This window comes from Bradyrhizobium sp. CCBAU 53421 (assembly GCF_015291625.1).
GTDB lineage: Bacteria > Pseudomonadota > Alphaproteobacteria > Rhizobiales > Xanthobacteraceae > Bradyrhizobium.
Genome location: NZ_CP030047.1, coordinates 6,460,199 through 6,517,869 on the forward strand (window position 1 = coordinate 6,460,199; position 57,671 = coordinate 6,517,869).

Here is a 57,671-nt window from a genome sequence, read left to right on the forward strand (position 1 = left end):
CGACGACAAGATCGGCTGCATCCTGATCACCGGCAGCGAGAAGGCCTTCGCGGCCGGCGCCGACATCAAGGAGATGCAGCCGAAGGGCTTCATCGACATGTTCAACAGCGACTTCACCACGATCGGCGGCGACCGCGTCGCCAATTGCCGCAAGCCGACCATTGCGGCGGTCGCAGGCTATGCGCTCGGCGGCGGCTGCGAGCTTGCGATGATGTGCGACATCATCATCGCCGCCGACACCGCCAAGTTCGGTCAGCCGGAAATCACCCTCGGCACCATCCCGGGCATCGGCGGCACGCAGCGCCTGACCCGCGCGATCGGCAAGTCGAAGGCGATGGATCTCTGCCTCACCGGGCGGATGATGGATGCGGCGGAAGCCGAACGCTCGGGCCTCGTGTCGCGGATCGTTCCGGCCGACAAGCTGCTGGAAGAAGCGCTCGCCGCGGCCGAGAAGATCGCCTCGATGTCGCGTCCGGCCGCCGCGATGGCCAAGGAAGCCATCAACCGCGCGTTCGAGACGCCGCTCTCTGAAGGCATGAATGTCGAGCGCAACCTGTTCCACTCGACCTTCGCGCTCGAGGATCGCTCGGAGGGCATGGCGGCCTTCATCGAGAAGCGCAAGCCGGTCAACAAGAACCGTTAATCCACGCGGCTTCGTTGCAATGCCGCGGTGACGAGCGCGCGATAGGCGCGCTCGGCGACATGCGCCGGCTTGTCGAGCCCGAGCCGCGCCAGGCATTCACGATCGGCGGCGCCGGGCGGATGCCGCATCCCCTGCCAAATCAGGCCGGCGAGTTGCAGCGGCGTGCGCTGTGCCTGCTGCAGGATCTGCAGCGCCGGGATCAGCCGTTGCTCGACGTCGGTGAAGTCGCTGCCGAACGGGAATGACGGCAACAGGCCCGTCTCGCGCGCGGGCTTCAGCGCAGTGCTGATGCGCTCGGGAAAATTTTCGCGGTGAGCGGCGGGGATTTCATGGCTGCGCGGCAGCTTGCCGGCATCCTTGGCCTGCCGCATCAACTCGCCCTGGAAACCGGAATCCGACACCTGCAACATCGCGGCGATCACGTCGGCATCGGATTTCCCCCTGACGTCGGCGACGCCATATTCGGTGACGAAGATATCGCGCAGATGGCGTGGAATGGTCTCGTGGCCATACGACCAGCGGATGTTGGATTCCGTCTGCTTGCCGGATTGATGGGTGGCTTCCAGCGCCAGCACCGAGCGCGCGCCCTCGAGTGCGAACGCCTGCGCCACGAAATTGTACTGCCCGCCGACGCCGCTCACGACCTGGCCATTTTCCAGCCCATCCGAGATCGCAGCGCCGAGCAGCGTCGCCATCATCGCGTTGTTGACGAAGCGCGCATCGACGCGGGCGCGGCGCTTGCCGTGCTCATCGCCGAAGATCTCGTTGGTGAAGGACACCGGCATCATCTGGATGCGCGCCAGCTGCTCGGGCGCCATCTCGCGCAGCGCCCGGTAGAAGGATTGCGGCCCGAGGAAGAATGCGCCGTGCAGCATCACGCCATCAACGTCGCGCTTGAGGATGCCGGCATCGATCAGCCCGAGGAACGCCTCGAACAGCATCTCGCTGACACCATAGAGGCCCGTCTCGAACGGCCCGGTCTCGGCCGCCGCGAGCTGTGCGGTACCGGGCGCGAGGCGCTGCATGATGCCGTGGAATTGGGCGTTGTCGCGGTGACGCACCACGAGTCCCTGCGCCAGCGCATCGCCGACCTGCCCGATCCCGATCTGCAGCGTGCCGCCGTCGCGGACCAGACCCGCGGCGTGCAATCCGATCGCATATTTGGTGTCGCTGATCGGCTCCGACGGTGGCGCGAACAGCGGGAAATCGGTGTCGGGACTGTCGAGCACCGCGGCGAATTCGTCCGCCGGCAAATCGCCGGGCCCAGGCATGAACGGCAGCTCGGAATTGACCTGGCCGATCAGCTTGAAAGACGCCCGCCCCTGCGCGCGGGCGCGCAGCACGTCGAGCGTCGTGTCGGTGTTGCAACTCAGGCTGTAGCGCGGCACGCCGTCGACGACGCGCTTGGCGACGAGCTGGGGAACGACATTCAGTCCGCGCGACAGCAGATACGACGCCGCGTGGGTGTAATTTGCGGAGATGTAGTGCTGCTGGGCGAACGGTTGATGCAGCCATTGCCCTGCGAGGAAGAAGAACTCGATCACCTTGATGTTCGGCGGAAGCGCGCCGCGATGCAGCGCATCGGCATAGGCGAGATCCGGATAGCCACCGAACAGGCGATCGATCACTGGACCGATGAAGCGCTGTTCGAGCAGGCTCTTCGGTTTCGGCTTTTCCAGCGTCAGCGCCGAGAACAGCGTCAGACTGATGGAGCGGTCGGCGATCGCCCGCGCGTACAGCGCGTTGACGATGTGGTTGGCCTTGCCGAGGCCGAGCGGCAGCCCGACCACCAGCTCGGTTCCGACCTCGCGAATGACGTGCTCCGCGATCGCCTCGGGGTCAGAGAAGAATATAGGCATCTGCGATGAACCCGGGCAGGCAGTGGATAACCGGCATCGCTGAATCGCGGGCCGGCGGCTCGAACTTATACTTCATATGACAGTTGCGTTCGCCTGTGACGAACCGGCAACAGACAACAACCGAAATGATGTGCAGATGTCGCGTGGCGGTTTGCCTGTGGCGGCGGCGCCCCGTAAACAGGTAGATGTGTCGGCGGCATCCGGGGGAGCGGACTGCCGGGGTTTTGGTTTGCGGGATCACATGGTTGAGCGTGCCGCTGATATTGGCGACGTGGCGAGGCGCGTGCTTTTGTCGGGCATCGGCCTTGGCGCGCTGGCATGCGCGCTGCTGACTGATACCGCGGCCCGCGCCGAGAGCCTCCCCGAAGCCCTGGTCAAGGCGTATCAGACCAATCCGCAGCTCAATGCCGAACGGGCGCGCCAGCGCGCCACCGACGAGAACGTGCCGCAGGCGCTGGCCGGTTACCGCCCCCAGGTCAGCGCCGGCCTCTCGGTCGGCCTCCAGGCGGTGCGCGACCAGCTGCCCGGCAATGTCATCCAGACCGCGACGCTCAAGCCATGGCAGATCGGGGTCACGGTGACCCAGACCCTGTTCAACGGCTTCAAGACCGCCAACAGCGTCCGCGTCGCCGAATTGCAGGTACAGTCCGGCCGCGAAGCCCTGCGCAATGTCGGCCAGGGCGTGCTGCTGGACGCCGTCACCGCTTACACCAACGTGCTGGCCAACCAGACGCTGGTCGAGGCGCAGCGCTCCAACGTCGCCTTTCTGAAGGAGACCCAGGCGATCACCCAGCGCCGCCTCAATGCCGGCGACGTCACGCCGACCGACACGGCCCAGGCCGAGGCGCGTCTCAACCGCGGCCTCGCCGATCTCAACGCCGCCGAGGTCAACCTCGCGATCAGCCAGGCCACCTATGCGCAGGTGGTCGGCAACCCGCCATCGCAATTGCGGCCGGCCGAGACCACTGACCGGCTGCTGCCCCGCAGCCGTGAGGATTCGATCGCGCTGGCGCTGCGCGAGCATCCCGCCGTGACCGCGGCCGGCTTCGACGTCGACGTCGCCTCGACCTCGATCCGCGTCGCCGAGAGCAGCCTGATGCCGAACGTCAGCGTGCAGGGCAGCGTCAGCCGCAGCCGCGACAGCGACCAGACCCTTGGCACCTTCGGGACCGACCAGGCCTCGGTGATCGGCCAGGTCACGCAGCCGATCTATGACGGCGGCACCGCGGCCTCGCAGACCCGGCAGGCCAAGGAAGTGGCGGCGCAGAGCCGCCTTGTGCTCGACCAGGTCCGCAACCAGGCCAAGACCGCCGTGGTCAGCGCCTGGGTCGCCAATGAGGGCGCCAAGATCGCGGTGTCGGCCTCCGAGTCCGAGGTGAAGGCGGCCGAGGTCGCGCTCGCCGGCGTGCAGAAGGAAGCCGCCGGCGGCCAGCGCACCACGGTCGACGTGCTGAACGCCCAGCAGGATCTGATCACGGCGCGGGCCCGTCTGATCGGCGCGCAGCGCGACCGCGTGATCGCCTCCTACACGCTGCTCAGCGCGATCGGACGCCTCGACGTCAAGACGCTCAATCTCAAGACGCCCGACTATCTGCCCGAGGTGCACTACCATCAGGTGCGCGACGCCTGGCACGGCCTGCGCACGCCGTCGGGACAATAGGCCTTGGGGAACCGTTCGCATCGCGAACCGGCCCTTTCCGCCCGCCCTCTCCGCCGATAACCTCCCGCCCCGCCGGCCATCAACGATGCCGGTGCGCGGAGTGCGCGCATAACAGCCGAGCACGCAGGGAGACGTCCAATGCTGACGCGACGCAGTATGATGCTGGCTTCCATCGCAGCGGGAGTGACCATGACCAGCAGCAACGGATTTTCCAAGGCAGCGCAACCATCGACCGCGGTGAACTTCGACGTGCCTGCCGGTGCCTGCGACTGCCATACCCACATCCATGGCGATCCCGCGAAATTCCCGTTCTTCGCCGGCCGCGTCTACACGCCGGAGCCGGCCTCTCCGGAGGAGATGAGCGCGCTGCACAAGGCGTTGCATGTCGAGCGCGTGGTGATCGTGACGCCGAGCGTCTACGGCCCCGACAATTCGTCGACCTTGTTCGGCATGACGGCGCGCGGCCCCACGGCGCGCGGCGTCGCGGTGATCGACGACAAGACCAGCGAGAGCGATCTCGACGCGATGCAGAAGGCCGGCTTCCGCGGCATCCGCCTTAACCTCGCGACCGGCGGCGTCAACGATCCCAATGTCGGCCGGCAGCGCTTCTCGGCGGCGATCGAGCGGATGAAGGCGCGCGGCTGGCATGTGCAGCTGTTCACCAGCCTCGCCATGATCTCCGCGATCAAGGACCTGGTCGCGACGGCGCCGGTGCCCGTGGTGTTCGACCATTTCGGCGGCGCCGAGGCCGCGCTCGGCACCGGCCAGCCGGGATTTTCTGACCTGCTCGCGCTGGTCAAGTCCGGCAAGGCCTACGTCAAGATTTCCGGCGCCTATCGCGCCTCGAAGCTGGCGCCCGACTATGCCGACGCCGCGCCGCTGGCCCAGGCGCTGATCGCGGCCAATGCCGAGCGCATCGTCTGGGGCACCGACTGGCCGCACCCGGATTCGGTGACGCCGGCGGGCAAGCAAGTCACCGACGTCACGCCGCTGTACCAGATCGACGACGGGCGCCTGCTCAACCAGCTTCCAGTCTGGGCGCCGGACGCCGCGGTGCGCAAGACCATCCTGGTCGACAATCCGGCACGGCTCTACGGCTTCACCTGACGTCGTCCTTCGGCCGGCGCGAGAAGTAGGAGATCAGGACCGGCAGCGTGATCAGGATCACCAGCGGCGCCACCATCATGCCGGTGACGACGACGATGGCGAGCGGCTTCTGCACCTGCGAGCCGATGCCCTCCGATATCGCCGCCGGGAGCAGGCCGACGCCCGCCACGACGCAGGTCATCAACACCGGACGGAGCTGCAATTCGCCCGTGCGGATCACCGCGCGCATCCGGTCATAGCCTTCGTCGATCAGCTGGTTGAACTGCGACAGGATGATGATGCCGTCCATCACGGCGATGCCGAACAGCGCGATGAAGCCGATCGCCGCCGACACACTGAACGGAATGCCGGAGATCAGGAGCCCGAGCACGCCGCCGAAGATCGCCATCGGGATCACGCTCATCGCGAGCATGGTGTCGACCATCGAGCCGAAATTGAGGAACAGCAGCACCGCGATCAGCACGAGGCTGATCGGCACCACGATCGACAGCCGCTTGATCGCGTCCTGCAGATTGCCGAACTCGCCCACCCATTCGATACGCGAGCCGGGCGGCAACTGGACCTGCTCGTTGACCTTCTGCTGCGCTTCCAGGATCGCACTGCCGAGGTCGCGGTCACGCACCGAGAACTTGATCGGCAGATAGCGCTCCTGCTGCTCGCGATAGATGTAGGCCGCGCCGGAGATCAGCTTGATCGAGGCAACCTCGCTCAGCGGAATCTGCGTGACCCCGCCATTCGGATTCGTTGCCCCGATCCGCAGGTTCTGGATCGCCTCCGCGCTCTTGCGATATTCCGGCGCAAGACGGACGATGATCGGGAAGTGCCGGTCGCTGCCGGGTTCATAGAGATCGCCCGCGGTGTCGCCGCCGACCGCGACCTTGATGGTGGCGTTGATGTCGCCAGGCGACAGACCGTAGCGCGCCGCCCGCGCCCGGTCGACGTCGATCTGGACGGTCGGCTGGCCGAGCGAGGTGAACACCGCGAGGTCGGTGACACCCTGCACCGTCGACAACACGGATTTGATCTTGTTGGCGGTATCGGTCAGCGCCTGCAAATCGTTGCCATAGAGCTTGATCGAGTTCTCGCCCTTCACGCCGGACACTGCTTCCGAGACGTTGTCCTGCAGGTATTGCGAGAAGTTGAATTCGACGCCGGGGAACTTGTCCTGCAACTGCGCCAGCAATTGCGCGGTGAGCACGTCCTTGTCATGCGTGCCCGGCCATTCGCCGGCCGGCTTCAGCGGCGCGAAGAATTCAGCATTGAAGAATCCGGCGGCGTCGGTGCCGTCGTCGGGACGGCCGTGCTGCGACACCACCGACACCACTTCGGGACGGCTGCTGATCAGCTTCCGCATCTCGTTGACATAGGCGTTGCCTTCCTGCAGCGAGATCGTCGGCGGCAGCGTGGCGCGGATCCACAGATTGCCCTCTTCGAGCTTGGGCAGGAATTCGAGGCCGAGGAACCGCACGAAGATGATCGTCATGACCACGAGGCCGGCCGCACCGGCCATCACGATCTTGCGGTTGCCGATCGCCCAGTTCAGCGCCGGCAGGTAGATCGCATCGAGCTTCTTGACGATCCAGGTCTCGGTCTCGTGGATATGCGCCGGCAGGATGATCGCGCTCAGCGCCGGCGTGATCGTGAACGTCGCCAGCAATCCGCCCGCCAGCGCATAGGCATAGGTTCGCGCCATCGGCCCGAAGATGTTGCCCTCGACTCCGCCGAGCGTGAACAGCGGCAGGAACGCGGCGACGATGATGGTCGCGGCGAAGAAGATCGAGCGCGACACGTCGGCCGCCGCCGACAGGATCGCATGACTCTTCATCCCCATCACCGTATCCTCGGAGATGTGCGCGCGTTCGGCTTCCGACAGTGCCGTGGTCTGCGACAGCCGGCGGAAGATCGCCTCCACCATGATCACGGTAGCATCGACGATCAGGCCGAAATCGATCGCGCCGACCGACAGCAAATTGGCCGACTCGCCGCGCAGCACCAGGATGATCACGGCGAAGAACAGCGCGAACGGGATCGTCGCGCCGACGATCAGCGCGCTGCGCAGATCACCGAGGAAGATCCACTGCAACAGCACGATCAGGAGGATGCCGACCACCATGTTGTGCAGCACGGTGTGGGTGGTGAGCTCGATCAGATCCTTGCGGTCGTAGATGCGCTCGATCTTGACGCCTGGCGGCAGGATCGAGGAATTGTTGATCTGGTTGACCAGCTGCTCGACGCGGGCAATGGTCGGCGAGCTCTGCTCGCCGCGGCGCATCAGCACGATGCCCTGCACGATGTCGTCGTCGCTGTCGATGCCGGCGATGCCGAGCCGCGGCTTCTCGCCGATCGTGACGGCGCCGACGTCCCTGACCAGCACCGGATTGCCGCCAGTCTGCGAGATCATGGTGTTGGCGAGATCGTCGATCGAGCGGATCAGACCGACGCCGCGCACCACGGCCGATTGCGAGCCGATGTTCACGGTGTTGCCACCGACATTGATGTTGGCGTTGGAGACCGCTTGCAGCACCTGCGGCAGGGTCAGGCCGTTGGCGACCAGCTTGTTGAAGTCGACCTGAATCTCGTAGGTCTTGGTCTTGCCGCCCCAGCCGGTGACGTCGATCACGCCGGGCACCGCGCGGAAGCGTCGTTGCAGCACCCAGTCCTGCAACGTCTTGAGGTCGAGCACGCTGTAGTTCGGCGGTCCCTTCAGCCGGTAGCGGAAAATCTCGCCGATCGGGCTGGTCGGGGAGATGCCGGGCTGCACGTTGCCGGGCAACGGCGCGAGCTGCGACAGGCGGTTGAGCACCTGCTGCAGCGCCTCGTCATAGGTGTAGTCGAAGGAGAACTGCAGTTTGACGTCGGAAAGGCCGTACAGCGAGATGGTACGGATGGTCTTGAGGTTCTTGATGCCGGCGACCTGGGTCTCGATCGGGATCGTGATGTAGCGCTCGATCTCCTCGGCCGAGAGGCCCGGGCTCTGCGTCACGATGTCGACCATCGGCGGGGTCGGATCGGGATAGGCCTCGATGTTGAGCTGCTTGAACGCAAGCAGGCCGCCGATGAAGACGACGACGAACATGGCCACCATCAAGTAGCGGCGATTGACGGCAAGGGCGACGAGGCGATCCATTCAGATCGGCACTTTCAACGGTGAGGATTTTTCTTGAGCATGGTCGCCGCGCAAACGCGCTCGGCGTTTGTCGCGAGGGAAAGCCGATTCCCACTTTTCCGGATCATGCTGCTAGGTACCTGACGCGGCGCGGTCGATGAAGAGGCTTCCCTTCGTCACGATCTGCTCGCCCGGCTTGAGATTGCCGGCAACCTCGACGAGGTCGCCATTGATGAGGCCGGGCTTGATCTGGCGCAGCTCGATGGTCTTGTCGTCGGCCCGCGCGACCCAGACGCGAACCTGATCGCCCTCGTAGATCAGCGCCTGCTTCGGCACGCCGACCGCGGGGTGGTCGCCCTTCGAATACAGCGTCACATTGGCGAACATCTCGGGCTTCAGCCGATTGTCGGCATTGTCGATGGTGGCGCGGACCAGCAGCCGGCGCGAGGTCGCGTCGATCGCGGCGGCGACATAGTTTACCCGGGCATTCAGCACCTTGCCCGGCAGCGCCATCACGCTGAAGCTGAGGTCCTGCCCGACCGCGACATTGTCGGCGTCGGACTCGCGGACAAAGGCGATCAGCCAGACCGTCGAGAGATCGCCGATCACATAGACCGGGTCGCTGGCGCCGGTCGAGACATACTGGCCGGGACCGGCCTTGCGCTGGACCACGGTGCCGCCGATCGGCGCATACACCGTCGTCTCCGGATTGAGGCGGCCCTTCTGCTGCAGCGTCGTGATGGCGTCGTCGCCGAAGCCGAGGATGTGCAGCTTGTTCTGCGCGGCTTCCAGCAGCGTCTGCGCCGAGCGCGCATCGTTCTGCGCCTGCACCAGCGCGGCCTGCGCAGTCTGATAATCCTTCAGCGGAATCGCCTTGCCCTCGGACAGGTCCTTGGCGCGCTTTTCCTGGATCTGGGCGAGGTCGAGCGCCGACTGGGCCTTGTTGAGGCCTGTCATCGCGGCGACATAATCGTTCTGCGCCTGCACGGTGTCGGCCGCCTCGATCACGAACAGCGGCTGCCCCTTCACCACGGCATCGCCCGGCCGCACCAAGAGGCGGGTGACCCGCCCAGTATACGGCGAATAGACCGGGGTCGAGCGGTCCTCATCGATCCCGATCTTACCCTCGGTCACCAGTTCGGAGCGGAAGGTGTGCTCGGTCACGTTCTGGAAGGTCAGGCTGGCCCACTCGGCCGGCGACGGCGCGTAGCGCGTGCCCCCCTTGCGGGACTGGCTGGAGACTTCCGACGATGCCTGCTTGTCCGGGCCGAAACGCGTGTAGCCATAGGCGCCCGCGCAGGCGACCACCAGCGCCGCCGCGGCCACGAGCAGGCGCGGGCGGCTAAAGCTCTGCATTCTCTTGGTAAACTCTTTCAGCATGCGGTCCGCTGGGTCGATCGTTGCAGCTTCCGGCGGGACAGCCCCAGCGGTGCGCTAATAGTGCCGAATTGGTGTTGCAAACAACCTAAAAATCGCACTTCGGCGGTGTGCGTCGTTAAAGTTCGGATAGCCTGAATGGTGGCTGAATGTCTCATCCGGGAAACTCCGGGGGATTGCTGCCGAGCGGCATCGCCGGGCGGGACCAATGGGCCGGGGTACGCGACAGGACGGCGGCGTGCCGGACCGAACTGAGCGTACCAAAACCGGACGAAAGCCGCTCGATGAAGGGCAGCACCGCGTCCGCTTTCAGGTCCTCGGTGGCAAGTCCCCCTTCGAGGCGGCCGAGATTCCACAGCCAGCGCCCGGTTTGCGCCAGCGACACCCGGACATGCCAGCTGCCGCCCTCGCGCGCTTGGCGGGCCTTGGCCATCATGGCGCCGAACGCCATGAAGTACCCGGTGGCGTGGTCGAGCATCTGCGCCGGCAATTCCTTCGGTCCATCGGCGCCGGCCGCCTGCCCCTCCGCATGATTGAAGCCGGTCGTGGTCTGCACCAGCGAGTCGAAGCCGCGGCGCTCCGCCCACGGTCCGACATGGCCATAGGCCGAGAGTGTCACATAGACGATCCCGGGATTGATCCGGGCCACCTCCTCCGGCGAGAAACCGAGCCGCGCGATCGCCTGCGGACGATAGCCCTGCGAAAGAATATCGGCCTGCGCCACCAGATCGCGCATCACGGCCCGCCCCTGCTCGCTGCGCAGCTCGAGAAAGCTCGTCAGCTTGCCGCGGCCAGTGTCGATGGTGAGCCAGGGAATCGCCGGCAGATCGGGACCGGAGATCAGGAGCACGTCGGCGCCATGCGCGGCGAGCGTGCGGCCGGCGACGGGACCGGCGATCACGCGCGACAGATCGAGCACGCGGACGCCGGCCAGCGGCCGCTTCCCTGCAGGCCACGGCTTCGGCGCGGCCTCGCCGATCCTCTCGATCGAGATCAGCGGCAGTTTTGCCAGTTCTTTGGCATGCGGCGTCGCCGACCACTCGTCATATGAGCGCATCAGGGCGACGACGCCACCAGCCGCATAGGCCGCGGTCTCGAATGTCTCGCCGTCCCATTGCAGCAGTGCTGACTGCACCTCGTCACGCTCGGCGTTGCAGCCCAGCACCTTGCAGACGGCGTCGCGGTGATGCGGGAAATTGGTGTGGAGGCGGACGAAGCGGTTGTCGCGGACACGGTAGACACCGGCGATCTTGTCCCAGGCCGGCGGCGGCGGCTTGTCGTCGACCCGCAGATAACGCTCGCTGCGGCATTCGACGACGGCATGGCGCATGTCGACCGCGACGCCCTGCTGCTCGCCGCTGCGGGCTCGCCAGATCTCGGCCGCCGCAAGGCCTGTCGCCGCGATCGGTGCCTGCGCTGCGGCTGCGACACGAAACGACGACGGCAATTGCGGCTCGCTGCCGGTCAGTGTGACCGCATCGAGCGCGGACGGCGCGCCGCCGGCGCCGGTCCAGACATCGGCCAGGATTTCACGGATGCCCTGCATACGCATTCCCGTTTGCGATTATTTTATGCCTGAGCATGATGACAAAAAGGCGGATGCCAGATCTCGACCGTCATACCTAGCCTGGGCATGATCCACACGGAAAAATCGCTTCACATGTTTCCGGCTCATGCCTTCTGCCCGACCCGAACAGGAGTTGCAATGGCTGCCATCGATCCCCTCACCGCCGGCGGCGTTTTTCTCGCGACCGCCGCGACCGACGCGGTCTATGTCATGTTCACCTCGGCGGTCGTCGCGCGCAAACGCGTGCCGGCGGCGACCTGGAGCAGCGTCTGGTACGTGCTCTCGTCCTATGCGGTGATCAGCTACACCGAGAACTGGCTCTATGTCGCGTTCGCAGCGGCCGGCTCCTGGGTCGGCGCCTATGCGTCGATCACCTTCCTGCACCGCCCGCCGGGCGGGCCGCCGGTGGGGGCCGCGGTGGAATAGTATGCAGCTGCGGAGAGTTCATCCGCTTGCGAATGCAGGACCGAGCTGACGGCGGCGAGTTGTAAGCTTGGTGTAAGCATTCGCCCGTAAGTCGCGGTTCAGCACTCTCGCGGCGTGATCCGCCCGAGGTTTGCTTCATTTGCCGCCCTCGCTGGAACGCTGGAACAGAGGGCGCAGGGAAAGCCGGGTGCCGATCGCACCCATGGGCCCCGAGCAATGGGTAGAAAGCTCGGGGGTTAGGACCACAGGTGTAACCGGAAACAACCCGGCTTTCCCTGCGCGATGGGTTACGGCTTACTTCGTGCTCTCCCCGGCGAGACTGGGCTTGCTTGTCACCGTCTTCACAACGCGCATCGCGCAATTGGAAAAGACACCTGCCGCTAGGGCGTCAGGACCACACGACTTCACCGTCCGCTTCATGCGCACTCGTCGATTGTGCACTCGGCGTCCACCGCATCTCGACCCACGTTCGTGACGACCGCGAAGCGTCCCTCGATCGGCTGAGACGGGCGTATTGAACATCTGAGTTGGGTGCGGCGTCAAGTCAAATTCTGAAAAGCCGAACAAAATTTCGCGAAGACTTCCGCCGGACCGAAGCCCGGCAGAAGCGTCACGTCATGCGCCCCTACTTCAGCGCGGCCTGGCCGGCGAGCGAGATCACATTGTCCTGCGAGCCCGAACCGCCGCTGACGCCGATGGCGCCGATGATCTTGCCGTCGACGATCAGGAGGTTGCCGCCGCGCGAGGCGATCACGTCGTCGAGCGTCGTGAGATAGGCGAAATAGGCTCCCTTGCCGATCAGGTTTTCGAACGTCAGCGTGGGCCGGCGATAGCGCGTCGTGGTGCGCGCCTTGTGCTGGGAAACGCCGATCGAGGCATATTGGCAGTTGTCCTGCTTCTCGAAATAGACGAGCTCGCCGGCGGGATTGACGATCGCGATGCAGAACGCATTCCAGTTTCGCTTCTGGGTCTCGGCGACCGCGGCAGCCGCAACCTTCTTGGCGGTTTCGAGGTTGATCGGCTCGCCATAGGGCGGCGGCGCGAGGGCATCGGGGACGACGTCGTTGGGATTGTCGGGATTGGAGGGCACCTGGGCAAACGCGCCGGTGGCCGTGACGAACGCGACGCAGGCCGCGCCGATGAGCGCAATGAGATAACGCATGGAGTGCTCCCGAATGGTTGTCGTTGCAGGCCCCGGATCGATCGCCCGGGCGGCGGGACGATAGCAATCGATCGATGGCGCGCAAGGCTGTAGCGACCGGTGTGCGGCGCGGTATGCGCTCGGCTGCGATGAAAATCGCGTGAGGACGGCTGGGGTTCGAGGTCGCGCAATGCCGCGATGGACGCTACAGTCCGCGCGCATCAGAAAGGACATCCGAATGGATCTGGGTTTGAAGGGACGAAACGCCATCGTGCTCGGCGGCACGCGCGGCATCGGGCGGGCCATTGCGGCGACGCTGGCGGGTGAAGGCGTCGGCGTCGCGGTCTGTGCGCGCAATGCCGAGCAGGTTGCTTCCACCGTTGCCGAGCTGAAGGCTGCCGGCGTGCGCGTCACCGGCGCGGCCGTCGACATCACCGACGCGGCGGCACTGAAATCGTGGATTGCCGGTGTCGCAACCGAACTGCGCAGCATCGACATGATGTTCTCCAATGCAGGCGCGATGGCGCAAGGCGGCGATCCGGCGTCGTGGGAGCAGAATTTCCGGCTCGACGTGCTCGGCGCGGTGAACGCGTTCGAGGCGGCGCTCCCGTTCCTCGAAGCGAGCGGCGAGACAACCGGCGACGCGGCCTTCATCATCATCTCGTCGATCTCGGCGGCGCAGGCGGATCGCGCCGGCTCCTACGGCCCGATCAAGGCGGCGCTGGTGCACATGGCGAAGGGACTGGCGCGGCAATACGCGGCGAAGAAAATCCGCGTCAACGTGGTGTCGCCGGGCACGGTGTATTTCAAGGGCGGGGTCTGGAACATGGTCGAGCAGAACACGCCGAAGATCTATCAGGACGCGCTGGCCCGCAACCCGACCGGCCGCATGGCAACGCCGCAGGAGATCGCCAATGCCGCGGTGTTTCTGGCGAGCCCAGCCTCCTCGTTCACGACAGGCTCGAACCTCGTCGTCGACGGCGCGATCTCGAACCGGGTGAATTTCTAGCGGAGTGGTAGTCGTAGGGCGGATTAGCCGAAGGCGTAATCCGCCATTCCCTCGGGGATCATTGCCGTTCGCCAAAATCTCCGCTCATCGCGATGTCCTCGCCCCAATCTTCCGGAAACAATCCAGCTCGGACGTCGCGATGAAACGAAGAGTGGCGCCAATCGCATACCCGCGCGACATGGCGGTGCTTTAACGGATTAATGTAGCAATACTCGATATGGCGCGCGTAATCAGTCTCATCGCGGATCAGATGCTCCCAGAACCGACGTTGCCAGATTCCACGTTCGTTGCGAGCGATACGAACGTCGCTGCGCTTCTCATGCCTTGGAAGTGCTTTTGCGAAGCGGCTCTTGATCAGTCGCCAACGAGTGGAGAAATCGGAATCGCCAGGCGGCAGACTCCAGATTGCATGCATGTGGTCCGGCAGAACAACGAATGCGTCGATCGCAAACGAATAGTCCCGACGTGTCACCGCAATCGCTTCGCGCAATGCTGCGATGTGATCGATGAGCAGGGTTTGCCGTCGGTCTAACAGGTTGACGGTGAAGAACCAGCAGCCACCAGGAACGAGTGCACGACGATAGCTGGGCATGAGAGTTCACTTTGCGTTGGTTGGGTTGGCGGATTACGCCTTCGGCTAATCCGCCCTACGATTCCGGTCCCTCAATGAAAATCGCGTGACGGCGGCAGGATGCGGACGTTGCGGGGGTGGCGGATTTTTTGCGGCGAGTTGTCGCCGTGATCGCGGCGGTCGTCGTTGAGCGGCTCGATCAAGGCCGGGCCCGCCGGCATCGGATGCTTGCGGCTCAAGGATTCGTTGGCGAGGCCGATCAGATCGTGGGAGCGGTCGGTCATGCGCTGCGCCACCAGATGCGTCACGCCCTCGGGGCTGCTCTGGATATAGCCCTCGACCAGGATCAGGCGCGCACCCATCACCTCCTTGCGGTACTGCTCCATCACCTTCGGCCACACCACGATGTTGGCGATGCCGGTCTCGTCCTCCAGCGTCATGAACACGACGCCCTTGGCGCTGCCCGGCCGCTGCCGCACCAGCACGACGCCGGCGCAACTGACGCGGCGGCGGTCGTTGCTGCGGTTGATGGTGTGGCAAGCGACGACGCGCTCCTTGGTGAACATCTCGCGCAGGAATTCCATCGGATGGCCCTTCAGCGAGAGGCGGATTGTCTGATAGTCGGCGACCACCTGCTCGGGACGCGGCATCTCCGGCAGCGGTTTTGCGCCCTCATCCGGCTGCTCGCGCGCGGTGGCGGCCTCGAACAGCGGCAGCGGCACATCGTCGGGCAGCCGCCGCACCGCCCACAGCGCCTCGCGGCGGTCGAGCCCGAGCGAGCGGAACGCATCGGCGTCGGCGAGCAGGATCAGCGCGCGCTTGGGCAGAGCGGTGTCGCGCGCGAAGTCTTCCAGCGAGGTGAACGGCCGACGGTTGCGCGCGGCGACGATGCGGTCGGCCCAGTCCTGCTCGACCTCCCTCACCTGCGTCGTCTTATTCACGTGAACCATTGATGCAGGCATCTGGTCCAAGGCCGCCCGGGAGGTGGTTGGGCTCTCTCCCCCCTTGCGGGGGAGAGTTGGAGAGAGGGGTAAGCCACGACCACCGCCCGTGCGGCTCACCCCTCTCCCTAACCCTCCCCCGCAAGGGGGGAGGGAACCCGCCCATTCGTGCCTCCCTGACTCATGCACGTTTACGCTTCGCGCACTACGCCGCGATTGCAGGGCCTTCAACCTCTCCTCGTCCTCATCCAGCCAGTGAAAGCCATCGATCTGGCGGAAGCCGAGCCGCACCGCGCAGTATTTTCCGTCGCGCTCCTCCAGCGTGTTCTGCGCAAAGCTGAAGGAGACATCGACCTCGCGTACGGTGACGCCGTTCTTGCGGGCGTCGCCGACGATCTGCGCCGGGGCATAGAAGCCCATCGGCTGCGAGTTGAGCAGGCCGCAGCAGAACGCATCGGGATGATGGTGCTTCAGCCATGAGGAGATGTAGACGAGCTGGGCAAAACTCGCGGCATGGCTTTCCGGGAAGCCGTAACTGCCAAAGCCCTTGATCTGGTCGAAGCAGCTGCGGGCGAAATCCGGGTCGTAGCCGCGCGCCACCATGTTGCCGACCAGCTTCTCCTCATAGCTGCCGATGGTGCCGAGGTTGCGGAAGGTCGCCATCGAGCGGCGCAGGCCGTTGGCTTCTTCCGAGGTGAAATGCGCCGCCTCGATCGCGATCCGCATCGCCTGCTCCTGAAACAGCGGCACGCCGAGGGTCTTGTGCAGCACGTTGTAGAGTTCGTTCTTGTCGCCCCGGTCGGGCGCCGGCGATGGATAGCTGACCTTTTCCTGGCCGTTCCGCCGCCTCAAATAAGGATGCACCATGTCGCCCTGGATCGGACCGGGACGGACGATCGCGACCTCGATGACGAGGTCGTAGAAGGTGCGTGGCTTGAGCCGCGGCAGCATGTTCATCTGCGCCCGGCTCTCGACCTGGAACACGCCGAGCGACTCGCCGCGGCACAGCATGTCGTAGACTTCCTTGTCGTCCTGCGGGACCGAGGCGAGCTCCCAGCGCTTGCCCTTATGGTCATCGATCAGGTCGAAACATTTGCGGATGCAGGTCAGCATGCCCAGCGCCAGCACGTCGACCTTCATCATGTGAAGCGCGTCGACGTCGTCCTTGTCCCATTCGATGAAGGTGCGGTCGTCCATCGCGGCGTTGCCGATCGGCACATAGGTGTCGAGCCGGTCCTGGGTCAGTACATAGCCGCCGACATGCTGCGAGAGATGGCGCGGAAACTCGATCAGCTCGGTGGCGAGCTCGACCGCGAGGTTGATCATTGCGTTCTTCGGGTCGAGCCCGGCCTGGCGCACCTGCATGTCGTTGAGGCCCTTGCCCCAGCTGCCCCACACGGTATCGGCGAGCGCCGCGGTGACGTCTTCCGTCAGCCCGAGCGCCTTGCCGACGTCGCGGATCGCACTGCGCGGGCGATAATGGATGATGGTGGCGATGATCGCCGCGCGGTGGCGGCCGTAGCGGCGATAGACATATTGCATCACCTCCTCGCGCCGCGAATGCTCGAAATCGACGTCGATGTCGGGCGGCTCCAGCCGCTCCTTGGAGATGAAGCGCTCGAACAGGAGATCGACCTTGGTCGGATCGACCGAGGTGACGCCGAGCACGTAGCACACCGCCGAATTCGCCGCCGAGCCGCGCCCCTGGCACAGGATGTTCTGGCTGCGCGCATAGTGCACGATGTCGTGCACGGTGAGGAAGTAGTGCGCGTATTTCAGCTCGGCGATCAGCGCGAGCTCCTTGTTCAGGGTGGCGCGAAGTTTTTCGTCGATCTCGCCGCCGAAATATTTGTCGACGCCGGCCCAGGTCAGGTCTTCCAGATGCTGCTGCGCGGTCTTGCCCGGCGGCACCGGTTCATCCGGATACTGGTATTTGAGCTGGTCGAGCGAGAAGGAGATGCGTTCCGCAAAGCGCATGGTCTCGGTGATCGCGTCCGGCAGGTCGCGGAACAGCCGGATCATTTCATGCGCCGGCTTGAGATGCCGCTCGGCATTGGCCTCGAGCCTGCGGCCGACCGCCTCGATCGTGGTCTTTTCGCGGATGCAGGTCAGCACGTCCTGCAGCGGGCGGCGCGCGGGATGGTGATAGAGCACCTCGTTGGTGGCGAGCAGCGGCACGCCGGCCTCCGTGGCGAGGCCATGCAGCCGCGCCAGACGGCGCCTGTCGTCGCCGCGATGGAGCAGGCTTGCGGCGAGCCAGACGCCGTCGGCGGCGCTCGCTTTCAGTTGCGCGAGCAGACCAAGCGCTTTCTCCGCTTCGAAACGATGCGGCAGCGCCAGCACCAAAAGCTGGCCTTCGGCGAAATCGACGAGATCGGACAGGCTAAGACGGCAGTCGCCCTTCTCGATCCGCTCGCTGCCGCCGCCGCGCTTACCGCGGGTGAGCAGCTGGCACAGCCGGCCATAGGCGGCGCGGTCGCGCGGATAGACCAGGATATCGGGCGTGCCGTCGATGAAGACGATGCGGGCGCCGATCAGAAGCTTTGGCGGATGGGCGACCTTCTCGCTGTCGAGCTCCTTCCAGGCGCGCACCACGCCGGCCAGCGTGTTGTGATCGGCAAGCCCGATCACGGGGATCTTCAGTTCGCTCGCCTGATGCACATAGGCGCGCGGATCGGAGCCGCCGCGCAGGAAGGAGAAATTGGTCGTGATGCCAATCTCGGCATAGTCGGGCATCAGATTCTCGTTTTGACGCGTTTTCTTCACGCGAACCGGCTCCCACTTCGCTCGCAAACGCTCTGCTTCATGCGAACAGCCCGTGCACATACCAGTTGGCGGGAACGGGCTTACCCTCTTCGTCGCGCAGCTCGCTCTCGTAGAGGCCGTCGCGAAAGATCCAGAAGCGCTGGCCCTCGGTGTCCTCGACGCGGAAGTAATCGCGCGTCAGCGACGCGCCGTCCTGCTTCCACCATTCCATCGCGATCCGTTCGGGGCCCTCGACCCGCGCCACCGCATGCAGGGCGCGCCGCCAGGTGAACTGGTGCGGCGGACCGTCAGGCACGCTCGCGAACGGCACCTTGATCGGCTCGGGCCGCTCGAACAGCCGCAAGGGCCGCAGCGGCGGCTCGCCGGCGACGCGCTCCGGCCAGGCAGCCGCGCCCGCCGCGGCCAGATGATGCTGCGCCGGCAGCGCGAGCGCAGCGCGCTCGGGGATGTGGCTCTCCAGCGGCAGATGCACGACGACGCGCTTTCCCCCGATGCGGGCTGCGATGCGGTCGATCAGCGCCGAGAGCTCGTCATTGTCGTGCACTGACGTGTCGAGGTCGCGCTGCTGCTGCACCACGATCTCGGTCCGCCCCGCGGCGAGGCGGATGAGATCGAAACCGAAGCCAGGATCGAGGGGATCGTTGAGCGCATCGAGCCGCTCGCGGAACAGGCGGTCGATCATCTCCGGCCGCGTCACCGGCCGCCCGGTCTCGACCATGATCGTGCGCACCGCGCCGTCGGTGCGGAAGAAGCTCGCCTCCAGCTGCCGCGCGCCCTTGCCCTGCTTGTCCATCGCCGCGACCAGCATCCTGGCGAGGCTTGAGAGCGTCAGCGCGATCACGGTGTCGGTCGCGATCGGCTCGGGGAAGCGTTTCTCGACGATGTAATCGGGCAGTGGCTTGCGCGGGCTGATCGGAGCATCGCCCCGCCCGAGCGCTTGGTTGAGCAAGGTCGTGAAGGCTGCGCCGAACCGTGCCGAGATCTCGTGCGGCGCGCGCGTGGCGACATCGCCGATGGTCTTCAGGCCGGCGCGGCGCAGGCCGGTGGTGATCGTGGCATCGGCGCCGAGCGCCGACACCGGCAGCGGGCCGACCGCCTCCGCTTCCGCGCCGCTGGCTATGATCTGCCCCGAGGCATAGCGCGTCAGCGTGCGCGCCGCGATCGAGGTGCCTGATATCGCCGCGCTGACGGCAAAGCCGCGCCGGTTCAGCGCATTGATGACGATCTGCAGCAGCGCCCGCTCGCCGCCGAACAGATGCGCGCAGCCGGTGATGTCGAGGAACAGGCCGTAAGGTGGATCGAGCGCGACCAGCGGCGTGAAGCGGTCGCACCAATCGGCGATGTCGTTCAGCGTCTTCAGATCGGCGGCGGGATCGGCGTCGTAGACCGTGAGCTCCGGGCAGATCGCCCGCGCATTGGCGAGCGGCAGCCCGATCGACAGCCCGGCCCGCACCGCCGCCTCGTCGACGGCGTGCAGCAGGATGGCGTTGTGGTCCTTTGCGACCACGACGCTGGGGAGGACGTTGCTATTCGTAAGGGACGCATGGGCAGATGGGTTCCCTCCCCCCTTGCGGGGTCCGAGGCGAGCGGAGCTCGCTCTCGAGGTTAGGGAGAGGGGTGAGCCGCATACGCCGGCGTCTGTGGTACCCCTCTCTCCAACTCTCCCCCGCAAGGGGGGAGAGAGCCCGACCAATGTGCTCGCCTCACTTGAAAGTTCATCCACCTCCCGCGCATCAGCTTGCGAGGCGATGTCCTGCGCGAGCTTGCGCTTGATGCGGTCGATGGGCAGGCGTGGCAGCCACAGGCTGAGGATACGCCGACGGTTCACTGAATTGGCACTCATCACATTTCCATTCCATGATCCATCGCCCGACCGGGCCATGACGGTTGCGCACGAGTTCGGCCTCGAAGCGCGGCGCGCCCCAGGCGCTTGCGGCATTGCCGGGCGGCGAATGCGCCGCGCGCACGATCCAGCGCGTCTCCGCAGTCGAGGGGATCGGCGTGGCCGCGATCCGCAGCACCAGCGCGGTGACGCCGGAGGCCTGTGCGGCCAGGGTCAGTTTGCGGCTGGCGACGAGATCGAGCTGGCGCACATCGCCCCAGATCTCGAGCACGACAGCGCCGAGCGCATCGCAGGCGAGCGCGTCGGCCGCAGTGCGCAGAGCGCCATCGACATCGGCGGCGCGCACCGTGACCAGGAGGCGCGGATCGAGGCCGAGCTCGGCGAGCCCGCGCATCGACAGCGCGCCGTTCTCGCGATCGGAAAAATCCTGCCGCACCCAGACCAGCGGCTTGCGCGCTGATATCCGTCCGGCGAGCCCCGCGATGAAGCCGGTCGCCGCGCCGCCTTGATGGCCGGCCGCGAACACCTCGTGCAGCGCGGCCGGCGCAAGCCCGCCGCGCAGCATCGCGTCCGCGCTCGTGTGGCCGAGCGCGATGCGGTTCGGCATCGCCGCCTCCGATGGCGCCTCGATGCGCGCGATGCTGCCGCGCAGAGACGCAAGCGTACCCGTGCGTGCGCCATTCATTGCGCCGCTCCTTCCCAATCAAAATTTGAGGCCGTCACTGACCAGAACAGAGAACCAGGGACTGGTTCAGTTGTTCATGATATGTTCTAATATAAAGCTAACAGGGCCCGCGGAGTCAATCGGATTGGTGAGCTCATCGATTCATCAGTGGAATCAATGGGATTCAGCAGCCGCCAAAGCAGACGGGCCCCGCTCTTCCGCAAGCCAGGCGCGGAAGGCCCCGGAAATGACAGCGTGACGGAAACGGAGCAATCGCATGCGTATCATCGTGCTCGACAACGACACCGATTTCGAGGGCTGGCGCAAGGCCGCGCGGCGGTTGGCGATCAATGACGTGAAGCCTGCGGAGGTCACGTGGACCGTACGCAAGGACGACGAATTGTCGCCGGCATCCTGCGTGAATGAATTGCCTGACGTGCCGCAGGCGCAGTTCAACGTCCCCGCGATCTTCGTCGAGCTCGCAAGGACCGCGATCCTGCATCGCAATGACGCGCGCTTCGCCCTGCTCTATCGCCTGCTGTGGCGGCTGCGCAGCCATCACGATCTGCTCGGCGCGACTGATGACCCCGACGTCGCCGAGGTCCACGCGATGGCGCGCGCGGTCTATGGCGACATCGACAGGATGCACGCGCAGCTTCGCTTCCGCGAGATCGGACGCGAGCGGACGGCGCATTACGTCGCCTGGTTCGAGCCCGAGCACCGCATCGTCGAGTTCGCCGCACCGTTCTTCGCCGGCCGCTTCGCCGACATGCCGTGGTCGATCCTGACCCCCGACGTTTGCGCCCATTGGGACGGGCACGCGATCTCGATCTCGCCGGGCGTCGCCAAATCCGAGGTGCCGAGCGAGGATCGGCTGGAGGAAGCCTGGCGGCGTCATGACAACGGCCTGTTCAATCCCGCGCGGCTGAAAGTGATGGAGACGCCGCAGGCCTATTGGAGGAACCTGCCCGAGGACTCGATCATTAAACCGCTGATCGAAGACGCCATGCGCATGACCAGCGGCCCCTTCATCGCACGCAAGGCGACTGAGCCGCGGAAGCCGCAGGATACGCCGATGCCCCGCAAGCGAGACAAGCAGATCCAAGACTTGCAAACCAAAGACTTGCAAGCTCACGACACGATTGCTGCCCTGCGCGAAGAAGCTGCCGGTTGCCGCGCCTGCCCGCTATGGAAGGACGCGACCCAGACCGTGTTCGGCGAAGGACCGCAAAGCGCGACGCTGATGCTGGTCGGCGAGCAGCCCGGCGACAAGGAAGATCTCGCAGGCCATCCCTTTGTCGGACCGGCCGGGCAGATGCTCGATCGCGCGCTCGAGGACGCCGGCATCGCGCGTGCCACGGTCTACATCACCAACGCGGTGAAGCACTTCAAGTTCGTGCCGCGCGGCAAGATCCGGTTGCATCAGAAGCCGAACACGCCGGAGATCCGCGCCTGTCGTCAGTGGTACGAACGCGAGTTCGCCGCCATCAAGCCGGAGCTCGTGGTGGCGCTCGGCGCAACCGCAGCACAGAGCGTGCTCGGCAAGATCACTCCGATCAACAAGAACCGCGGCCGCCTGATCGATCACGACGGAACCAAGGTGCTCGTCACCGTGCACCCCTCCTATCTGTTGCGGCTGCCCGACGAGAAAGCCAAGGCGCTGGAATATCAGCGCTTTATCGACGACCTGAAAATCGCCGCAGATCAGTTGCGCAATGCGGCCCGCGCGGCCTGAGTTTCGCCAATCCAGCGGAACCGGGAACCACACTTCAACGTGAAATTGTTTCCAAACGCTGACAAATACCTACAACCTTTAATTGATCCGTGGTACGGTGACGTGTTCCGCAGGTATCGGGCGTCATGTTCACGCCATGACGTACCTTGAGGCGGGCGCGCTGCGCGGTTTGCTAGCCCCAATCGTGCGGCGCGCCACCTCATCTCGGAGCCTCCCCTTCCTCACTCACTCCTCCCTTGCGCGCTCACGCGCGCCGTCTTTGGTTGCCAAGACTCCTGATGGCATAGATTCCCGGTGACCTGGATTGCCGGTGATCTGGCCTCGCGAGCCCGACGCCTCGCTGCCGACATCCTCACCTCTCACACGTCTCGCTCCACGAAACCCGGGTGGTGAATTCAGTCACGATCGTTATGCGACCGGCGATCGTCTGTTGCTGAAGATTGCCACGAGGCCGCGAAGGCGCGTGAGCCTTCAATGCGTTGCACAAGAATTCGGCGCGATGTCCACCGTCGCTGGCGGCCGCCTCATTTCACGGGGCGGATTTCAATTGCCTGTCATATGCATCGATCAAAATCGGAGGCATTGGGACAGGAGTTTACCATGAGCGATATGGCGTTACCCGGCTCGATCGAGCCCGCCTTGAAAAAGGGGCCGGACCTCGACAAAGGCTTCCACCCCATGACGGGGATCATTTATTTGGGCGTGGTCGCGGCCGCGCTGCTGTTCGTTGCCTACAGCATCTATGCCGACGTCGACGCCACCGGCACGCGCGTCACGTCGTTCCTGCCCTACATCATGCTGTTCGTTGCGCTGCTGATCGCGCTCGGCTTCGAATTCGTCAACGGCTTCCACGACACCGCCAACGCGGTCGCCACCGTGATCTACACCCGCTCGCTGCCGGCGCATATCGCCGTGGTCTGGTCGGGCATGTTCAACCTGTTCGGCGTGCTGCTCTCGAGCGGCGCCGTCGCGTTCGGCATCGTCTCGCTGCTTCCGGTCGAACTGATCCTGCAGGTCGGCTCCAGCGCCGGCTTTGCCATGGTGTTCGCGCTCTTGATCGCCGCCATCATCTGGAATCTCGGCACCTGGTGGCTCGGCCTGCCGGCCTCGAGCTCGCACACCCTGATCGGCTCGATCATGGGCGTCGGCATCACCAACGCGCTGCTGCGCGGCCGTGACGGCACCTCGGGCGTTGACTGGTCGCAGGCGACCAACATCGCCAAGGCGCTGCTGCTGTCGCCGCTGTTCGGCTTCGCGCTCGCCGCGGGCCTGCTCTACATCCTCAAGATCGTCCTGCAGCGCGCCACCCCGGCGCTGTTCGGCGAGCCGGTCGGCGACCAGCCGCCGCCGTGGTGGATCCGCGGCATCCTGATCCTGACCTGCACGCTGGTCAGCTTTTTCCACGGTTCGAACGACGGCCAGAAGGGCATGGGCCTGATCATGCTGATCCTGATCGGCACCGTGCCGACCGCCTATGCGCTGAACCGCGCGCTGCCGACGAGCCAGATCGAGCAGTTCGCCGCGCACTCGACCGCCGCCAGCAAGGTCATCGAAGGCAAGGCCGCCGGTTACAACGTGATCGGCAACCCGCGCCCGGCCGTGACCAACTATGTCGCGCAGCACCAGATCAACGAAGGCACCTTCCCCTCGCTCGCGGTGCTGGTGCGCGATATCGGACAGCAGGTCGCCCAGTATGGCTCGCTGGCCAAGTTCCCGGCCGACGCGGTCGGCAACACCCGTAACGACATGTACCTGGCCTCCGAGGCGATCCGCTTCCTGATGAAGGACAAGGAAGCCGAGCTGACCGCCGCCGATGTCGCCACGCTGAACCAGTACAAGGGCTCGCTCGATGCCGCGACCAAGTTCATCCCGAGCTGGGTGAAGTTCGCCGTCGCCATCGCGCTCGGCCTCGGCACCATGGTCGGCTGGAAGCGCATCGTCGTCACCGTCGGCGAGAAGATCGGCAAGACCCACCTGACCTACGCGCAGGGCGCCTGCGCCGAGATCACGGCGGCGGCGACCATTGCGGCGGCCGACGGCTACGGCCTGCCGGTCTCGACCACCCACGTGCTGTCGTCGGGCATCGCCGGCACCATGGCCGCCAACGGCTCCGGCCTGCAATGGGCGACGATCCGCAACATCGCGATGGCCTGGGTGCTGACCCTGCCGGCCGCGATGATCCTCTCGGGCATCCTGTACTACGTGTTCTACCACGTGTTCTGATGCCGGTACCTTCGGCGCGGCAACGCGCCGGACGAAGGCCCGCACCTCAGGTGCGGGCCTTTTCTTTTTGGGTATTGCCGTCATTGCTCGCAATGACCATGGCTGGAAGCGCGACAAAGGCGCTCAGGCGTGCCCCTTGTCGCAAGCTTTCGCGACCTCTGCCAGCAGCCCGCGCGCCCATTTGTGCAGGCCGGATTTGGCGGTCCGGGCGCTCCAGTACATGTCGATCGAGATCGGCACCCGGAACGGCAGCGCAGCGACATGCAGGCCGCCGCGCATCGTCCGCGCCAGATGATGCGGGATGGTCGCAACCAGCCTCGTACCGGCGACGATGCGCTCCAGGCTGTCGTGGTTCGGCAGGCTGACTGCAGGCTCGATCTCGATCTCCTTTGCCTTGAGGGCTTCGAGATAAAGCGGCTGCCATTCGCCGCTATGGGTGATGAAGACATGCTCGGCCTTGGCATAGGCCAATAGCGCGATCCGGCCGCGCGCCAGCGGATTGGCCGGGTCCATCACGCAGACATAGTGATCGGTGAGGATATGGCGCCGAAAGAAGCTTTCGCCGACGACCCCGACCGGACCGAGCACGATGTCGCACTGGTTCTGCTTGAGATGGACGTCGCCATGGCCCGCGGCGTCGAGCAGGACGAGACGGACGTGAGGCGCGCCGCCACGCAGCCGCGCGCTGAACCGCGGCATCAGGGTCTGGCGTTCGTGATAGTTGCAGGAGATCGTTACGCTGCCCTGCGCCGTCGCCGGATCGAATTCGACCGGTGAAGCAAGCCCGTCGATCTCGCCGATCATGTCCCGCGCCCAGGCGACTAGTGCCGCGCAGCGTTCGGTGGCGGTCACGCCATTGCCGTTGCGGACGAACAAGGGATCACCGAGCGCGCCGCGCAGCCGCTCGACCGCGTAGCTGATGGTGGACTGGTTGACGTCGAGGCGCTTGGCAGCCGCCGAGAACGACTGCAGATCGTAGACCAGCACGAGCGTCCGCAGGGTCCCGATGTCGATCGGATCGATCGAGGAATTGGCCGCCACGCTGCACCTCCCGCCTTGCTGGGAGGCCAGCCTACCACGAAGTCATTGAATAATTCGATAACCTATATCGACCCCATCGAATTGAGCGATTGCGGCCCCTGGCGCTAGCCTTGGCAAAAAAGCGCTCCGGGAGGACCAATGACCAGCACCGTGCCTGTCGTCACCGATATCGCGTATCAGGATCTGCTCGACGACCCCTATCCGATCTTCCGCCGCCTGCGCGAGCTGGCGCCGGCGGTGTTCGTCGAGCCCGCGAAGCTGACGCTGGTGACGCGCTTCGACGACATCACGCGGATCGAGCGCGATCCCGCGACCTACTCGGCCGACAATCCGACCTCGCTGGTCAACAAGGTGATGGGGCCGACCTTCATGCGCAAGGACGGCGCCGAGCACGCGATCGGCCGCAAGGCGATCGAGCCGTCGTTCCGCCCGGCCACGATCAAGGAGCATTGGGCACCGAAGTTCACCGCGATCGCGGCGACGCTGATCGATGACCTGTCGGCTGCCGGCGAGGCCGATCTGTTCTCCACACTCGCCGCGCCGATGGCCTCGCTCAGCCTGATGGCGATGATCGGCTTTCGCGAGATGCCGTGGCAGATCCTGGCCGAGTGGTCGCAGGCGTTGATCGACGGCGCGGGCAATTACGCCGCCGATGCCGAGATCGAGTGCAAGGCGATGCAGGCGAGCGCCGATGTCGATGCCGCGATCGATGCGATGCTCGACGATCACCGCAGCCGCCCCAATCCCTCGATCCTGTCCTCGATGGTCAACGCCGATCCGCCGATGCCGATCGAGGGCATCCGCGCCAACATCAAGGTGATCATCGGCGGTGGCCTCAACGAGCCGCGCGACGCGATCCTGACGCTGGTGCTCGGCCTGCTGGAAAACCCGGCGCAGAAGGACGGCGTGCTGGCGAAGCCCGAGCTATGGCCGGCCGCGCTCGAGGAAGCGGTGCGTTGGATCTCGCCGATCGGCATGTATCCGCGCCGCGTCACCCGCGATGTCGACCTTTCCGGCACCATGCTGCCCGAGGGCCTTCAGATCGGGCTCTGCGTCGGCGCGGCCAACCGCGACGGCAATCGCTTCGCCGAGCCCGATCGTTTTGACGTGACGCGGCCGAAGCAATCGCACCTGGCGTTCGGCGCCGGACCGCATTTCTGCGCCGGCACCTGGGTGTCGCGGCTCACCGTCGGCAAGATCGTTGTGCCGATGCTGTTCGAGCGCTTGCCCAGTTTGCGCCTCCGCGCGGAGGCGCCGCCTGTCGTCCGCGGCTGGGTATTCCGCGGCCCGGTAACGCTGCCGGTACGATGGGATGCGTGAGGATCGCAAGTCGGGTTATCGCATTACTTGCCGGCAGGAGCGGCGCGGCTGCTACCCGCAGGCGGATAGGACGCGGCGAATAGACAATCGTGCATCCACGGCTGGTCGATCGCGTCGACATCAATGTCAGGATCGTATTTCCAGAGATCGCCGGTGTAGGGCGGCGGAAGATCGTTGGATGAGGCAGGATTCGTATTCCAGCGCACATCACCCCAGATCGTGGCGTTGTCGCCGGGCTCCGGGCATCGCGCACTCGTCGTGTCAGGACCTATTGAGCAAGTCGCCACCGGGTTGGGTTCGCCGCCTTTCAGGATGCTTACAAGCCGGTATTCGGTCATGTGACCGCTCGCCCAAACCATTTCGACGCTGCAAACCCTATCGTTGTTCTGGCGATGCGCCTCGCCCCAGCAGCCGTAACTCCAGCCTCCGTAAGGCGGGGGCAGAAGAACGCAGGACGTCCTGTAACCGGCGAAGGAGCCGCCGCCGTCCTTTGCAACAATTTCACGCTGGCGCTCCATTGCGCGGATCGGCTCGGTGGTCTGCAGGCGCGTCAGGCGATCACGAGTCACCTTGAGCAACACCTCGCGATCGTCGGTCTTGTCATCTTCCGCCTGTCCATATCGGTCTGCACCTTGTGAACGCACCGCGATCCATCGTCGCTGGCTCAACACCAGCGCGTCGTGGAATTCGTGATCCGTGGTTTCTCGCAACAGCTTGAAATAGGCCGCGCTCATCGCGGCGTCGGCCTGCTTCAGCTTCGGCGTTGCGCAGATCAGCTTGTCGACCGGCAGAGAGGCCCGCGCGCAGTCCAGCGCAAGAGCTGGCGACGAACGGACGGCGACGAGAACCAAGCCCAGGATAATGCCCCGTCTCATCGTCGTCCCTTGCCGGCTTCACGCAATGACCGACAACGATCACGCCGCCAGCGCGTCTTCCACGATTTTCACGAAATAGGACGTGCCGAACACGATCGCCTCGTCGTTGAAATTGTAGGCGGGGTGATGCAGGCCGGCGCTGTCGCCATTGCCGCAGAAGATGAAGGCGCCGGGCCGCGCTTCCAGCATGTACGAAAAATCCTCGCCGCCCATCAGCGGCGGCATCGTATGTACGTTGCCGTCGCCGGCCACTTCCTTGGCGATGCGGGTCGCGAATTCGGTCTGCGAGGCGTGGTTGACGGTGACCGGATAGCCACGCTTGTAGTCGAGCTCGATCCGCGCGCCGGTCAGCTGGGCCACGCCCTTGACCACTTCGCCGATGCGCTTCTCGATCAGTTGCCGGACCTCCGGGGTCAGGGTGCGGACGGTGCCGCGCAACACCGCGGTCTGCGGAATCACGTTGCGGGCATTGCCGGCGTGGAATTCGCAGATCGAGATCACGGCGGAATCGAGCGGATCGACGCTGCGCGACACGATCGACTGCAGCGCGGTGATCAGTTGCGCGCCGACCATCACCGAATCGATGCATTTATGCGGCCGCGCGGCGTGGCCACCGAGCCCCTCGATGTTGATGTTGACCTCGTCGGTCGACGCCATGATCGGGCCGGAGCGGATCGCGAACGAGCCGATCGGAATCCCCGGACCGTTGTGCATGCCGTAAACCTGCTGGACGCCGAAGCGGTCCATCAAGCCGTCCTTGATCATGGCGGCGGCGCCGGCCCCGCCCTCCTCGGCCGGCTGGAAGATCACGACCGCATCGCCGGCGAAATTGCGCGTCTCGGCGAGATAGCGCGCCGCGCCGAGCAGCATCGCGGTGTGGCCGTCATGGCCGCAGGCGTGCATCTTGCCCGGCGTCTTCGAGGCGTAAGGCAGGTTGGTTTCCTCGTGGATCGGCAGCGCATCCATGTCGGCGCGCAGGCCGATCACCTTGACGTCGCCCTTGGCCGCGCCCTTCTTGCCCTTGATGACGCCGACCACGCCGGTCTTGCCGAGCCCGGTCACGACCTCGTCGCAGCCGAATTCCCGTAGCCGGTCCGCCACGAATGATGCAGTGCGATGCACGTCGTAGAGCAGTTCGGGGTTTTCATGGATGTTGCGGCGCCAGGCCTGGATATCGGGTTGCAGATCGGCGACGCGGTTGACGATGGGCATGAGAATTCTGGCCTCAGAGGTTGGACGTAAGTCCTCTCTAGCATGCAAGAGGCGGTCCACCCAACAGATGTGGCATGCCTCCGGCCCGGGCCCTGCATTCGCAAAACGGGACGCCTAACGTTCCGCGGACATGGGAGCCGCGTGACCTTGGCGCCGTTCGCCAATGTCTGGCCTTGCAGGACCGTATCCGACCAAAGCCTAATAGTGCCGGGGAGACCTCATGCCGATACTACTAGAGGTTTCCGCGCCGAAATCCTCCAGCCTCAAACAAGCAGGCGGCTGCATGACGCCGGATCAAGCGGTCTTGTTCTCCACCATCATCCTGCTGGTGCCGATGGGCTACTTCCTGCTGGCGGCGCCGGCGTTCCTGCTCGTGAAGCTCGACCTCCCGCCCGTCACGCGGCTGCTGCGCGGCATGTTCAATGCCTACTTCCTGGTGCTGACCGTCTCGGGCGCGATCGGGACGCTCGCCTTTGCCACGGCCGGCCGGTTCGCCGTCGCACTCGGCATTGCCCTGATCGCGGGCTTCGCGGTGCTGGCACGCCGCTGGTTCCTGCGCCGGCTCGATGCCGAGGCGGACGCGCGAGACTCTGGTGATCCGACCGCCGTGCGGCGGCTGCGCCAGCTGCATTGGGGCGGCATGCTGTGCAATGCGGTCCAGGTGTTCGCCCTGGTTGGCAGCATTCCCTACATGGCGCCGCTGCCTTGATCGGGCTTCCGATGCGGATCGTATTTCGAAAGGACGTCCTTGAGATAATCCCGGCTTTTCCATTCCGGTGCAGGCGGCTCGTATCCGGGCCGAGGAACGAACGGATTCGCCGGCACATCCGCTGACGCGCCCATCAGGTCCGGAATGTAGCGCGGGCAATTCGGAAAGATTTCGCATTTGACGCGCACGACGACCTTCGCGCCGTGATGCCGGGCAAGCGCTTCCGCATCGTCGTGGATCGTTGCCTTGCCTCGGACGCGTGCGCGAAACGTCTTGCCGTCGAGGCGCACAAACAGCAACCCGACATTCGGGTTGCGGTGAATATTGCCGAGCGTGCGGTACATGTTGTTGCCGTCATACTCGGGGTATTCAAGCGTGTCGGGCCCGGTGATCTTGACGAAGCCGGGATCGCCGCAACGCATCGAACAATCGACGTTGTCCTGATAGCTCGTCGCAATGAAAAAGAACCGCGTCTCCTCGATCAGCTTGCGCTCGTGTTCCCAGAACTCGAAGTGGAGGCGATGCTTCTCGAGGCCGTCGGCGACGCGACGACCGTCGAAACGGTCCTGCAACTCACGCATTCCGTCGTGGTAGAAAGGGGCGCGGACGGGATCTGCCACAGGACTCCTCCAGCAAGTTGAGCAATCGATCCGCGAGTTCTGGCACGGCCAGAATGCACGGCGCAACGGCCGCGAATTATCGTTACCGCGCCCGGCCGGCGGCGGCTATTGTCCCCGCGCCTGCCGGTCGAACGCGCTGAGCACGGCAAGCGTCATGGCCTCGACACCGGTCTTGATGGTCGGCTCCGGCACCGGCGCGAACAACGGCGAATGGTTGGTTGGCAATGGCGGGCCGTTGCCGGCCTGGGCCGCGGCGACGCGCTCCGGCTCATAGATGCCGATGTTGAAGAACATCGACGGCACTCCGGCGCTGACGAACTCCGAATAATCCTCGCTGGGCGTGCCGGGCGGCGACGGTGCGAACTTGTCGCCAAACGCCGCCCTCAGCACCTTTTCCGCCGTGCCGACCACGTCGGGATCGTTGATCACGGCCTTGGTCCCTTCGGTGATGTTGATCTCAGGCTCCGGCGCATTCGACATGGCGGCGACCGCCTTTGCCGTCCGCTCGATGCCTGCGAGCATCTTGGCGCGCACCTCGGGCTTGAAGGTGCGAATGGTGCCGAACAGCACCACGTCATCCGGAATGATGTTTGACGCGGTGCCGCCGTGAATTGAGCCGATGCTGACCACGCCGAATTCGGTCGGGTCCTTTTCGCGGCTGATCACGCTCTGGACATCGACGACGAAGCGCGCGGCCATCATGACGGGATCAATGGTCGCCTGCGGCACCGCGCCGTGCCCGCCGCGGCCGCGGAATTTGATGTAGAGGCCATCGGCGGCAGATGAGCCGATCCCGACGCGATAGCGCACCGTTCCATAGGCGAACGGGCCATCGTGCAAGGCGAAGCCGAAATCCGGCTTTGGAAATTTCGTGAACAGACCGTCCGCCAGCATCGCCTTGGCGCCCGACACGATCTCTTCTGCCGGCTGGGCGATGAACATCAGCGTGCCGTGCCATCGGTCTTTCAGGCCGAGCAGCGTCTTGGCCGTGCCCACCCAGCTCGCCATGTGGATGTCGTGGCCGCAGCTGTGCGCAACGAAGGTTTCCCGTCCCTGCCACGTGGTCTTGTCGTGGCTGGCATAGGGAAGTCCGGTCTTCTCCTCCATCGGCAGCGCATCGAGCTCGGTGCGCACCATGATGGTCGGGCCCGCGCCATTTCTGTAGATCGCGACCAGCCCGGTCTTGCCGACGTGCTCCGTCACCTCGAAGCCCAGCGCCCGCATCTCGGCAGCCAGCTTGGCCGCGGTCTTCTCCTCCTGAAACGCGATCTCGGGATGGGCGTGAATATCCTTGTAGAGCGCGTCGAGCTTCGGATAGTCGACCTCGACCGACTTCTCGATGGCGCCCTTCAGCGCGGCGACATCGAGCTCGGCATTGGCCCGCGGCGGCAATGACGCGCAGAGCGCAGCGGACGCAAGCAGCGTAAGAACAATCTTGTTCATGGCAATCGCTCCAGCTGAAATCCGGATCTCGTATCCCGAGCAAGCCTTGCATCGCAGGGCCACGCTCGGCTGCACGATCTAAGCAGGCAAGGCGATCAGAGACAATGACTGATCCGGAGCGTGCACGGTCCTAGCCCGAGGTGAGCATCTGGCTGCGGATCTCCTGTGCAGTGCGGCGCAGCGGCAGCAGGAATTTCTTGCGCGCGCCGGCCTCGCTGACCGTGCCGGAGATCGTGTTGACGCTGAGCGCCGCGACCACCGCGCCCGCCGGATCGCGCAACGGCACCGCGATGCCGCAGATCGCGGGATCGAGCTCACCATCGACCCAGGCATAGCCGTCACCCTCGACCCGCGCGAGCAATTCGCCGAGCCGTTCCGGATCGGTCACCGTGCGCGGCGTGACCTGCTTGAAGCCGCCGGTCGCCAGATAAGCCTCGCGGGTGCCGGGCGGCAGAGCCGCGAGCATGACGCGGCCGAGCGACACCAGATGCGCCGGGAGGCGGCTGCCGACGCCGAGATTGGCTGACAGAATCCGCCGCGCCGGCAGCCGCAGCGCATAGACGATCTCGTCCTCGTCGAGCACCGCCATCGCGCAGGACTCCCCGATCTCGTTGCGCAGATTCTCCAGCGCGCGCTGCGCATGCGCCCAGTACGGCAATGCATTGAGATAGGACAGGCCGAGCCCGAGAGCGCGCGGCCGCAAGCTGAAATAGCGTCCATCGGAGGCGCAGTATTTCAGCGCCACCAGGGTCGCGAGAATGCGGCGCGCGGTGGCGCGGTTGAGACCGGCGGTGTCGGCGGCCTCCGCCAGCGTGTGCCGCCCCGGCGGCTTGCCGAGCGCCTCGATGATCGAGAAACCACGCGCGATCGCGCGCACGAAGCCGTCGCTCTCTTTGCTCATTGCACCGTTCCGCCGCGTCCGCCGTATTTGCTCATCACGTCGCGGCCCGCATGGCTGCCTGCGCATGACGCGGCGCTGCCCGCTTGTCAGGGGCTCCCGACCGCGCTAGCGTCAATTCATACAGCGAATTAACTGTTCGCCTGGCGAACTGAATAACAGGAGGATCCTCGATGGCGCAAGCAGAAAGTTCTGCGGCCACCCCGTTCGAAACCGATTTCTGGAAGGACGCGAAGTTGCGCAAGGTGTGGGACGACATCGTCCCCGGCGAGCCGCGCAAGACACTGCCCTACACGCTGACGCAGGAAGCGATCGCGCTGTATTGCCGTGCAGTCGGCGAGACCAATCCGCTCTATCTCGACGAAGCGGCCGCGAAGGCCGGACCCTATGGCGGACTGATCGCGCCGCCTGCGATCCACATCCTCCTCATGTTCGCCTGCACGCCGGCCGACGACTGGATGCGCTCGCCCGGCACCGTCAATGCCGGTCAGTCCTGGAGCTACAACATCCCTGCCCGCCCCGGCGACACCATCACCCTGCAGGCCCGCGCGCTCGACAAGTTCATTAAGCGCGAGCGGCTGTTCGTGGTGCACGACAACGTCTTCTTCAACCAGCATGGCGACGTGATCTGCTCGGGTCGCGGCCAGACCATCCGTCCGATGTAAGGGGGATCACGATGACCTCAGCGAATTTCGACGCTCTCAAGGCCGGCGACACCATCGACGGTCCCGCCTTCGCGGTGTCGCGCGAATCGATCCGCCTGTTCTGCGATGCATCGCTCGACTACAACCCGCTGCATCTCGACGACAACTACATGAAGGGCGATTTCGGCAAGACCAATTTCGGCGGCATCATCATGCACGGCATGAACAATTTCGGCCTGATCTCGCGCATGTTGACCGACTGGGCGCTTCCCGCCGGCGCGATCCATCGCCGGCTCGAGACGCGCTGGCTGAAGCCGGTGAAGCCCGGCGACACCATCCGCCCGGCCGGCACCATCAAGGCCAAGCAGACCACCGCGAAGTCGCGCTGGGTGCTGGTCGACGTCGCCGTGCAGAACCAGCGCGGCGAGACGGTCGCGGCCGGCGAAGCGATGCTGGAGTTTCCGGGCGCGAAGGCGAGCTAGCCGCGTATTCGATCAGAGCAACTGGCTCCCACTCCGCCTCGCCCCGCGGGGAGAGGCCGGAACGCATCGCGAGATGCGTTCCGGGTGAGGGGGAGTCTCCGCGAGGACAGCTCTCATCGTCTATGCGGAGACAGCCCCTCACCCCAACCCTCTCCCCGTAAGAACGGGGCGAGGGAGCGCGCCTCCTTCGCGGCGCCAACGAACAATCACAATAATCATTCGAGGAGACTTTCCATGAAGGATGCGGCCCATTCGCGGCTCTATGGACGGATCGCCTGGCGCCTGATCCCGTTCCTGCTGGCGTGCTACACGGTGGCGATCATCGATCGCTTCAACATCGGCTTTGCCAAGCTGCAATTCCTGCACGACCTCAACATCGATGACGCGGTGTTCGGGCTTGCCGCCGGCATCTTCTCGGTCGGCTATGTCGCCCTCGAAGTGCCGAGCAATCTGCTGCTGGTCAGGATCGGGGTGCGCAAGACGCTGCTGCGGATCATGGTGCTGTGGGGCACTGTGACCGTGCTGCTCGCGCTGGTGCAGAACCAGTATCACCTCTATCTGCTGCGCTTCCTGCTCGGGGCCGCGGAAGGCGGCTTCTTCCCCGGCATCCTGTATTACCTGACGCTGTGGTTTCCGGACCGCGTGCGCGGCCGCATGACCAGCCTGTTCGTGATGGCAGTGCCGCTCGGCGGCGTGATCGCGGGACCGCTGTCGGGCCTGATCATGGATCACATGCAGGGCGTCCATGGCCTGCATGGCTGGCAGTGGCTGTTCATCCTCGAAGGCGTTCCCGCCGTGCTGCTTGGCATCGTTGCGTTCCTTCATCTCGCCGACGGGCCGCAGGCCGCGAGCTGGCTCAACGCCGACGAGCGGCGGCAGGTCGCAAGCGATCTCGCCCGCGATCGCGCCGCCGCCCCCGGCACCACGCGCAGCTTCGCGGCGGCGCTGCGCGAGCCGCGCGTCTATCTGCTGTCCTTCATCTACTTCGCGTTCTTCTGCTCGCTCAACACCATCCTGCTGTGGACGCCGACACTGCTGAAGCGCGTCGGCGTCGCGACCACGACCGAGATCGGCTGGCTGAGCGGCGCGATCTCGGTGGCGTCGGCGATCGGCATGGTCGCGATCGGCTACAGCTCCGATCGCACGCGGGAACGGCGCTGGCACGTGGTCGCTTGCGGCCTCGTCGCGGCGGCGTGCTTCATCGCCTTGCAGGCCGCGCAGGGCAGCATCCTGCTGACGGTGACGTTGCTCGCCATCGCCTCGATCGGCATCTTCGCGATCCTGTCGCTGTTCTGGACCATTCCGAACGCGATGCTGGAAGGCAGCGCCGCGGCCGGCGGTATCGCGCTGATCAGCGCGATCGGCTCGTTCGGCGGCGCGGTGTGCCCTGCCCTGATCGGCTGGATGAATGTCGCGACCGGGAGCATCTACGCACCGCTCGCCCTCGTCGGCGCGCTGCTGGCGATCGGTATGCTGACGCTGATTCTCTGTGTGCCGAGGCCCGGACCCGAGGTCACACTCGCCGAACCCAGCCGTCCCTGATCATCCAGCGCATGCCCGGCGTCGTCGGCCGGGCTTGTCTCGACCGGCTGCGTCTGGATAGAACTTGGTTCTGACTTTGTCAGGACCAAGTTCTATTTCTTCTACTGACGCGTTTTCTTCACGCGAACCGGGCTCCACTTCGCTCGAAAACGCTATAGAAGGCAATAACAAAAGACGCTTGCCGGGAACGAGGACATGCCGCGAAGGCTCGAGGGTGATTTCGACTACATTATCGTCGGCGCAGGCACGGCGGGTTGCATCATGGCCAACCGCCTGTCGGCAGATCCGAAGAAGCGCGTGCTGCTGCTGGAAGCCGGCGGCAAGGACAACTGGATCTGGTTTCACATCCCGGTCGGCTATCTCTTCGCGATCGGCAATCCGCGCTCGGACTGGATGTTCAAGACCGAGGCCGAGCCCGGCCTCAACGGCCGTGCGCTCGCATATCCGCGCGGCAAGGTGATCGGCGGCTCGTCGGCGATCAACGCCATGATCTCGATGCGCGGCCAGGCCGCCGATTACGATCACTGGCGGCAGCTAGGCCTCACCGGGTGGAGCTACAGCGACGTGCTGCCGGCATTCAAGCGGCTGGAGGATCACTTCCTCGGCGAAAGCGAGCATCACGGTGTCGGCGGCGGCTGGCGCATCGAGGCGCCGCGGCTGTCGTGGCAGATCCTCGATGCGGTCGGCGATGCCGCCGAGGAGATGGGCATCAAGCGCATCCCGGATTTCAACACCGGCGACAACGAGGGCACCAGCTACTTCCACGTCAACCAGAAGCGCGGCCGGCGCTGGTCATCGGCGCGCGGTTTCCTCAAGCCGGTGCTGAACCGCAGCAATCTCAGGCTCGAGACCGACGTGCTGGTCGACCGCCTGATCATCGAGAGCGGCCGCGCCGCCGGCGTCGAGTTCCGTCAGGGCAATGAGACTGTGGAGGCGCGCGCCAAGGGCGAGGTGATTCTGTGCGCGGGCTCGATCGGCACCACGCAGGTGCTGCATCGCTCCGGCATCGGCCCGTCGGAATGGCTGTCGCCGCTCGGCATCGACATCGTGGCCGACGTGCAGGGCATCGGCCATAATCTGCAGGACCATCTACAGCAGCGCGCGATCTACAAGGTATCGGGCGTGCGCACGCTGAACGAGACCTACTACAACCTGGTGCGCCGCGGCTTGATGGGCCTCGACTACGCGTTCCGCCGCCGCGGGCCGCTGACCATGGCGCCATCACAGCTCGGCATCTTCACGCGCTCGGATGCGACGCGCTCGCGCGCCAACATCCAGTTCCACGTGCAACCGCTGTCGCTCGACAAATTCGGCGATCCCCTGCATCGCTTCCCCGCGATCACGGTGAGCGCCTGCAACCTGCAGCCGACCTCGCGCGGCACGGTGCGTATCCGCTCGACCGCGCCCGACGACAAGCCGTCGATCGCGCCGAATTATCTCTCGACCGAGGACGACCGCCAGGTCGCGGCCGACGCGATCCGCACCACGCGCAAGTTGATGAAGCAGAAGGCACTGGAAAAATATCACCCCGAGGAATTCCTGCCCGGTCCCTCCGTCGGCGACGACGACGCCTCGCTCGCCAAGGCCGCCGGCGACATCGGCACCACGATCTTCCACCCGGTCGGCACCGCGAAGATGGGAACGGCCAACGATCCAATGGCCGTGGTCGACGAGCGTCTGCGCTTCTACGGCCTCCACGGCCTGCGCATCGCGGATGCCTCCGTGATGCCGACCATCACCTCCGGCAACACCAACACGCCGACGGCGATGATCGCCGAGAAGGCCGCGGCGATGATCCTGCAGGATGCGCGATAAACAAGCCATGACGCAGCCGCAGCGCATTCTGGTGGGCGATGCCGGCGCGCAGATCGCGCTGGCACGATGGGGCGAGCCGGCCTCCGGCAAGCCGCCGGCGCTGCTGCTGCACGGCACCGGCTTCGTCGCCGAAGTGTGGACCGAAGTCGCGGAGGCGCTGGCCGCCGACTACACCGTCTATGCGCTCGACCGCCGCGGCCACGGCCTGAGCCACAAGCCGCCGGCCGACCGCTTTCAGTTCCAGGACTTCGCCGACGATATCTGCATGGTGGTCGAGCGCCTTGATCTCCATGAGATCTACGGCATCGGTCACAGCGCCGGCGCGACCGACCTGATGCTCGCAACGAAACTGATGCCGGACCGCTTCGCACGGCTGTTCGTGACGGAGCCGACCGCGATGGATCCGCACGCGCCGCGAACCGGCGGCCTGAGCGACATCGCCCGCGGATCGGTGCAGGGCGTGCTGCGCCGCCGCGCCGAATTCGATAATGCCGACGATTTGTTCCGGCGGTTGCGCGAAGCGCCGGCGTTCGCACCGTGGACCGAGCCGTCGCTATGGGCCTATGTCCATCACGGCTTTGCGCGGCTCGACGACGGCCGCATGCGGCTGCGCTGCACGCCCGAGATCGAGTCGGCGCTGCTTGGGCCGATCTTCCAGGCCATGGAGCAGATCTACACTGGCGATAAGCGCGGCAATCCGTTCCCGTGGTTCTCCGAGATCGCCTGCCCGGTCTGCATCGCCACCGCGGAACAGTCATGGCCGATCTACAAGGAGATGGCCGACCGCGCCGCGGCCCTGATCCCGCACGCCAGCCGCTGGACGTTCGACAATGTCGGGCACTGCGTTGCGCAGGAGGCGCCGGAGCTGATGGTCGCTGCGCTCCGCACATTCGCCAGGCGCGCGGCTTAGAACGCCTGCTCATCGGCAAATAGCGCGCCGATGGCAACCGATCGTCACTTCATCGTCGATCGTCGAATTGCCTCGCCGGGTAGACCGGTGCGCGCACCGGCTGGATCGTCAGCCGATAGACGATCAGGTTGGTGCCATCGAATGCTTCAAGCAGGTAGTCGCAAACCGGACAGTGATACTCACCCTTGGCGCCAGGTTCAGACCATAGTTCCAACCGCCGGAAACCCGCACCACAGCACGCGCACGTTACATCCGCTTTCCGCACGTTCGTTCTCTCCCTGAGGCGATGCCACTGTGCATGAACTCGGCCAAAGCGATGGAGATTGGAGACAAGCCCGGCAGAATGTCACTGCGAGGCTGACGTCTCCGAACCCGTCCTCATCATCGCCGCTGCAAATCGCGGGGTTCTGTCGCTACAGAACACCTCAGAACAAGGTTGGTTCAACAATTCCGGCTGCACACGGCAGCAAGCGAAAAAACGCTGGTAAGCTCGGCAATGGATGGGGCTGTCGCCTGACTGGGAGGTGACACGACAAGTCGCGGAACCTCCCACGTCCCGCATTCTAGGCAGCGCCGCTTCGGCAGCAAAGTGCAGATTGTGCCTGAGGAGGTTTGAAAGCAGGCGTCTGTCGCACTTGCGCGAAAGCGCCCGCGGAACCCGGCATCTTGAACGCGATTGCGTTCCGTTGATCTACGTCAACCCCGCGCCCCCGGGAGCGTCGCAGTTTCACGGTTCGCAACATCGTCCGCTAGGGAGGGACACGCCATGCTTCGTTGTATCCTCGCCGCTCTGGCAACTCTGCTTCTCGTTGCTGTCTGCCTGGTTCCTGATGACGCCTATGCCCGCCGCGGAGGAGGCGGCGGCTTCCGTGGCGGCGGAGGCGGCTTTCATGGCGGTGCGATGCGTGGCGGCGGCATGCATGCCGGCGCCGGAAGGATGCATGCCGGAAGGATCCATGGCGGAGGATATCACGCTGCCGGCCGCCCGCGTCCCTCACACCCGATCGCGGGTCGTCCGGGCTATCCGGGCCGTCCGATTGCCGGGCGCCCTGGCCGCCCGGTCGCCGGCTATCCCGGTTATGGCCGAGGCTACTATCGACCCGGTTGGGGCTATGGTGCTGCGGCAGCCGGCGCCGCGGCCGCAGCCGGCGCGTATTACGGCAGCTATGGCTACTACGGCAACCAGGGCTGCCACTACAATCAATACGGTCAAATGATCTGTCCGCAACAGCAGTATCAATACTGATCCGGCTGAGCCGTCGTGGATGGATGGTCCATGCCGTCGCGCCGCTAGGTCGGCTTGCTCGGATTCGGTCGAACGTCAGCGCGGCCATCCAGAATGGGTCACGCGCTAACGGAGGCTACGATCACAATCGTGGCCCCGTTGAGTTTGCGATCCCAAAGGCTTGATCCAGATCAACGGCTCCACGCGCTGATGGTTTTCAAATCGGACTGATCGGGACCCTAGGCCTGGAGGAAAGCGATGAAGACAATTTCGAAAACAATCACGCTGGCGACGACCATCTTCGGGTGTGCCATGCTGCTATCCTTTGACCGCTCGGAACAGGGTGGCGTCTCGATTTCGGTCCAGGGAGCGCAAGCGCGCGTCGGCCGTCCTTTGACGCCCGTGAGCGTCGCGGGTGTCGCGCGTCGCCAAACACGCAGGGCGGTGTACGGAACCGCTGCCGTGGGAGCTGCGGCGGCGGCCGGCGCTTATGGCTATTATCACTATCCTTCCAACGGTCAGGGTTTCGTCTGCCAGCCCGGCACGTATTTTCGTGGCGAGGATGGCCGCCAACATCTCTGCCAGTAACCGGAAGCACTGAACGCTCTCGGCGACGAAAAAGGCGCATGAGAGCGTAGAGGCCGAGACTGCGTCTGGATTGGTCCGGACACGATCATGATCGAGCGGTTCGACGATGGTCAAACCGGAGCGTGCGATCCCGGCGGCACCATGTACAGCGTCATGGCGAAAATCGCATAGATCAGCACGAGCAAGGCGCCGATGAACCATGCCGACCGTCCGCTGTTGGTAATGAAGCAGGACGTCACGGAAGCGATCATGACCATCGTCACGGCGCCCGGCCAGAACTGCAAGTCCATCGGCTTCGGACCGATGACGTAGCTTAGAAGAACCAGCGCCGGTGCAACGAACAGGGCGATTTGCGAAGCGCTTCCGAGCGCGATGCTGACGCTCATGTCGAGCCGGTTCTTGCGCGCCGCGGAGAATGCCACCGCCATTTCCGCTGCGGCGCCGACCAGCGCGACGATGATGAAACCAACGAACGCCGGGCTCAGTCCCAGCGTCTCGCCCGCTTTCTGCACCGAACTCACGAATATTTCGCTGACCAGCGCAACCAGCACGGTGACGGCGAGAAGAGTGCCCAACGCAAGCCCGATCGGCCAGCCGGCGCCACCGGCCTCGCCATGCTCCTCGCTTGCGAACAGCTCCTTGTGTGTCTTGAGCGAGAACAGCAAGCCGAGACCGTAGGCGCAGATCAGCAGCACGGCGAGGCCCGTGCTGAGTGTCAGCGCCATGGCTTCGCCGCGTGCCGGATCAAGGTCGGCGACGGCAGAGGGGGCAAGCAGCGCAATCGTGGCCATCAGCAGCAGCGCTGCGTACATCCTCCCACCGGCCCGATTGTACTCTTGAACATGATGGCGGAGCCCGCCAAGCAGGAACGATGCGCCGAGCATGAAGAGCGAGTTGGTGACGATGGCACCGGCGATCGATGCCTTGACCAGCATGTATTCTCCCGCATGGAGCGCTGCGATCGCGATGATCAGCTCGGTCAGATTGCCCAGCGTTGCGTTGAGCAAGCCTCCGATCGCATCGCCCGTTTTCTCCGCGACGCTTTCCGTTGCGTGACTGAGAAGGGCAGCCAATGGCACGATGGCGAGGACAGCGAGCACGAACAGGACTGTGTGGGCGGACGGAGCTGCCGTCTCGACCACGAGCACGATCGGCACGAAGATCAGCATCCAAAGCAGCGGATTGTGTCGAATTTCCTTGAGCAGAAGCTGCATGGTACCGCCCGGCTGAAACGAGTTGGGCAGCAATTCTGATCACTACGGGCCGCTCGATCTTGATCTAGCTCAATCCCTCTCCACCGCCTCGCAGGCCTGCTTGCACCATGGTGGCCTGCCCGAAGTCCCGGGCTATTTTCCGAACGGTCAGAAGCGCGTCCCTATCTCCGGCTCCTCGCCGCCTTGACCTAGATCAACTCACGCCGGATCGGCCCGTGCGCTTCTTCTTGCCGCCTCGTTCAGACCACCTTCAAGTTTCGCCGTCCGTCCTGCGTCGCTCTTCGCTCGCGAATTCGTCAAACATCACGGGAGTTGAAGCATGTACCGGCATATTCTCATTCCGACGGATGGGTCGGAACTGGCGAAGCGTGGCATCGCCCAAGGAATTGCGCTCGCGAAATCCATCGGAGCCAAGGTCTCCGTGATTTTCGCCGTGGAGCCGCTTTCAGAACTGACGGGGCATTTCCGCGACACGATCGCCAACTTTGCCGAGATGCGCAAGGAGCAGGCCACGAAAGCGCTGAACGACGCGGCAAATGCAGCCAGGGAGGCCGGCATTCCCTGCGAGACGGTGCTAGCGGAGAACGGGCAACCCCATCAAGCGATTATCGCTGTAGCCGCGGACAGGGGTTGCGATCTCATCGTCATGTCGTCGCATGGACGAAGCGGACTCTCCGTGCTTCTGATCGGCAGTGTGACAAACAAGGTGCTGGCGCAGGCGAAGACCCCCGTGCTGGTTTGTCCGTGAATGATCGGACGCTTGACCAATGAGAGCGTCAGCGCAGCGCGTCCCGCCAAAAGAAAACGCCGCCCCCTTGCGGGGACGGCGGAAGCCACTCACGCAGTACTGGAACTCTTGTTAGTGTTTGCCGTGGTGCTCGGCGTGATGCCGGCTCGCTTCGGTGTGGTGATGCTGGGCGTGGCTGGCATGGCCATGGGCGCTGTGGGCGTGGTGCGCCGCCTTCTCGTGATTGCCCTCTTCGTGGTGCTTGGCCGCTTCGCGGTGATGACGCGCCGCGTGCTCGTGATGTTCGGCCGCCTTGTGATGATGCTCAACGCCTGCGTGGTCGCTCATGATGATCTCCAGGTGTGGCGAATGAAGTCCACCATTCTTATGCAGCAGCGCTGACATTATGCTGACGGCAGCAAGACAGCTTTTTTGCGGCTGTTCATCTACGTTGCGGGGCATCGCCGTGTTGCGGCGCGCATCATCGCCGCTACGCCCGCAGGTCGCCGGTCATTCCGTTAGCGGAAAGCGGTCGAAGGCCGGCAGCTGATGCGCGGTTTCCATCCAGCGCAGCCGCTCCGCGACCTGGATATGCATGGCGGCCGGCACCGCGCCGGGATCGTCATAGGTGCCGCTCTGGATGTCGATGAACCCGGGCAACATGTTGCCGTTGGTATAGAACAGCCCGGTGCCGCAGTTCGCGCAGAAGTGCCGCCGGCCATGCTCGGAGGATCGGTAGATACTGGGCTGCCCTTTGGTGACCTTCTGCGACCATCACCCAGCCGACCATCGGCGCGCCGGCGTGGCGCCGGCAATCGGTGCAGTGACACAGCGCATGGACGACCGGTTCCCCGGTTACCTCGTGGCGAATCTCGCCGCAGTGACCGCCGCCGGTAACGTCAGCCATGTTTTCCTCCGACCGATCAATGGTTTGCCCGGTCGATAGCGTTGCAGGCCCGACGCCTTCAATGGCGCATCTTGCCCTTGCGGCCACCTGTCGCGTCGCCCGCATGGCGGCCCACGTCACGGCCGGCTTTCCGGCTCTCACGAAATCGTCATTCCGGCCCTCAACCCCTCCAAAGCCGCGGGAATAAAGCCCCGGCCCCACCGATCACCTACCCGGAAACCCAATCCCTGGGCCCACGGGAGACTTGTCATGAGCGGACACGATCACAATCACCACGACGAGGAAAAAGGCGTCAGCCGACGCAAGGTGCTGGAATGCATGACCTGGGCCGGCACCGGCGTGCTCTGGACGGTTACCGGCGGCGTGCCGCATTCGCTCGGCATCGTCGGCTCGGCGGCCGCCGCCGAAGCCACCACCGGCATGACCTTCATGCAGATCAGCGACAGCCATGTCGGCTTCGACAAGCCGGCCAACCCGAACGCGATTGGCACGCTTGAAGAGGCCATCAACAAGGTCCGGGCGATGCAGGTCAAGCCGTCCTTCATGATCCACACCGGCGACATCACGCATTTGTCGAAAGCGTCTGAATTCGATGACGCCGATCGCATCATCTCGCAGGCCAAGCTCGACGTGCATTACGTACCCGGCGAGCACGATTTCATCGACGAGGAGGTCAAGCTCTACAAGGAGCGCTACGGCAAGGGCACCAAAGGACCGGGCTACTACTCCTTCGACGCCGGCGGCGTGCACTTCGTCGGCCTCGTCAACGTCGTCGACCTGAAGGGCGGCGGCCTCGGCAACCTCGGCAACGAGCAGCTCGAATGGCTCGAGAACGACCTCAAGGGCCGCTCGAAGTCGACCCCGATCGTGCTGTTTGCCCACATCCCGCTGTGGACGGTCTATCCGCAATGGGGCTGGGGCACCGAGGACGGCGCCCGCGCGCTGGAATACGTCAAGGGCTTCGGCTCGGTCACCGTGCTCAATGGCCACATCCACCAGGTGATGCAGAAGGTCGAGGGCAACGTCACCTTCCACACCGCGCGCTCGACGGCCTTCCCGCAGCCGGCGCCGGGTGCCGCCCCCTCGCCCGGCCCGATGAAGGTCGAGGATGCCAAGCTGCGCAGCATGCTCGGCGTCGCCAGCATCAACTTCAAGCAGAACAGCCAGCCGCTGGCGATCATCGACACGCCGCTGCAAGGCTAACGGACAAGGCTGAGGGAAGAGACCATGAGTTCGATCAACCGACGCGACTTCGGTATAGCCGTGGTCGCGGCCATGCTGCTGCCGGTCACGGCGGCCCGCGCCGAAGACGCCGCGGTCCACATCGACAACTTCTCGTTCGCGCCGAACCCGCTCGACGTGAAGGTCGGCACCACCGTGACCTGGACCAACCGCGACGACATCCCGCACACCGTGGTGTGTGCGGGCAAATTCCGCTCCAAGACCATGGATACCGACGGCACCTTCTCGTTCACCTTCACGGAGCCCGGCGAGTACAAGTATTTCTGCTCGCTGCATCCGCACATGACAGGCAGTATCAAGGTTGGGTAACGTGACCACCCATACGATCACAGCCATGCCTGGCCGATGGCCCTCCGCCCCCGGCCGGGCACAAGCCGTCTCTCGACATGCCGGGCAGGACACGATGGTTGTCAAAGCGTCGCAAGACGATCCCGAAAAGGCGCGGCGATTTCGCGAAGCCGCGCTGCCGTACCTTGACGACGCCTACACCCTGGCGCGCTATTTGCTGCGCGATGCCGCCGACGCCGAGGATGCGGTGCAGGAATGCTATCTGCGCGCCTACAAGCATTTCGACAGCTACCGGGGACCAGCGATGAAGCCGTGGCTGTTCGCGATCCTGCGCAATGTCTGCCGCGCCGAATATGCCCGCCGCAAGACCGCCCCCACCGCGGTCGAGGAGCTGCCCGAAGGCGGCGATCAGACCCCGATGTGGAATGAGGCGCCGGAGACCCCGGAAAAGCAACTGCTGCGCCGCTTCGATGGCGACACCGTGCGCAAGCTGGTCGCGGCACTCGCCGAGCCGTTCCGCGAGACCTTCGTGCTCAGGGAAATCCAGAATCTTCCTTACCGCGAGATCGCCGATGTCGCCGCCGTGCCTGTCGGCACCGTGATGTCCCGCCTCGCACGCGCCCGCGCCATGCTGCGATCGGCATGGCTTGCGGAACAGGAGCAAGTGAAATGAATTGCGAGGAAGCCGAAGTGCTGGTCCACGCGCTGATCGACGGCGAACTCGATGCCGGCCATGCACGCGAGGTGGAAGCCCATATCGAGGGGTGCGCGCATTGCGCTGCTCTCATGAAGGAATATCAGGAGATCCGCCAGGCGATCGCCGAGAGCGACGTGCGCTACAAGGCGCCGCTCGAGCTGCGCCGCAAGATCGAGAAGGCGTTGCCGCAACCGCAGCTGCAGGCGGCACCGAGCCGGCGCTCGGTGCTGCGCGGCTTCGCGATGGGCTCGGCCGTGTCGGCGATGGCCGCGACAGGCCTGGTTGCGATCGTGCTGCGCAACGACGACGAGCAGCGCATCGAGAACGAGGTGGTGTCGGCGCATCTGCGCTCGCTGCAGGCCGGCCACCTCATCGACGTGGTCTCGACCGATCAGCATACGGTCAAGCCCTGGTTCAACGGCAAGCTCGACGTCTCGCCGCCGGTGATCGATCTTACCGCGCAGGGCTTCACCCTGATCGGCGGCCGGCTCGACTACGTCAACGCCCGCGAGATCGGCGCTGTGGTCTACAAGCGCCGCCAGCACGTCATCAATCTGTTCGTGGCGCAGACCGCGAACACCGAGCGAAAGACCGCGAAGACCTCGATCTTGCAGGGCTTCAACATCCGGCGCTGGAGCGACCGCGGCCTGAACTACTGGGCGGTCAGCGATCTCGGCGCCGACGAGCTGACCGAGTTCGGCGACAAGTTCGAGAGCGCGATGCGCGCCAACAAGGAAGGGTGAGCAAAACAGCTAACGCTTCGTCATTGCGAGGAGCGAAGCGACGAAGCAATCCATAGCTCCACTTGCCGCGCGATGGATTGCTTCGCTTCGCTCGCAATGACGGACGAGACAGCCATGTCGCCCGGATGGAGCCAACGGGTCGCGCGAACGCGCGCCCGATGACACGCTCCGCGAAATCCGGGAACAGTCTTGCAAGGATCGAGAATCCCGGATTTCGCTTCGCTGCATCCGGGCTACGGGCTCGCGCTTACGCCGACTTGCGCACCGCGTTGTCGACCAGCGTCTTGCCGAGCGACCAGATCGCGCCGGGCACCTTGTGGCTGCCGGCGATCACGTCGTCGAACGACTTCTCGATCCAGCTGCAGTCTTCCTCGGTGATCATCAGCGGCGGCAGCAACTTGATGGTGTGCAGGCCGTGGCCGGCGACCTGGGTCAGGATCTTGTGATCCTTGAACAGCGGCACCGTGATGAGCTGGCAGAACAGGCCCTTGTTGGCGGTCTCCAGCAGATTCCACGACGCCTTGAGCCGCAACGATTTCGGCGGACCGAACTCGACGCCGATCATCAGGCCCTTGCCGCGGACTTCCTTCATCAGCTCATAGCCGGGCACCATGCGGGTCAATGCAAGGCGGAGCTCGGCGCCGCGCTTGGCGGCGTTCTCGACGAGCTTCTCGTTCTTGATGACATCGAGCGTGGCGATACCGGCGGCCATCGCCAGATCGTTCTTGGCGAAGGTCGAACCGTGCACGACCGCACGATCCATCTGGTTGAAGATCTTGTCGAAGATGTTCTTGCGCGTCAGCAGCGCGCCGATCGGCACGTGGCCGCCGGATAGCGCCTTCGCCAGCAGCACCATGTCGGGCTCGATGCCCCAGTGCTCGATCGCGAGGAACTTGCCGGTGCGGCCGATGCCGGTCTGGATCTCGTCGGCGATGAACAGCGTGCCGTATTTGCGGCACAGCGCCAGCGCACCGGGCAGGAACTCGTCGGTGGGCATGTTGACGCCCTTGCCCTGGATCGGCTCGACGATGAACGCGCCGACCTGGCGCGACGACAGCGCCTTCTCCAGCGCCTCGAGATCGTTGTAGGGGATCGGGGTGCAGCCAGGCAGCAGCGGCTCGAAGCCACTGCGGAAGTTCGTATCATCGGTCAGCGACAGCGCGCCGTAGGACAGGCCGTGGAACGAATGCCCGCAATAGACGATGCCCGGACGGCCGGTGGCGCCGCGCGCGAACTTGATCGCCGCTTCGACGGTTTCGGCGCCGGAATTGGCGAAAAACACCTTGTCCAGATATGGAACATATTCCAGAAGCCGTTCCGCGAGCACGCCGGCAAGCGTCGAGACATCGAGCTGAACCAGATTGGGCAGATCGGCGTCGAGCACACTCTTCAGCGCCTGGCGCAGGGCAGGATGATTCCGGCCAATCGCAAAAACGCCAAATCCGCTCAATAGATCAAGGTAACGAGCCCCCTGACGATCGAACAGGTACTGGCCTTGACCCTTCTGGAAGCCGACGTCATAGCCGATGGTCTTGAGGACGCGCACGAGCTGCTCGTTGAGGTGACGCGTGTGCATGGCACCGCGCTGCCCCTCGCGCTCCACAAAAATCTCGGAAACGTCTAAATTGGAACTTACCATTCGTTACATACGTCGGTTGATGGCCATCTCGTCAACTTAAAACGCTCGCTAGCGGCGTTTTGACCCCCGCTCGGATCGTCTAGTTAAGCACAGGTTTGGACCATGTTGCACTGCCCAAGAACTTTCGCGCGTACAATAGCCTTTTCAGGTTTATTTTTGGCCACCGTATTATCACCGGCACTTGCAGCGGACCCAACCGGCGACTGGAAGGTCGCAGACGGTGTCGCCACCATCCGCGTCGCCCAGTGTAATGGCAACATGTGGGGTGCGGTGTCCTGGGAAAAAACCCCCGGCGGAAAGGATAAGAACAATCCTGATCCTGCAAAACAAAGCAGGCCAACCCTCGGCATGCCGATCCTGATCGACATGAAGAAGAAGGCCGGCGCCGACGCGTGGGAAGGCCAAGTCTACAACGCGAAGGATGGCCAGCTCTACAGCTCGACCATCAAGCCGGTCGGCACCGATCAGCTCGAGATCCAGGGCTGCGTGCTCGGCTTCCTGTGCGGCGGCGAGACCTGGACCCGCGTCGGCCCGCCGATCCCGATGAGCGCCGCCGGCAATCCGCCTGCGGCGGGCAGCGCCGCAGCGAAGGGTGCCGTTCCCAAATCGGCAGCGCCGCAGAAGACCACCGGCGCCGTGGCGGCACCCGCCACCAAGCCGGGTCAGAAGCAGGCGGCGAACCCGCCGGGCGGCGCCAATGCGTCGGCAGACACCGTGGGTGATATCTGCCTGCTCCCGGACATCGCGCGACCGACGCATTGACGGAAGGCAGCAGTGAACAGGCTGGCTGCTTCGCGGCGCTGACGCCTGCCTGAATTTACGGCTTGGCGGCACCGTGCCGCCAAGCCGTATCGAACGCGGATCGCCAGCGCGTCAGGTGACGTCGTTGGCGATGTCTTCGTCCTTGAGGGCCTCGCGCGGCTTGCCCATCAGCGCCGGCTGGAACAGCAACACCGCAGCCAGCGTGGTGACGAGCGAGAGCGCAAGCAGCTTGCCCATGCTCGCGGTGCCGGGATGGCTGGATAGCCACAGACTGCCGAACGCGGTCGCCGTAGTCAGCGCGCTGAAAAAGATCGCCCGTGTCAGGCTCGACTGCAGCAGGTTTGTCCTGCCCTGCCGCCATGCCGTGACATAGTAGATCTTGAACGCGACGCCGACGCCGAGCAGTAGCGGCAGCGCGACGATGTTGGCGAAGTTGAGCGGCAGCCCGATCAGCACGCAGATCTCCAGCGTGACGATGCCGGCGACCAAGAGCGGCACCAGCGTCATCAGCACGTCGACGACGCGGCGCAGCGTCAGCCACAGCAGCAGGCTGATCGTGACCAGCGCCAGGATGCCGGCGTGGATGAACGCGTTCACGATCACATCGCCCGACTTTAGGATCGAGACCGGCCCGCCAATCGCCGTCGGCTCGGCGGCGAGCACGGCATCGGCAAAGCGGCGCAGATTGTCGTTGTCGTTCGGATCGCCCTTCGGCTCCGCCTCGACACGCATCAGGCCGTCCTTGGTCTTCCAGCTCGCGACCAGTTCCGGCGGCAGGTTCTGCAGTGTGACGGTCTGGGCCTGCAGCGTGTTGCGGAGCTGATCGAACACGATCTTCATCGGCGCGACGAAGACCTCCTGCGCCTTGTCGCGGATGGTCTGGTTCGAATCGGCGAGCTTCTGCAGGGCGTCGGCGAGCCGGCGCGCGGCAACCGCGCCCGGCCCCTTGCCGTCACCCGCCGTCCTGCGCAGGCTGTCGACCGAGCTCTTCAGCGACTCGACGTTCTCCTGATCCGACGGCGCCGGATCGACCGAGTCGGGGTTGAGCGCGGGGCCGAGCGTCTTGGCCGCCTGCGCGATCAGCTTCAGCTTGGCCGGCTGATCGTCAGGCACGAAGCTGTCGAGCGACATCACGCGCGACACTTCCGGCAGCTTCTCGAGCTTGGCCTCGATCTTCTTGGCGTCGGCTTCCGAGCGCGTCATCACGTCGATGGCATTGGCACCGGTGTTCGGGTCCTTCCTCAGGTCGAGGAAGGTCGCGATCGATTCCGCCTGCTTGTTGCGTAGATTGATCGGGTTGAAGTCGAACTTCATGTAGTGCAGCAGCGGCAGGCCAGCGACCGTGACCAGCAGCGTGCCGGCAATGATCGGGACGCGATGCTTCTCCAGGAAATGGTCGAGCGGCGCCAGGAAGGCGTAGCCGACCGGCTCCCTCTCTCCCGGAGGGTTGAGCAGGTCGAGCAGCGCCGGCAGCACCGTGATGCTGGTGATGAAGGCCACCAGCATGCCGGCGCCGGCGATCTTCCCGAGCTCGGAGATGCCCTTGTAGTCGGTCGGCAGGAAGCACAGGAAGCCGGCGGCCGTCGCCATCGCGGCGAGCGACAGCGGCACCGCCGAGCGGCGCGCGGCGTTTTCCAGCGCCAGCGTCAGATTGTCGTTCTTGAAGCGCTCGGAGCGGTAGCGAACGCTGAACTGGATGCCGAAGTCGACGCCGAGGCCGACGAACAGCACCGCGAAGGCGATCGAGAGCAGGTTCAGCGAACCGACCATCATCAGGCCGACCGCCGTGGTGATGGCAAGACCGATGAACAGGTTCACGAACACGGCGAAGATGATCTTGCCGGAATGCAGCGCCAGCCAGAGGATGATCAGCACGATCACCACGGTGCCGATGCCGTTGGTGATCGCGCCGTCCTGCACGGTGGCGTATTCCTCGTTGGCGATCGGCACCGGTCCGGTCAGGCGAACCCGCGCGTGATATTCGGTCGGGAATTTCAGATCGGCGGCCGCCTGGCGGATCGCGTCGGTTGCGGCCTTGCCCGGCTCCAGCGCCGAATAGTCGATGATCGGCTTGATCTCGATGAAGGCGCGCTTGTCCGAATCGGTCAGCGGCTTGTCGCTCGTGAGCTCACGCCAGGAGAAGGTCGCGTTACCCTTGGCAAGGACGGTCTCGACCGTCTCGGAGATCAGGTTGAAGGGCGGCGCGGCATTGTCGAGCTTGACCTGTCCGCGCTTGACGCCGGCGAGGCCGGTCTCGAGTGCACCGGTCAATCCGCGAATCGAAGGGTCGCCGGCCATGATCTCGATCAGCGGCGCGGCCGATTCGAGCTGGCCCGTGACCTTGCCGACCTCCTCGGTCGGCAGGAACAGGAGGCCGTTCTTCTCGAAGAATTCGCCCGAGCCGAGCGCGGTGATCGCCTCGAAGTTCTTCTTGTCGGCCTGCAGCTTCGCGGTCAGCGCCTTGGCGGCCGAGCTGGTCAGCTCGGGCGTCGCGGCCTCGACGACGGCCAGGATCAGCCGCTCGCGATCAAAGGCTTCCTCGAACTGGTTGTCACGCTTGCGCCAATCCAGGTCCGGCGAGATCAGCTTGTTGATGTCGGTGTTGATCGAGAAGTTGCGGGCCGTATAGAAGCCGGCGCCGATCGACAGCAGCACAGAGAAAATCACAACCGGAAGGGCAAAGCGCGTACAGGTCCTAACAACGGAGACGACAATATTTGTCAGCACTTCGTTTCTTTCTAATCTCGGGGAAGCATGGCCGAAAACGCTCGCTCTGTAGCGGAGTTCCCGGGACCGATCTAATGTTGTTTTGGTTACCCTCCTCGACGAGATGGCGAGGAGGTTCCAAACCACTGGAACGGCCACGAGTGGCCGGTATAAACCGCAGGAGTGGGCGATAAAGTGACGAACAAGTGAGGGAGACGGACGGTCGCAGGGTCCGAAATCCACACTATATTACCTATACTCCCTCGCCTCGCTGCCCGCTCGCCCACTCGAAGCGCTACCTTTTTGCCACAAATCCCTGTATTTCCATGCCCTTGAGGGCGCGGATCACGTGCAGGACCTGAGATGGTGCGGACATTGCAACTGAAGTTGCGGCGTCCGACCGGGCGGAGTGCGTTGCCGAAAAGGCCGCAGGGCATGGAATGAAGCTGGTGCAATTTGCGTAACGGACGACCTTTGGAAGTGTTTCTGGCTCAGCCGCGCGGCTTTTGCGCGGGCGTTGTGCGCGCGATCGAAATCGTCGAACGCGCGCTGCAGAAGTATGGCCCGCCGGTCTATGTTCGCCACGAGATCGTTCATAACAAATACGTGGTCGAGAGCCTGAAGAAGAAGGGCGCGATCTTCGTCGAGGACCTGTCGGAAGTGCCGGCCAAGGCGGTGACCGTTTTCAGTGCCCATGGCGTCGCCAGGAGCGTCGAGGAGGAGGCGGAGGCCCGCGACCTGCCGGTGCTCAATGCCACCTGCCCGCTCGTCACCAAGGTCCACAACCAGGGCAAACGCTATATCTCGAAGGGCCGCGCCCTGATCCTGATCGGGCATGCCGGCCATCCCGAGGTCGAGGGAACCATGGGGCAGGTTCCGGGGCCGGTCCTGCTGGTCCAGAGCGTTCAGGATGTGGCGGAATTGCGGCTGCCGACCGACACTCCGGTCGCCTATATCACCCAAACCACCCTGTCTGTGGACGACACAAAGGACATAATCGCGGCACTTCAGGCAAAATTTACAGATATTCAAGGCCCGGACATCAGGGATATCTGCTATGCGACACAGAACCGCCAATCTGCGGTAAGGGACCTGAGCAAGCTGGTGGACGTCATTTTGGTGGTGGGGGCCGCCAATAGTTCCAACTCGAACAGGCTTCGTGAGATCGGCACCGAGGTTGGTGTCGCGAGTTATCTCATTGCCGATGGGAGCGAGCTCAACCCGGATTGGCTGAAGGATGCGAAGGCCGTCGGCGTCACGGCGGGTGCATCGGCACCCGAAGTTTTGGTCGACGATGTCATCGAGGCCCTGCGGCGCATCGGACCGGTGTCGGTCTCGGTCGTTCCGGGCCGAGAAGAGAATATCGAATTCCGGCTGCCAGCCGAACTGACTGCGGGCTGATCTGAACCCACTTCCCTTTGATAAGTGCAGAAAGAAAATCGTCTAATGGCTATACCGTTCTTCAAGGAAATGCGTATCGGCGGTTATCTGATCAAGCAGAAGCTGCTTGGCCGCAAACGCTATCCGCTCGTGCTGATGCTGGAACCGTTGTTCCGTTGCAACCTCGCCTGCGTTGGCTGCGGCAAGATCGATTATCCCGATGCGATCCTCAATCGTCGCATGACCGCGCAGGAATGCTGGGACGCGGCCGATGAATGCGGCGCGCCGATGGTGGCGATCCCGGGCGGCGAGCCGCTGATCCACAAGGAGATCGGCGAGATCGTGCGCGGCCTCGTGGCGCGCAAGAAGTTCGTCTCGCTGTGCACCAATGCGCTGCTGCTGGAGAAGAAGCTCGATCTGTTCGAGCCGTCGCCCTATCTGTTCTTCTCGGTGCATCTCGATGGCCTGAAGGACCATCACGACAAGGCGGTGTCGCAGAAGGGCGTGTTCGATCGCGCCGTCTCCGCGATCAAGGCGGCCAAGGCGCGCGGCTTCACCGTCAACGTCAACGCGACGATCTTCGACGGCCATCCGGCCGAGGAAATCGCCAAGTTCCTCGACTTCACCACCGAGCTCGGCGTCGGCGTCTCAATGTCGCCGGGTTACGCCTATGAGCGTGCGCCCGACCAGGAGCACTTCCTCAACCGCACCAAGACCAAGAAGCTGTTCCGCGACGTCTTCGCGCTCGGCAAGGGCAAGAAGTGGAATTTCATGCATTCCGGCCTGTTCCTCGACTTCCTCGCCGGCAACCAGGAATACGAGTGCACGCCCTGGGGCATGCCCGCGCGCAACATCTTCGGCTGGCAGAAGCCCTGCTATCTGCTCGGTGAAGGCTACGCCAAGACCTTCAAGGAGCTGATGGACACCACCGATTGGGACACCTACGGCACCGGCAAGTACGAGAAGTGCGCCGACTGTATGGCCCATTGCGGCTACGAGCCGACCGCGGCAACCGCTGCGATCAACAATCCGCTGAAGGCGATGTGGGTCGCGCTGCGCGGCATCAAGACCACGGGTCCGATGGCACCGGAGATCGACATGTCGAAGCAGCGTCCGGCGCAGTACATCTTCGCCGAGCAGGTCGAGAAGAAGCTCTCGGAGATCCGCCGCGACGAGGCGGCTGCCGCCGCTGCCAAGCAGCAGGCGAAGGCTTCCACCGCCGCGTAATCCGCGCCGCACACCAAAGCAAAAGGCCCGATCGCGATGCGATCGGGCCTTTGTTTTTGAGCTTGGTGTTTTGAACTTCGCGCTTTGAGCCTGGTGCGGCGAGTTCCCGTCCCGGGCCCGGGAAGGTGGATCAGGCCGCCTTCGCCGTGACCAGAACGTCGTCCACCGGCATCAGCACCTCGCTGCCGAGCAGGAAGCCGCGGCAGCTGCGCAGCGAGCGCAGCGCGCGGTTGAAGTCGATACCGGTCGACACCAGCGCCCGCAGCGTCCGCGGATTGCGCGCGATGCCGCGCAGCACCTTGCGCAGGTCGATGTCGCCGTTCGGCTTCACCGCTGACTTCGCCAGCTCGGGCAGCGCCCGGTGCGCGGGATCGCTGATCACGCGCAGCGCGGCGAACGGAACGCCCGCTTTGGCGGCATAGGCCGCCGCAATGTGGCTCTCCATGTCGACGGCGGCTGCGCCCGTCATCGAGCGCAGCGCGGCCTTGCAGGCCTTCGCCGCGATCACCTGTTCGACACCGGCAAGCCCGCCGCGGACGATCCGGCGGCGCTTCAGCGCGGCACTGGCGATCATCTCTTCGTTGAGGGCGGATGCTGCCAGGAAACGCGTATCGCCGGACATCACCTCGGTCGCGACCACGACGTCGCCCGATTTCAGCGACGGGTCGAGCCCGCCGGCCACGCCGAACGAAATCACGCCGCGGAAGGTCGTCGGATCCAGCGTCGCCAGCAACTCGCGCAGCTGCTGCGGATCGCTCGAGCTGCAGATCACGATCATGCCGGGACCCGCTGCGATACGGGCCTCCTGCACCAATCCAGTCACAATCAATACCGGCCGAGGATCAATTCTACTGCCCACGGTCTCGGCGGCCCCCGCCTCAACAATCACATCCCGACCCCTACCACCCTGCTATTGGTGCTTCTCAAATTCCGATACCGCGCCAGCGCCCAGAGCGGAAAGAACTTCGAGTAGCCATGATATCGCAAGTAAAATACCCGCGGAAACCCCGTAGCGGTGTATCGCTGCTCGTCCCACAGCCCTTTTTCCGTCTGTGTTGCCTTTAGGTACTCCACCCCCCGCGCAACGGCGGGATTTTCGACCTCTCCGGCGGCCATCAATCCAAGCAAGGCCCATGCCGTTTGCGAGGAGGTCGATGGCGCAACTTCATAACCCTTGTAATCCAGCCGGTAGCTGACGGCGTCCTCGCCCCAGCCGCCGTCCTGATTCTGGACCGAGGACAGCCAATCGACCGCCTTCCGAATCATCGGGTCGTTGCGATCGACCCCTGCGACATTTAGCGCTGAGAGCACCGACCAGGTGCCGTAGACGTAGTTCAGGCCCCAGCGGCCGTACCAGGAGCCCTCGGCGAGCTGGGTGCGGCGCAGATAGGCAATACCGTCGGCCATCGCCTTGCTGCTCACCGCAGTCTCGCCGAGCTGGCCCAGCATCGAGATGCAGCGCGCCGTGACATCCTCGGTCGGCGGATCAAGCAATGCGCCGTGATCGGAGAATGGGATGTTGTTGAGGTAATATTCGAGGTTGTTGACATCGAACGCCGCCCAGCCGCCGTCGCGGCTCTGCAGCCCCTCGATCCACTCGCGGCCGCGCGCGATCGCCTCGTCATACTCCCTGGTTCCGGTGTGCCGGCGCACGCGATCCATCGCCATCACGACCACGGCGGTGTCGTCGAGATCGGGATAGTGGTCGTTGTTGTACTGGAACGCCCAGCCGCCGGGACGGACGTCCGGCGCCTTGACCGCCCAGTCGCCCTTCAGCTCCAGCACCTGGCGCGGCTTCAGCCAGTCGAGACCCTGCTTGGCCTTGGCGAGCGTATCGTCGCCGCCCGCTTCCTGCAGCGCATGACAGGTCAGCGCGGTATCCCACACCGGCGAAACGCAGGGCTGGCAATAGGCCTCGTGCTCGCCGACCACCAGCAGCTTGTCGATGCCGCGGCGGGTGATGGCGCGCGGCGGGAAATTCTCGTCCTTGCCGAGCGCGTCGTACATCATCACGATGTTGGCCATCGGCGGATAGATCGCGCCCATGCCGTCTTCGCCGTTCAGCCGCTCCTCGGTGAAGGCGAGCGCGGCGTCGATCGCGCGCTGGCGCAGGCGCTTCGGAAACATCGGCTCGATCACGCGCAGCACGGCGTCGAGCGAGCGGAACAGATAGAACCAGCTCGCGCTCTGATGCGGCGCCTTCGGCGCCATGCGCACCGATTTCGGATCCTCCAGGAACAACTCGTCGATGCCGACGCCCTTCGGATTCTTCGCACGCGGCTTCAGCGCGGCGAGCACCATCAGCGGCACCATGGTAGTGCGCGCCCAGTAGGAGATCTTGTTGATGTGGAACGGCGACCACATCGGCAGCAGCATGATCTCGATCGGCAGCACCGGCGTTGCGCGCCAGGTCACGACGCCATAGAGCGCGAGCAGGAAGCGGGTGAACACGTTGCTGCCGGAAGCCCCGCCGCGCGAACGGATCGCCTCGCGCGCCCGCACCATGTGCGGCGCGTCGACGGAATCGCCGATCATCTTCAGCGCGAAGTACGACTTCACGCTGGCGCTCATATCGAACGGGCCATCATGCACCAGCGGCCAGCCGCCATGCGCACCCTGGACGCGGCGCAGATAGTTGCCGAGCTTGGCCTCGAGCGCGGCATCGATCGGCTCGGCCAGATAGTGACGCAGCAGGATGTATTCGGCGGGAATGGTGCTGTCGGCCTCGAGCTCGAACACCCAATGCCCGTCGGACTGACGGTAGCCGAGCAGCGCTTCGGTTGCCTTGGAGATGCTCTTCTCCAGCGCGACCGGATCGACTGCGACGCCGTGATCTCTCGAAAGCATTTCGCTCGATATCCTCTTCGTTGCGGGCCGGCTGATCGAAAGCCATTCCCGCTCCAAAGCATGGTCCGATCGCATCGGATCACGCTCTTGTCCTTTTGTTTGGTCGCGTTTTCGTCACGCGAACCGGTAACCACTTCGCTCGAAAACGCTCCAGTCGGTCGAATCTAACGCCTGGCCAGAACCAGATCTGCGGCGCGATCACCCGACCGCACCGATCCCTCGATGGTTGCGGGCAACCCGGTAGCAGTCCAGTCGCCGGCAAGGAACAGGTTTTTTTGCGCCGTTCCGGGGCCCGGACGCAGGGCGTTCTGCTCCGGCGTCGCCTCAAATGTGGCGCGGCGCTCGCGCACGATCTGCCACGGCGGCAGATCGCCGGAAACGCCGGATGCCTTGCAGATATCCCGCCAGATCGCCTGCGCGAGCTCCTCGCGCGGCATGTCGACCAGGCGGTCGCCGTTGCTGATCGTCACCGACAGCCGCTGCGGGAACGCGAACAGCCATTCCACGAGGCCACCGACCACGCCGAGAATAGGCGCGGCGTCGCGCGGCGGATCGACGCGGAAATGCGCGTTCACGATGGCGCGGAACTTGGTCGGGGTTTTCAGGCCGGGCAGCAGGGAGGCCGCGGCGCGCGGCGGCACCGCGAGCACGACGGCATCGTCGGCCGCCAGCGCGATCCTGTCACCGCCGCCAAAGTCGAGCTCGGTGACGCGATCACCCGACATGCCGAGCGTACGCAATTCGTGACTGAACTGAACGCTGTGGCCTTGCTCCTCCAGCAGCTTCACGGCCGGCTCGATCAGCACCGAGCTCAGGCCGTCGCGCGCGATCAGCGGACGGCAGGCCTGCCCACCGGCGAGCAGCGTCTCGCGCACGATGGCGCCGGCAAGCCCTGCCGAGCCCTCCGGCGGATCGACGTTCAATGCGGCGAGCAACAGCGGCTGCACCAGGCGGTCATACAACGTGCCCTTGCAGGGAATGGTGTTGCCGACCAGCGCCTCGGTGCCGGCCCAGGCCAGCGGCGCCAGTGCGAGGTAATCGCGCAGGCTGGTGTCGGGGACGCGGCGCGCCTCGTCGAACACCCACAGCGGCAGGCGGGAATCGCCGAGGTCGAGCTGCCAGCGCTGGCCGGAAGCCAGATCGACGAACGGAAACTGCGCGCGCGCAGGTCCCACCAGGCCCGCCTCGGTGCCGATCGAACGCGCATAGCTCAAGGCATGGCGGTTGCCCGACAGCAGAAGGTGGTTGCCGTTGTCGATGGTGAGATTGGTGGCGGCGTCGAAATAGGAGCGACAGCGGCCGCCGGCCTGCTGTGTCGCCTCGTGGACGG

General features: G+C 64.8%; 47 protein-coding genes (2 of these 47 running past the window's edge). 25 read left to right on the plus strand and 22 right to left on the minus strand.

What is annotated here, in order from left to right; genetic code table 11:
* Window positions 1–643, plus strand: the 3' portion of a protein-coding gene (locus XH92_RS30570) for an enoyl-CoA hydratase (RefSeq protein ID WP_194455439.1). The gene continues 137 nt to the left of window position 1, outside the view; 643 of the gene's 780 nt are visible here — the last part of the coding sequence; the start codon falls outside the window, past its left edge; its stop codon occupies window positions 641–643.
* Here XH92_RS30570 and XH92_RS30575 read toward each other — a convergent pair.
* Window positions 640–2,502, minus strand: coding sequence for an acetyl-CoA hydrolase/transferase C-terminal domain-containing protein (locus tag XH92_RS30575; protein WP_194455440.1), 1,863 nt, complete (start codon window positions 2,500–2,502; stop codon window positions 640–642). The genes XH92_RS30570 and XH92_RS30575 overlap by 4 nt on opposite strands.
* A 241-nt stretch (window positions 2,503–2,743) precedes the next feature.
* On the opposite strand from XH92_RS30575, the gene XH92_RS30580 reads away from it, so the two are divergent.
* Both XH92_RS30580 and XH92_RS30585 read left to right on the plus strand, forming a co-directional pair.
* The gene (locus XH92_RS30580; protein WP_246787756.1) at window positions 2,744–4,162 is read left to right on the plus strand and encodes a TolC family outer membrane protein; all 1,419 of its coding nucleotides are present in this window, start codon (window positions 2,744–2,746) and stop codon (window positions 4,160–4,162) included.
* Window positions 4,163–4,300: 138 nt separating this feature from the next.
* A complete protein-coding gene (locus XH92_RS30585; RefSeq protein WP_194455441.1) occupies window positions 4,301–5,269 on the plus strand; it encodes an amidohydrolase family protein in 969 nt (322 codons plus the stop codon).
* Here XH92_RS30585 and XH92_RS30590 read toward each other — a convergent pair.
* The 3 genes from XH92_RS30590 to XH92_RS30600 all read right to left on the minus strand — a co-directional run bounded on the left by XH92_RS30590 (window position 5,262) and on the right by XH92_RS30600 (window position 11,298).
* The gene (locus tag XH92_RS30590) at window positions 5,262–8,396 is read right to left on the minus strand and encodes an efflux RND transporter permease subunit (protein ID WP_194455442.1); all 3,135 of its coding nucleotides are present in this window, start codon (window positions 8,394–8,396) and stop codon (window positions 5,262–5,264) included. The genes XH92_RS30585 and XH92_RS30590 overlap by 8 nt on opposite strands.
* A gap of 111 nt (window positions 8,397–8,507) precedes the next feature.
* Complete coding sequence (locus XH92_RS30595; protein ID WP_194455443.1) at window positions 8,508–9,755, minus strand: efflux RND transporter periplasmic adaptor subunit; 1,248 nt, start codon at window positions 9,753–9,755, stop codon at window positions 8,508–8,510.
* Window positions 9,756–9,906: 151 nt separating this feature from the next.
* Window positions 9,907–11,298, minus strand: a complete 1,392-nt coding sequence (locus XH92_RS30600; protein ID WP_194455444.1) for a CoA transferase — start codon at window positions 11,296–11,298, stop codon at window positions 9,907–9,909.
* A 159-nt stretch (window positions 11,299–11,457) separates the two neighbouring features.
* On the opposite strand from XH92_RS30600, the gene XH92_RS30605 reads away from it, so the two are divergent.
* Window positions 11,458–11,745: a hypothetical protein gene (locus XH92_RS30605; RefSeq protein WP_050626238.1), complete on the plus strand. Its 288-nt coding sequence runs from the start codon at window positions 11,458–11,460 to the stop codon at window positions 11,743–11,745.
* Between the two features lie 625 nt (window positions 11,746–12,370).
* Here the strand turns inward: XH92_RS30605 and XH92_RS30610 are convergent.
* Complete coding sequence (locus XH92_RS30610; protein ID WP_194455445.1) at window positions 12,371–12,907, minus strand: heme-binding protein; 537 nt, start codon at window positions 12,905–12,907, stop codon at window positions 12,371–12,373.
* Between the two features lie 217 nt (window positions 12,908–13,124).
* Here XH92_RS30610 and XH92_RS30615 point away from each other — a divergent pair, with 217 nt between their 5' ends.
* Window positions 13,125–13,895 carry an SDR family NAD(P)-dependent oxidoreductase gene (locus XH92_RS30615; RefSeq protein WP_194455446.1) on the plus strand — a complete coding sequence of 257 codons (771 nt, stop codon included), beginning with the start codon at window positions 13,125–13,127 and terminating at the stop codon, window positions 13,893–13,895.
* A 58-nt stretch (window positions 13,896–13,953) separates the two neighbouring features.
* Here XH92_RS30615 and XH92_RS30620 read toward each other — a convergent pair whose 3' ends face one another.
* The 4 genes from XH92_RS30620 to XH92_RS30635 all read right to left on the minus strand — a co-directional run bounded on the left by XH92_RS30620 (window position 13,954) and on the right by XH92_RS30635 (window position 20,701).
* Complete coding sequence (locus tag XH92_RS30620; RefSeq protein WP_194455447.1) at window positions 13,954–14,487, minus strand: transposase; 534 nt, start codon at window positions 14,485–14,487, stop codon at window positions 13,954–13,956.
* Between the two features lie 71 nt (window positions 14,488–14,558).
* A complete protein-coding gene (locus XH92_RS30625; RefSeq protein WP_194461504.1) occupies window positions 14,559–18,143 on the minus strand; it encodes an error-prone DNA polymerase in 3,585 nt (1,194 codons plus the stop codon).
* A gap of 67 nt (window positions 18,144–18,210) precedes the next feature.
* Window positions 18,211–19,680, minus strand: coding sequence for a DNA polymerase Y family protein (locus XH92_RS30630; protein WP_194455448.1), 1,470 nt, complete (start codon window positions 19,678–19,680; stop codon window positions 18,211–18,213).
* Window positions 19,681–19,906: 226 nt separating this feature from the next.
* Window positions 19,907–20,701: an ImuA family protein gene (locus tag XH92_RS30635; RefSeq protein WP_194455449.1), complete on the minus strand. Its 795-nt coding sequence runs from the start codon at window positions 20,699–20,701 to the stop codon at window positions 19,907–19,909.
* 256 nt (window positions 20,702–20,957) lie between these two features.
* Here XH92_RS30635 and XH92_RS30640 point away from each other — a divergent pair, with 256 nt between their 5' ends.
* Window positions 20,958–22,415 (plus strand): UdgX family uracil-DNA binding protein, encoded by a 1,458-nt coding sequence (locus XH92_RS30640; RefSeq protein ID WP_194455450.1) that lies wholly within the window; start codon window positions 20,958–20,960, stop codon window positions 22,413–22,415.
* A gap of 600 nt (window positions 22,416–23,015) precedes the next feature.
* Window positions 23,016–24,638, plus strand: coding sequence for an inorganic phosphate transporter (locus XH92_RS30645; protein ID WP_194455451.1), 1,623 nt, complete (start codon window positions 23,016–23,018; stop codon window positions 24,636–24,638).
* Window positions 24,639–24,761: 123 nt separating this feature from the next.
* On the opposite strand, the gene XH92_RS30650 is transcribed toward XH92_RS30645, so the two are convergent.
* On the minus strand, window positions 24,762–25,679 hold the full coding sequence (locus tag XH92_RS30650) for a LysR family transcriptional regulator (protein ID WP_194455452.1): 918 nt from the start codon (window positions 25,677–25,679) through the stop codon (window positions 24,762–24,764).
* A 138-nt stretch (window positions 25,680–25,817) separates the two neighbouring features.
* Between XH92_RS30650 and XH92_RS30655 the strand changes: the two genes are divergently transcribed.
* Window positions 25,818–26,999, plus strand: coding sequence for a cytochrome P450 (locus tag XH92_RS30655; RefSeq protein WP_194455453.1), 1,182 nt, complete (start codon window positions 25,818–25,820; stop codon window positions 26,997–26,999).
* A gap of 23 nt (window positions 27,000–27,022) precedes the next feature.
* On the opposite strand, the gene XH92_RS30660 is transcribed toward XH92_RS30655, so the two are convergent.
* Both XH92_RS30660 and XH92_RS30665 read right to left on the minus strand, forming a co-directional pair.
* Window positions 27,023–27,874 (minus strand): lysozyme inhibitor LprI family protein, encoded by an 852-nt coding sequence (locus XH92_RS30660; protein ID WP_194455454.1) that lies wholly within the window; start codon window positions 27,872–27,874, stop codon window positions 27,023–27,025.
* 39 nt (window positions 27,875–27,913) lie between these two features.
* Window positions 27,914–29,086 (minus strand): M20 aminoacylase family protein, encoded by a 1,173-nt coding sequence (locus XH92_RS30665; RefSeq protein WP_194455455.1) that lies wholly within the window; start codon window positions 29,084–29,086, stop codon window positions 27,914–27,916.
* 283 nt (window positions 29,087–29,369) lie between these two features.
* On the opposite strand from XH92_RS30665, the gene XH92_RS30670 reads away from it, so the two are divergent.
* Window positions 29,370–29,795, plus strand: coding sequence for a hypothetical protein (locus XH92_RS30670; RefSeq protein ID WP_194455456.1), 426 nt, complete (start codon window positions 29,370–29,372; stop codon window positions 29,793–29,795).
* On the opposite strand, the gene XH92_RS30675 is transcribed toward XH92_RS30670, so the two are convergent.
* The 3 genes from XH92_RS30675 to XH92_RS30685 all read right to left on the minus strand — a co-directional run bounded on the left by XH92_RS30675 (window position 29,774) and on the right by XH92_RS30685 (window position 32,759).
* Entirely contained in the window at window positions 29,774–30,415 is a 642-nt protein-coding gene (locus XH92_RS30675) for a pyridoxamine 5'-phosphate oxidase family protein (protein ID WP_194455457.1), read from the minus strand. The two genes, XH92_RS30670 and XH92_RS30675, sit on opposite strands and share 22 nt — an antisense overlap.
* 105 nt (window positions 30,416–30,520) lie before the next feature.
* Window positions 30,521–31,858 (minus strand): amidohydrolase, encoded by a 1,338-nt coding sequence (locus tag XH92_RS30680; protein WP_194455458.1) that lies wholly within the window; start codon window positions 31,856–31,858, stop codon window positions 30,521–30,523.
* A gap of 130 nt (window positions 31,859–31,988) precedes the next feature.
* A complete protein-coding gene (locus tag XH92_RS30685) occupies window positions 31,989–32,759 on the minus strand; it encodes an IclR family transcriptional regulator C-terminal domain-containing protein (RefSeq protein WP_194455459.1) in 771 nt (256 codons plus the stop codon).
* Window positions 32,760–32,929: 170 nt separating this feature from the next.
* Here XH92_RS30685 and XH92_RS30690 point away from each other — a divergent pair, with 170 nt between their 5' ends.
* The 7 genes from XH92_RS30690 (at window position 32,930) to XH92_RS43225 (ending at window position 39,962) form a co-directional block, all read left to right on the plus strand.
* Window positions 32,930–33,421: a MaoC family dehydratase gene (locus tag XH92_RS30690; protein WP_194455460.1), complete on the plus strand. Its 492-nt coding sequence runs from the start codon at window positions 32,930–32,932 to the stop codon at window positions 33,419–33,421.
* An 11-nt stretch (window positions 33,422–33,432) separates the two neighbouring features.
* Window positions 33,433–33,882 carry a MaoC family dehydratase gene (locus XH92_RS30695; protein WP_194455461.1) on the plus strand — a complete coding sequence of 150 codons (450 nt, stop codon included), beginning with the start codon at window positions 33,433–33,435 and terminating at the stop codon, window positions 33,880–33,882.
* A 234-nt stretch (window positions 33,883–34,116) separates the two neighbouring features.
* Window positions 34,117–35,424, plus strand: a complete 1,308-nt coding sequence (locus XH92_RS30700) for an MFS transporter (protein ID WP_194455462.1) — start codon at window positions 34,117–34,119, stop codon at window positions 35,422–35,424.
* Between the two features lie 195 nt (window positions 35,425–35,619).
* Entirely contained in the window at window positions 35,620–37,239 is a 1,620-nt protein-coding gene (locus XH92_RS30705; protein WP_194455463.1) for a GMC family oxidoreductase, read from the plus strand.
* A gap of 7 nt (window positions 37,240–37,246) precedes the next feature.
* Complete coding sequence (locus XH92_RS30710; protein WP_194455464.1) at window positions 37,247–38,149, plus strand: alpha/beta fold hydrolase; 903 nt, start codon at window positions 37,247–37,249, stop codon at window positions 38,147–38,149.
* Window positions 38,150–38,915: 766 nt separating this feature from the next.
* Window positions 38,916–39,395: a hypothetical protein gene (locus XH92_RS30715; RefSeq protein WP_194455465.1), complete on the plus strand. Its 480-nt coding sequence runs from the start codon at window positions 38,916–38,918 to the stop codon at window positions 39,393–39,395.
* A gap of 237 nt (window positions 39,396–39,632) precedes the next feature.
* The gene (locus tag XH92_RS43225; RefSeq protein WP_371817837.1) at window positions 39,633–39,962 is read left to right on the plus strand and encodes a hypothetical protein; all 330 of its coding nucleotides are present in this window, start codon (window positions 39,633–39,635) and stop codon (window positions 39,960–39,962) included.
* A gap of 110 nt (window positions 39,963–40,072) precedes the next feature.
* Here the strand turns inward: XH92_RS43225 and cax are convergent, their stop codons facing one another.
* Window positions 40,073–41,176: a calcium/proton exchanger gene (gene cax, locus XH92_RS30725; RefSeq protein WP_194455466.1), complete on the minus strand. Its 1,104-nt coding sequence runs from the start codon at window positions 41,174–41,176 to the stop codon at window positions 40,073–40,075.
* Between the two features lie 319 nt (window positions 41,177–41,495).
* On the opposite strand from cax, the gene XH92_RS30730 reads away from it, so the two are divergent.
* Window positions 41,496–41,924, plus strand: a complete 429-nt coding sequence (locus tag XH92_RS30730) for a universal stress protein (RefSeq protein ID WP_194455467.1) — start codon at window positions 41,496–41,498, stop codon at window positions 41,922–41,924.
* Window positions 41,925–41,936: 12 nt separating this feature from the next.
* Window positions 41,937–42,305: a hypothetical protein gene (locus XH92_RS30735; protein ID WP_194455468.1), complete on the plus strand. Its 369-nt coding sequence runs from the start codon at window positions 41,937–41,939 to the stop codon at window positions 42,303–42,305.
* Between the two features lie 108 nt (window positions 42,306–42,413).
* Here XH92_RS30735 and XH92_RS43230 read toward each other — a convergent pair whose 3' ends face one another.
* Entirely contained in the window at window positions 42,414–42,644 is a 231-nt protein-coding gene (locus XH92_RS43230; RefSeq protein WP_246788595.1) for a GFA family protein, read from the minus strand.
* Window positions 42,645–43,059: 415 nt separating this feature from the next.
* Here XH92_RS43230 and XH92_RS30745 point away from each other — a divergent pair, with 415 nt between their 5' ends.
* The 4 genes from XH92_RS30745 to XH92_RS30760 all read left to right on the plus strand — a co-directional run bounded on the left by XH92_RS30745 (window position 43,060) and on the right by XH92_RS30760 (window position 45,780).
* Window positions 43,060–44,013 carry a metallophosphoesterase gene (locus tag XH92_RS30745; protein ID WP_194455469.1) on the plus strand — a complete coding sequence of 318 codons (954 nt, stop codon included), beginning with the start codon at window positions 43,060–43,062 and terminating at the stop codon, window positions 44,011–44,013.
* 24 nt (window positions 44,014–44,037) lie between these two features.
* Window positions 44,038–44,361, plus strand: a complete 324-nt coding sequence (locus tag XH92_RS30750) for a cupredoxin family copper-binding protein (protein WP_194455470.1) — start codon at window positions 44,038–44,040, stop codon at window positions 44,359–44,361.
* Window positions 44,362–44,455: 94 nt separating this feature from the next.
* Entirely contained in the window at window positions 44,456–45,013 is a 558-nt protein-coding gene (locus tag XH92_RS30755) for a sigma-70 family RNA polymerase sigma factor (RefSeq protein WP_194455471.1), read from the plus strand.
* A complete protein-coding gene (locus XH92_RS30760) occupies window positions 45,010–45,780 on the plus strand; it encodes an anti-sigma factor (protein WP_194455472.1) in 771 nt (256 codons plus the stop codon). Before XH92_RS30755 ends, XH92_RS30760 begins: the two co-directional genes overlap by 4 nt.
* A 247-nt stretch (window positions 45,781–46,027) precedes the next feature.
* Here the strand turns inward: XH92_RS30760 and hpnO are convergent, their stop codons facing one another.
* The gene (gene hpnO / locus XH92_RS30765) at window positions 46,028–47,419 is read right to left on the minus strand and encodes an aminobacteriohopanetriol synthase HpnO (RefSeq protein WP_194455473.1); all 1,392 of its coding nucleotides are present in this window, start codon (window positions 47,417–47,419) and stop codon (window positions 46,028–46,030) included.
* A 102-nt stretch (window positions 47,420–47,521) separates the two neighbouring features.
* On the opposite strand from hpnO, the gene XH92_RS30770 reads away from it, so the two are divergent.
* The gene (locus XH92_RS30770) at window positions 47,522–48,181 is read left to right on the plus strand and encodes a DUF2147 domain-containing protein (protein ID WP_194455474.1); all 660 of its coding nucleotides are present in this window, start codon (window positions 47,522–47,524) and stop codon (window positions 48,179–48,181) included.
* A 111-nt stretch (window positions 48,182–48,292) separates the two neighbouring features.
* Here the strand turns inward: XH92_RS30770 and XH92_RS30775 are convergent, their stop codons facing one another.
* Complete coding sequence (locus tag XH92_RS30775; protein ID WP_194455475.1) at window positions 48,293–50,908, minus strand: MMPL family transporter; 2,616 nt, start codon at window positions 50,906–50,908, stop codon at window positions 48,293–48,295.
* A gap of 453 nt (window positions 50,909–51,361) precedes the next feature.
* Here XH92_RS30775 and ispH point away from each other — a divergent pair, with 453 nt between their 5' ends.
* Both ispH and hpnH read left to right on the plus strand, forming a co-directional pair.
* On the plus strand, window positions 51,362–52,288 hold the full coding sequence (gene ispH, locus XH92_RS30780; RefSeq protein ID WP_194455476.1) for a 4-hydroxy-3-methylbut-2-enyl diphosphate reductase: 927 nt from the start codon (window positions 51,362–51,364) through the stop codon (window positions 52,286–52,288).
* Between the two features lie 45 nt (window positions 52,289–52,333).
* Window positions 52,334–53,494: an adenosyl-hopene transferase HpnH gene (gene hpnH, locus XH92_RS30785; protein ID WP_194455477.1), complete on the plus strand. Its 1,161-nt coding sequence runs from the start codon at window positions 52,334–52,336 to the stop codon at window positions 53,492–53,494.
* A 130-nt stretch (window positions 53,495–53,624) separates the two neighbouring features.
* Here the strand turns inward: hpnH and XH92_RS30790 are convergent, their stop codons facing one another.
* From XH92_RS30790 to hpnE, 3 genes are all read right to left on the minus strand, one after another.
* Window positions 53,625–54,383, minus strand: coding sequence for a phosphorylase (locus tag XH92_RS30790; RefSeq protein WP_371817838.1), 759 nt, complete (start codon window positions 54,381–54,383; stop codon window positions 53,625–53,627).
* On the minus strand, window positions 54,380–56,341 hold the full coding sequence (gene shc / locus XH92_RS30795) for a squalene--hopene cyclase (protein WP_194455479.1): 1,962 nt from the start codon (window positions 56,339–56,341) through the stop codon (window positions 54,380–54,382). The genes XH92_RS30790 and shc overlap by 4 nt, the downstream gene beginning before the upstream one ends.
* A 164-nt stretch (window positions 56,342–56,505) precedes the next feature.
* Window positions 56,506–57,671, minus strand: partial view of a hydroxysqualene dehydroxylase HpnE gene (hpnE, locus tag XH92_RS30800; RefSeq protein WP_194455480.1) — the 3' portion only. 85 nt of this gene lie beyond the right edge of the window; only the last 1,166 of its 1,251 coding nucleotides appear in the window; the start codon falls outside the window, past its right edge; its stop codon occupies window positions 56,506–56,508.

What these genes read in the sequence shown, in the direction of transcription:
- XH92_RS30755 (WP_194455471.1), top strand. Translation starts at nt 44,456, where the DNA reads ATGGTTGTCAAAGCGTCGCAAGACGATCCCGAAAAGGCGCGGCGATTT.
- XH92_RS30685 (WP_194455459.1), bottom strand. Translation starts at nt 32,759, where the DNA reads ATGAGCAAAGAGAGCGACGGCTTCGTGCGCGCGATCGCGCGTGGTTTC.
- XH92_RS30700 (WP_194455462.1), top strand. Translation starts at nt 34,117, where the DNA reads ATGAAGGATGCGGCCCATTCGCGGCTCTATGGACGGATCGCCTGGCGC.
- XH92_RS30715 (WP_194455465.1), top strand. Translation starts at nt 38,916, where the DNA reads ATGCTTCGTTGTATCCTCGCCGCTCTGGCAACTCTGCTTCTCGTTGCT.
- XH92_RS30595 (WP_194455443.1), bottom strand. Translation starts at nt 9,755, where the DNA reads ATGCTGAAAGAGTTTACCAAGAGAATGCAGAGCTTTAGCCGCCCGCGC.
- XH92_RS30660 (WP_194455454.1), bottom strand. Translation starts at nt 27,874, where the DNA reads ATGAGACGGGGCATTATCCTGGGCTTGGTTCTCGTCGCCGTCCGTTCG.
- XH92_RS30605 (WP_050626238.1), top strand. Translation starts at nt 11,458, where the DNA reads ATGGCTGCCATCGATCCCCTCACCGCCGGCGGCGTTTTTCTCGCGACC.
- XH92_RS30615 (WP_194455446.1), top strand. Translation starts at nt 13,125, where the DNA reads ATGGATCTGGGTTTGAAGGGACGAAACGCCATCGTGCTCGGCGGCACG.
- XH92_RS30745 (WP_194455469.1), top strand. Translation starts at nt 43,060, where the DNA reads ATGAGCGGACACGATCACAATCACCACGACGAGGAAAAAGGCGTCAGC.
- hpnO (WP_194455473.1), bottom strand. Translation starts at nt 47,419, where the DNA reads ATGGTAAGTTCCAATTTAGACGTTTCCGAGATTTTTGTGGAGCGCGAG.
- XH92_RS30710 (WP_194455464.1), top strand. Translation starts at nt 37,247, where the DNA reads ATGACGCAGCCGCAGCGCATTCTGGTGGGCGATGCCGGCGCGCAGATC.
- XH92_RS30585 (WP_194455441.1), top strand. Translation starts at nt 4,301, where the DNA reads ATGCTGACGCGACGCAGTATGATGCTGGCTTCCATCGCAGCGGGAGTG.
- XH92_RS30580 (WP_246787756.1), top strand. Translation starts at nt 2,744, where the DNA reads ATGGTTGAGCGTGCCGCTGATATTGGCGACGTGGCGAGGCGCGTGCTT.
- XH92_RS30705 (WP_194455463.1), top strand. Translation starts at nt 35,620, where the DNA reads ATGCCGCGAAGGCTCGAGGGTGATTTCGACTACATTATCGTCGGCGCA.
- XH92_RS30635 (WP_194455449.1), bottom strand. Translation starts at nt 20,701, where the DNA reads ATGAATGGCGCACGCACGGGTACGCTTGCGTCTCTGCGCGGCAGCATC.
- XH92_RS30620 (WP_194455447.1), bottom strand. Translation starts at nt 14,487, where the DNA reads ATGCCCAGCTATCGTCGTGCACTCGTTCCTGGTGGCTGCTGGTTCTTC.
- XH92_RS30760 (WP_194455472.1), top strand. Translation starts at nt 45,010, where the DNA reads ATGAATTGCGAGGAAGCCGAAGTGCTGGTCCACGCGCTGATCGACGGC.
- shc (WP_194455479.1), bottom strand. Translation starts at nt 56,341, where the DNA reads ATGCTTTCGAGAGATCACGGCGTCGCAGTCGATCCGGTCGCGCTGGAG.
- XH92_RS30625 (WP_194461504.1), bottom strand. Translation starts at nt 18,143, where the DNA reads ATGCCCGACTATGCCGAGATTGGCATCACGACCAATTTCTCCTTCCTG.
- XH92_RS30655 (WP_194455453.1), top strand. Translation starts at nt 25,818, where the DNA reads ATGACCAGCACCGTGCCTGTCGTCACCGATATCGCGTATCAGGATCTG.
- XH92_RS30610 (WP_194455445.1), bottom strand. Translation starts at nt 12,907, where the DNA reads ATGCGTTATCTCATTGCGCTCATCGGCGCGGCCTGCGTCGCGTTCGTC.
- XH92_RS30695 (WP_194455461.1), top strand. Translation starts at nt 33,433, where the DNA reads ATGACCTCAGCGAATTTCGACGCTCTCAAGGCCGGCGACACCATCGAC.
- XH92_RS30575 (WP_194455440.1), bottom strand. Translation starts at nt 2,502, where the DNA reads ATGCCTATATTCTTCTCTGACCCCGAGGCGATCGCGGAGCACGTCATT.
- XH92_RS30770 (WP_194455474.1), top strand. Translation starts at nt 47,522, where the DNA reads ATGTTGCACTGCCCAAGAACTTTCGCGCGTACAATAGCCTTTTCAGGT.
- XH92_RS30670 (WP_194455456.1), top strand. Translation starts at nt 29,370, where the DNA reads ATGACGCCGGATCAAGCGGTCTTGTTCTCCACCATCATCCTGCTGGTG.
- XH92_RS30645 (WP_194455451.1), top strand. Translation starts at nt 23,016, where the DNA reads ATGAGCGATATGGCGTTACCCGGCTCGATCGAGCCCGCCTTGAAAAAG.
- XH92_RS30590 (WP_194455442.1), bottom strand. Translation starts at nt 8,396, where the DNA reads ATGGATCGCCTCGTCGCCCTTGCCGTCAATCGCCGCTACTTGATGGTG.
- XH92_RS43225 (WP_371817837.1), top strand. Translation starts at nt 39,633, where the DNA reads ATGAAGACAATTTCGAAAACAATCACGCTGGCGACGACCATCTTCGGG.
- XH92_RS30690 (WP_194455460.1), top strand. Translation starts at nt 32,930, where the DNA reads ATGGCGCAAGCAGAAAGTTCTGCGGCCACCCCGTTCGAAACCGATTTC.
- XH92_RS30730 (WP_194455467.1), top strand. Translation starts at nt 41,496, where the DNA reads ATGTACCGGCATATTCTCATTCCGACGGATGGGTCGGAACTGGCGAAG.
- XH92_RS30750 (WP_194455470.1), top strand. Translation starts at nt 44,038, where the DNA reads ATGAGTTCGATCAACCGACGCGACTTCGGTATAGCCGTGGTCGCGGCC.
- XH92_RS30665 (WP_194455455.1), bottom strand. Translation starts at nt 29,086, where the DNA reads ATGCCCATCGTCAACCGCGTCGCCGATCTGCAACCCGATATCCAGGCC.
- XH92_RS30640 (WP_194455450.1), top strand. Translation starts at nt 20,958, where the DNA reads ATGCGTATCATCGTGCTCGACAACGACACCGATTTCGAGGGCTGGCGC.
- hpnH (WP_194455477.1), top strand. Translation starts at nt 52,334, where the DNA reads ATGGCTATACCGTTCTTCAAGGAAATGCGTATCGGCGGTTATCTGATC.
- cax (WP_194455466.1), bottom strand. Translation starts at nt 41,176, where the DNA reads ATGCAGCTTCTGCTCAAGGAAATTCGACACAATCCGCTGCTTTGGATG.
- XH92_RS30680 (WP_194455458.1), bottom strand. Translation starts at nt 31,858, where the DNA reads ATGAACAAGATTGTTCTTACGCTGCTTGCGTCCGCTGCGCTCTGCGCG.
- XH92_RS30600 (WP_194455444.1), bottom strand. Translation starts at nt 11,298, where the DNA reads ATGCAGGGCATCCGTGAAATCCTGGCCGATGTCTGGACCGGCGCCGGC.